The 49429-nt window shown below is 68.8% G+C and carries 46 protein-coding genes and 1 tRNA gene; 21 read left to right on the top strand and 26 right to left on the bottom strand.

The window, feature by feature from the left end; all coding sequences use genetic code 11:
- Nucleotides 1-903: bifunctional diaminohydroxyphosphoribosylaminopyrimidine deaminase/5-amino-6-(5-phosphoribosylamino)uracil reductase RibD (gene ribD / locus AC1DXK_RS12610; RefSeq protein WP_477297926.1), on the top strand; the 903-nt coding region annotated here is incomplete at its 5' end.
- A 3-nt stretch (nt 904-906) separates the two neighbouring features.
- Nucleotides 907-1530, top strand: a complete 624-nt coding sequence (locus AC1DXK_RS12605; RefSeq protein WP_457107097.1) for a riboflavin synthase — start codon at nt 907-909, stop codon at nt 1528-1530.
- A 6-nt stretch (nt 1531-1536) separates the two neighbouring features.
- On the opposite strand, the gene AC1DXK_RS12600 is transcribed toward AC1DXK_RS12605, so the two are convergent.
- From AC1DXK_RS12600 to AC1DXK_RS12545, 12 genes are all read right to left on the bottom strand, one after another.
- On the bottom strand, nt 1537-1965 hold the full coding sequence (locus tag AC1DXK_RS12600; protein ID WP_457107096.1) for a PaaI family thioesterase: 429 nt from the start codon (nt 1963-1965) through the stop codon (nt 1537-1539).
- Nucleotides 1966-2168: 203 nt separating this feature from the next.
- Nucleotides 2169-3740, bottom strand: a complete 1572-nt coding sequence (locus AC1DXK_RS12595) for a SpoVR family protein (protein WP_457107095.1) — start codon at nt 3738-3740, stop codon at nt 2169-2171.
- 96 nt (nt 3741-3836) lie between these two features.
- Entirely contained in the window at nt 3837-5138 is a 1302-nt protein-coding gene (locus AC1DXK_RS12590; protein WP_457107094.1) for a YeaH/YhbH family protein, read from the bottom strand.
- A 190-nt stretch (nt 5139-5328) separates the two neighbouring features.
- The gene (locus tag AC1DXK_RS12585) at nt 5329-7281 is read right to left on the bottom strand and encodes a PrkA family serine protein kinase (RefSeq protein WP_457107093.1); all 1953 of its coding nucleotides are present in this window, start codon (nt 7279-7281) and stop codon (nt 5329-5331) included.
- Nucleotides 7282-7499: 218 nt separating this feature from the next.
- Nucleotides 7500-7943, bottom strand: a complete 444-nt coding sequence (locus tag AC1DXK_RS12580) for an Ig-like domain-containing protein (protein ID WP_457107092.1) — start codon at nt 7941-7943, stop codon at nt 7500-7502.
- A 118-nt stretch (nt 7944-8061) separates the two neighbouring features.
- Nucleotides 8062-8481: a hypothetical protein gene (locus tag AC1DXK_RS12575; RefSeq protein ID WP_457107091.1), complete on the bottom strand. Its 420-nt coding sequence runs from the start codon at nt 8479-8481 to the stop codon at nt 8062-8064.
- A 76-nt stretch (nt 8482-8557) separates the two neighbouring features.
- A complete protein-coding gene (locus AC1DXK_RS12570; RefSeq protein ID WP_457107090.1) occupies nt 8558-9052 on the bottom strand; it encodes a MerR family transcriptional regulator in 495 nt (164 codons plus the stop codon).
- A 112-nt stretch (nt 9053-9164) separates the two neighbouring features.
- Entirely contained in the window at nt 9165-9485 is a 321-nt protein-coding gene (locus AC1DXK_RS12565) for an integration host factor subunit alpha (protein WP_457107089.1), read from the bottom strand.
- A gap of 167 nt (nt 9486-9652) precedes the next feature.
- Nucleotides 9653-10657 carry a beta-ketoacyl-ACP synthase III gene (locus AC1DXK_RS12560; RefSeq protein ID WP_457107088.1) on the bottom strand — a complete coding sequence of 335 codons (1005 nt, stop codon included), beginning with the start codon at nt 10655-10657 and terminating at the stop codon, nt 9653-9655.
- A gap of 106 nt (nt 10658-10763) precedes the next feature.
- On the bottom strand, nt 10764-11798 hold the full coding sequence (gene plsX, locus AC1DXK_RS12555) for a phosphate acyltransferase PlsX (protein ID WP_457107087.1): 1035 nt from the start codon (nt 11796-11798) through the stop codon (nt 10764-10766).
- Between the two features lie 135 nt (nt 11799-11933).
- On the bottom strand, nt 11934-12449 hold the full coding sequence (locus AC1DXK_RS12550; protein ID WP_457107086.1) for a YceD family protein: 516 nt from the start codon (nt 12447-12449) through the stop codon (nt 11934-11936).
- The gene (locus AC1DXK_RS12545; protein ID WP_457107085.1) at nt 12446-13063 is read right to left on the bottom strand and encodes a ubiquinol-cytochrome C chaperone family protein; all 618 of its coding nucleotides are present in this window, start codon (nt 13061-13063) and stop codon (nt 12446-12448) included. Before AC1DXK_RS12545 ends, AC1DXK_RS12550 begins: the two co-directional genes overlap by 4 nt.
- 155 nt (nt 13064-13218) lie before the next feature.
- Here AC1DXK_RS12545 and AC1DXK_RS12540 point away from each other — a divergent pair, with 155 nt between their 5' ends.
- Nucleotides 13219-13716 (top strand): outer membrane protein assembly factor BamE, encoded by a 498-nt coding sequence (locus AC1DXK_RS12540; RefSeq protein ID WP_457107084.1) that lies wholly within the window; start codon nt 13219-13221, stop codon nt 13714-13716.
- Here AC1DXK_RS12540 and AC1DXK_RS12535 read toward each other — a convergent pair.
- The 4 genes from AC1DXK_RS12535 to AC1DXK_RS12520 all read right to left on the bottom strand — a co-directional run bounded on the left by AC1DXK_RS12535 (nt 13653) and on the right by AC1DXK_RS12520 (nt 19852).
- Entirely contained in the window at nt 13653-14402 is a 750-nt protein-coding gene (locus AC1DXK_RS12535) for an HAD hydrolase-like protein (protein WP_457107083.1), read from the bottom strand. The genes AC1DXK_RS12540 and AC1DXK_RS12535 overlap by 64 nt on opposite strands.
- A 1-nt stretch (nt 14403) precedes the next feature.
- Nucleotides 14404-16317: a PAS domain S-box protein gene (locus AC1DXK_RS12530; protein WP_457107082.1), complete on the bottom strand. Its 1914-nt coding sequence runs from the start codon at nt 16315-16317 to the stop codon at nt 14404-14406.
- 105 nt (nt 16318-16422) lie between these two features.
- Nucleotides 16423-17514 carry an alkene reductase gene (locus AC1DXK_RS12525; protein ID WP_477297920.1) on the bottom strand — a complete coding sequence of 364 codons (1092 nt, stop codon included), beginning with the start codon at nt 17512-17514 and terminating at the stop codon, nt 16423-16425.
- A 193-nt stretch (nt 17515-17707) separates the two neighbouring features.
- Nucleotides 17708-19852, bottom strand: coding sequence for a sodium-translocating pyrophosphatase (locus AC1DXK_RS12520; protein WP_457107080.1), 2145 nt, complete (start codon nt 19850-19852; stop codon nt 17708-17710).
- Between the two features lie 341 nt (nt 19853-20193).
- Between AC1DXK_RS12520 and AC1DXK_RS12515 the strand changes: the two genes are divergently transcribed.
- Nucleotides 20194-20580, top strand: a complete 387-nt coding sequence (locus tag AC1DXK_RS12515; RefSeq protein WP_457107079.1) for a hypothetical protein — start codon at nt 20194-20196, stop codon at nt 20578-20580.
- Here AC1DXK_RS12515 and thiL read toward each other — a convergent pair.
- The 4 genes from thiL to AC1DXK_RS12495 all read right to left on the bottom strand — a co-directional run bounded on the left by thiL (nt 20500) and on the right by AC1DXK_RS12495 (nt 23470).
- Nucleotides 20500-21495, bottom strand: coding sequence for a thiamine-phosphate kinase (gene thiL / locus AC1DXK_RS12510; protein ID WP_477297917.1), 996 nt, complete (start codon nt 21493-21495; stop codon nt 20500-20502). The genes AC1DXK_RS12515 and thiL overlap by 81 nt on opposite strands.
- A gap of 3 nt (nt 21496-21498) precedes the next feature.
- Nucleotides 21499-22092: a transcription antitermination factor NusB gene (gene nusB / locus AC1DXK_RS12505; protein ID WP_457107077.1), complete on the bottom strand. Its 594-nt coding sequence runs from the start codon at nt 22090-22092 to the stop codon at nt 21499-21501.
- A gap of 11 nt (nt 22093-22103) precedes the next feature.
- Entirely contained in the window at nt 22104-22598 is a 495-nt protein-coding gene (ribH, locus tag AC1DXK_RS12500) for a 6,7-dimethyl-8-ribityllumazine synthase (RefSeq protein WP_457107076.1), read from the bottom strand.
- A gap of 290 nt (nt 22599-22888) precedes the next feature.
- Nucleotides 22889-23470: a carboxymuconolactone decarboxylase family protein gene (locus AC1DXK_RS12495; RefSeq protein ID WP_457107075.1), complete on the bottom strand. Its 582-nt coding sequence runs from the start codon at nt 23468-23470 to the stop codon at nt 22889-22891.
- Nucleotides 23471-23644: 174 nt separating this feature from the next.
- Between AC1DXK_RS12495 and AC1DXK_RS12490 the strand changes: the two genes are divergently transcribed.
- From AC1DXK_RS12490 to dxs, 12 genes are all read left to right on the top strand, one after another.
- The gene (locus tag AC1DXK_RS12490) at nt 23645-24367 is read left to right on the top strand and encodes an SDR family NAD(P)-dependent oxidoreductase (protein ID WP_457107122.1); all 723 of its coding nucleotides are present in this window, start codon (nt 23645-23647) and stop codon (nt 24365-24367) included.
- Complete coding sequence (locus AC1DXK_RS12485) at nt 24364-25521, top strand: hypothetical protein (RefSeq protein ID WP_457107074.1); 1158 nt, start codon at nt 24364-24366, stop codon at nt 25519-25521. Before AC1DXK_RS12490 ends, AC1DXK_RS12485 begins: the two co-directional genes overlap by 4 nt.
- Entirely contained in the window at nt 25518-26030 is a 513-nt protein-coding gene (locus AC1DXK_RS12480; protein ID WP_457107073.1) for an NUDIX hydrolase, read from the top strand. The genes AC1DXK_RS12485 and AC1DXK_RS12480 overlap by 4 nt, the downstream gene beginning before the upstream one ends.
- A complete protein-coding gene (locus AC1DXK_RS12475) occupies nt 26027-26488 on the top strand; it encodes a TIGR02301 family protein (protein WP_457107072.1) in 462 nt (153 codons plus the stop codon). Before AC1DXK_RS12480 ends, AC1DXK_RS12475 begins: the two co-directional genes overlap by 4 nt.
- Nucleotides 26489-26647: 159 nt before the next feature.
- On the top strand, nt 26648-26902 hold the full coding sequence (locus AC1DXK_RS12470) for a hypothetical protein (protein WP_331289477.1): 255 nt from the start codon (nt 26648-26650) through the stop codon (nt 26900-26902).
- Nucleotides 26903-27003: 101 nt separating this feature from the next.
- Complete coding sequence (gene ygfZ, locus AC1DXK_RS12465; protein WP_457107071.1) at nt 27004-27858, top strand: CAF17-like 4Fe-4S cluster assembly/insertion protein YgfZ; 855 nt, start codon at nt 27004-27006, stop codon at nt 27856-27858.
- 216 nt (nt 27859-28074) lie between these two features.
- Complete coding sequence (locus AC1DXK_RS12460) at nt 28075-28449, top strand: VOC family protein (RefSeq protein WP_457107070.1); 375 nt, start codon at nt 28075-28077, stop codon at nt 28447-28449.
- 155 nt (nt 28450-28604) lie between these two features.
- On the top strand, nt 28605-29219 hold the full coding sequence (locus AC1DXK_RS12455; RefSeq protein WP_477297932.1) for a DNA-3-methyladenine glycosylase I: 615 nt from the start codon (nt 28605-28607) through the stop codon (nt 29217-29219).
- A gap of 26 nt (nt 29220-29245) precedes the next feature.
- Entirely contained in the window at nt 29246-29806 is a 561-nt protein-coding gene (locus AC1DXK_RS12450; RefSeq protein WP_457107120.1) for an HD domain-containing protein, read from the top strand.
- Nucleotides 29807-29856: 50 nt separating this feature from the next.
- A complete protein-coding gene (locus tag AC1DXK_RS12445) occupies nt 29857-30369 on the top strand; it encodes a tyrosine phosphatase family protein (protein ID WP_457107069.1) in 513 nt (170 codons plus the stop codon).
- 178 nt (nt 30370-30547) lie between these two features.
- Nucleotides 30548-30808, top strand: a complete 261-nt coding sequence (locus AC1DXK_RS12440; protein WP_012320922.1) for an exodeoxyribonuclease VII small subunit — start codon at nt 30548-30550, stop codon at nt 30806-30808.
- Nucleotides 30809-30851: 43 nt separating this feature from the next.
- Nucleotides 30852-32846, top strand: coding sequence for a 1-deoxy-D-xylulose-5-phosphate synthase (dxs, locus tag AC1DXK_RS12435; RefSeq protein WP_477297912.1), 1995 nt, complete (start codon nt 30852-30854; stop codon nt 32844-32846).
- Between the two features lie 176 nt (nt 32847-33022).
- Here dxs and AC1DXK_RS12430 read toward each other — a convergent pair whose 3' ends face one another.
- Nucleotides 33023-34114, bottom strand: coding sequence for a tartrate dehydrogenase (locus AC1DXK_RS12430; protein ID WP_477297910.1), 1092 nt, complete (start codon nt 34112-34114; stop codon nt 33023-33025).
- Between the two features lie 102 nt (nt 34115-34216).
- Complete coding sequence (locus AC1DXK_RS12425; protein ID WP_477297930.1) at nt 34217-36025, bottom strand: chloride channel protein; 1809 nt, start codon at nt 36023-36025, stop codon at nt 34217-34219.
- Nucleotides 36026-36357: 332 nt separating this feature from the next.
- Here AC1DXK_RS12425 and AC1DXK_RS12420 point away from each other — a divergent pair.
- Nucleotides 36358-36434: transfer RNA gene (locus AC1DXK_RS12420), tRNA-His, on the top strand.
- A 40-nt stretch (nt 36435-36474) separates the two neighbouring features.
- On the opposite strand, the gene AC1DXK_RS12415 is transcribed toward AC1DXK_RS12420, so the two are convergent.
- The gene (locus tag AC1DXK_RS12415; protein WP_477297928.1) at nt 36475-36942 is read right to left on the bottom strand and encodes a site-specific integrase; all 468 of its coding nucleotides are present in this window, start codon (nt 36940-36942) and stop codon (nt 36475-36477) included.
- A 780-nt stretch (nt 36943-37722) separates the two neighbouring features.
- Nucleotides 37723-38157 (bottom strand): hypothetical protein, encoded by a 435-nt coding sequence (locus AC1DXK_RS12410; protein WP_457108575.1) that lies wholly within the window; start codon nt 38155-38157, stop codon nt 37723-37725.
- A 296-nt stretch (nt 38158-38453) separates the two neighbouring features.
- Here AC1DXK_RS12410 and AC1DXK_RS12405 point away from each other — a divergent pair, with 296 nt between their 5' ends.
- Genes AC1DXK_RS12405 through AC1DXK_RS12395 form a run of 3 tightly spaced genes read left to right on the top strand, consistent with a single transcriptional unit; the run spans nt 38454 to nt 41022 of the window.
- Nucleotides 38454-39827, top strand: a complete 1374-nt coding sequence (locus AC1DXK_RS12405) for a hypothetical protein (RefSeq protein WP_457108576.1) — start codon at nt 38454-38456, stop codon at nt 39825-39827.
- Nucleotides 39791-40411, top strand: a complete 621-nt coding sequence (locus tag AC1DXK_RS12400) for a hypothetical protein (RefSeq protein ID WP_457108577.1) — start codon at nt 39791-39793, stop codon at nt 40409-40411. Before AC1DXK_RS12405 ends, AC1DXK_RS12400 begins: the two co-directional genes overlap by 37 nt.
- Entirely contained in the window at nt 40408-41022 is a 615-nt protein-coding gene (locus AC1DXK_RS12395; RefSeq protein WP_477297907.1) for a hypothetical protein, read from the top strand. Before AC1DXK_RS12400 ends, AC1DXK_RS12395 begins: the two co-directional genes overlap by 4 nt.
- 154 nt (nt 41023-41176) lie before the next feature.
- Here the strand turns inward: AC1DXK_RS12395 and AC1DXK_RS12390 are convergent, their stop codons facing one another.
- Nucleotides 41177-45466, bottom strand: a complete 4290-nt coding sequence (locus AC1DXK_RS12390; protein ID WP_457108579.1) for a diguanylate cyclase domain-containing protein — start codon at nt 45464-45466, stop codon at nt 41177-41179.
- A gap of 273 nt (nt 45467-45739) precedes the next feature.
- Between AC1DXK_RS12390 and AC1DXK_RS12385 the strand changes: the two genes are divergently transcribed.
- Nucleotides 45740-48058 carry an MHYT domain-containing protein gene (locus AC1DXK_RS12385; RefSeq protein WP_477297905.1) on the top strand — a complete coding sequence of 773 codons (2319 nt, stop codon included), beginning with the start codon at nt 45740-45742 and terminating at the stop codon, nt 48056-48058.
- 32 nt (nt 48059-48090) lie between these two features.
- On the opposite strand, the gene AC1DXK_RS12380 is transcribed toward AC1DXK_RS12385, so the two are convergent.
- A complete protein-coding gene (locus AC1DXK_RS12380; protein WP_457108581.1) occupies nt 48091-48633 on the bottom strand; it encodes a PAS domain-containing protein in 543 nt (180 codons plus the stop codon).
- Nucleotides 48634-49429 lie beyond the last annotated feature (796 nt).

Below are 49429 nucleotides of genomic sequence, written 5' to 3'. Positions count from 1 at the left end.
ACCCTCTACGTCACCCTGGAGCCGTGCTCGCATCACGGTCGCACGCCGCCCTGCACCGATGCGATCCTGGCCGCCGGCATCGCCCGGGTGGTCAGCGCCCTGGAGGATCCGGATCCCCGAGTGGCGGGCCGCGGCCACGGCCTGCTGCGCCAGGGGGGCGTGGCGGTCGAGACCGGGCTGCTGCGGGACGAGGCGGCGCGCGACCATCTCGGCCACATCACGCGGGTGACGCTCGGCCGGCCGGCCCTGCATCTCAAGCTCGCCCGCACCCTGGACGGCTTCTGCGCGGCCGCCGGCCCCGAACGCCTGCGGATCACCGGGCCGGTGGCGGACGGGGCGGTCCATCTTTGGCGGGCGCACGCGGACGCGATCCTGGTCGGCATCGGCACGGCCCGGGCCGACGATCCGTCGCTGACCGTTCGGCTGCCCGGGCTCGCCGGGCGCTCGCCCCTGCGGATCGTCCTCGATACGCACCTGCGGCTCAGCCCCGCCAGCGTCCTCGCCCGGACCGCCCGGGACACCCCGACCCTGGTGCTGACCACCCGCGCGGCCCCCGCGCATGCGCGGCGCGCCCTTGAGGCGCTCGGCGTGGAGGTCGCAGCCGTCCCTGCCGACGGAGTGGACGGGATCGACCTGCCGGCAGCCCTGGCGCAGCTCGGTCGACGCGGCCTGACCCGCCTGTGCAGCGAGGGCGGCCCCCGCCTTGCGGAGGCGCTCGCGCGGGCCGATCTGATCGAGGCCTGCACGCTGGTCACGGGTCCGGCGGAACTGGGATCCGGGGGCGGCCTGCCGGCACTGGGACCCGCCCTATCCGCGGCGCTCGCGGGCGACGGGTTCCGGAAGGCCGAGTCGCTGCGGCTCGGCGCCGACACGGCGGTGACCTACGAACGGGACAGGACCTAAGCGATGTTCACGGGACTCGTCAGCGACGTCGGCACGGTGACCTCGGTCGCGGGCGACGGCGACCTGCGCCGGATCGCGATCCGCACCGCCTACGATCCGGCCACCATCGCCCTCGGCGCCTCGATCGCCTGCGCGGGCCCGTGCCTCACCGCCGTCTCGGTGGAGCCGGCCGCGGATGGGGGCTGCGTGTTCGCGGTGGACGCGGCCGCCGAGACCCTGGCGCGGACCACCGTCGGATCCTGGGCATCGGGCACGCGGATCAACCTCGAACGGTCCCTGAAGATCGGCGACGAACTCGGCGGCCACCTCGTCACCGGCCATGTCGATGGCCTCGCCGAGATCGTGGAGCGCACGCGCGTCACGGCGGGCGCCTGGGGGCCGAGCGAGCGCTTCACCGTGCGAGCACCGGCCGTCCTGGCGAAGTTCATCGCCGAGAAGGGTTCGGTCTGCCTCGACGGGACCTCGCTGACCGTGAACAGCGTCGCCGGCGACCTGTTCTCGGTCCTGCTGATCCCGCACACCCTCCAGGTCACCACCTGGGGCGAGCGGCGGGCGGGGGATCGCCTCAACCTGGAGGTCGATCTGATCGCCCGCTATGCCGCCCGGCTCACGGAGGCGCGGGCCTGACCATCCTCAACGCGGCGGGATCGAGTAGGTCCCGGTGGCGTGGCAGACGAGATCGGTGTCGCCGACGGCGGTGATGAGGACCTCGCCGACGGCGAGCCGACGGCCGAGCTTGAGCAGCCGGCATTCCGCCAGAAGATCCCCCGAGGCGGGCTTGCGCAGGAAGTTGAAGGTGAGGCTCGTAGTCACGGCGAGCGCCACGGGACCGATATTGGCGAGGATCGCCGCGTAGAGAGCGTAGTCGGCGAGGGCCATCATGGCCGGCCCCGAGACCGTCGCGCCGGGGCGCAGGAAGCGTTCGTGGGTCTCCAGCCGCATCCGCGCCGAGAGCGGACCGACCTCTTCGAGATGGTAGGCGCGCCCCCCCGCCTGCATCTGCGGGAATTCCCGATCGAGGAAGGCGGCGGTCTCGGCGAGGGTCAGGATTGTGGCGGTCATGCGTGTTCGCGATATGCGCGGAGGGGCGGGGCGACGGGGCTGATCCCACGCCACCCCCTCATCCTGAAGTGCCGGAACGCAGCGCAGGCCTCGAAGGAGCCTTCCAGCCGGCCGCGTGGTCCCTGGAGGCCTCCTTCGAGGCCCGCCGATGCGGGCACCTCAGGATGAGGGGATCGGGCTGGAAACCCATGTCACCAAGCGGCTCAGAAGAAGATCGGCCGGGCGCTCGCGGTGATCTCTCCGAGCACCGTGCCGGTGGCCGGCTCGATCTCCTTGAGCACCACGTCGTAGCCCCAGAGGTCGGCGAGATGCTGCAGCACGCGCTTGGCGTCGTCCGTCTGCAGGGTGATCCGGTTGATCGCCTTGTGGTGCAGGATCAGGCGGCGGTCGCCCTCCAGATCGACGTCCACCACCTCGATGTCGGGGTCGAGCCACGCCACGTCGTACTGACGCGCGAAGGCCCGGCGCAGCTTGCGGTAGCCGCGCTCGTCGTGGATCGCCTCCACCCGCAGCTCCGGCTCCTCCGGATCGTCGACCACGTGGAACAGGCGCATGTCGCGCATCAGCTTGGGCGAGAGGAATTGCTGGATGAAGCTCTCGTCGCGGTAGTTCTCCCAGCAATCGCGCAGGACCGCCATGGCGTCGCCGGTGCCGGCGATGTCGGGGAACCAGGCCCGGTCCTCGTCGGTCGGCTGCTCGGCGATGCGGGCGATGTCCTGCATCATCGCGAAGCCGATCGCGTACGGGTTGTGGCCGCCATAGGAACGGTCGTCGTAGTTCGGCTGCCGGATGACGTTGGTGTGGGATTGCAGGAATTCGAGGTAGGACGCCTCGGTGATCTGCCCGGATTCCGACAGGGCGTTCATGATCCGATAGTGGGAATAGGTGGCGCAGCCCTCGTTCATCACCTTGGTCTGGCGCTGCGGGTAGAAATACTGCGCCACGAGGCGGACGATGCGCAGGATCTCCCGCTGCCACGGGCGAAGCCTGGGCGCGACCTTCTCCAGGAAATAAAGAATGTTCTCCTGCGGCAGTTCGAGCAGGGCCTTGCGCCGTTCCGCCGCCACGTCCGGCCGCACGGTGCCGATTTTCTGCGGCAGGGTCCGCCAGAGATCGTTGTAGATCTGCTCGCCGTGCTCGATCCGCTCGCGCTCGCGCCGCTGCTCCGAGGCGAGATCCGGCCGCTTCTTGCGCGGGTAGCGGTGGACGCCCTGGCTCATCAGCGCGTGGGCGGCGTCGAGCACCTGCTCCACCGCCTGGTGGCCGTAGCGCTCCTCGCAGCGGGCGATGAACCCCTTGGCGAAGTCGAGATAGTCGAGGATGCCCTCGGCATCCGTCCATTGCCGGAACAGGTAGTTGTTCTTGAAGAAGTGGTTATGGCCGAAGGCGGCGTGCGCGATGACGAGCGTCTGCATCGTCGCCGTGTTCTCCTCCATCACGTAGGAGATGCACGGGTCGGAATTGATGACGATCTCGTAGGCGAGGCCCATCAGACCGCGGCGGTAGCCGGCCTCGTGCTGGGCGAAGTGCTTCCCGAAGGACCAGTGCTTGTAGAACAGCGGCATGCCGATCGACGCGTAGGCGTCGAGCATCTGTTCGGCCGTGATGATCTCGATCTGGTTCGGGTACCAGGACAGGCCGAGCTGCGGCCCGGCGATCGCCTCGCAGGCGTCGTGGATGCGCCGGATCGTGTCGAAATCCCAGTCGTTGCCGGTGAACAGGGGTTTCTGGCTGCCGGAGATGATCTGGGGCGTGCGTGCCTTGACGAGCGTCATGCGGCCTCCCGATCGATCGGATTGTATCGCGTCTGTGCGCGGGACGAGAACGTCCGCCCCCGCGCTGCGGAGGCGGGAGACGCGGCGCGGGTCATCTCAAGCCTCCGCCTCGGCACGGCCTTCCTTGCGACCGAACAGCTCGCGGAAGACCGGGTAGATCTCCCGCCGGTGGTTGACCTTGCGCATGGCGATCGGCCCGCCCGCCTTGGCGATAGACTCGTAGGTCCGCCAAAGAGTGGTGCGGTGCTCCACGAAGCCCGCGCGGGGGCCGTTCTCGTCGCCGACCTCGAGATAGGCGAAGTGCTGGCAGGCCGGCAGGATGTGCGACCGCAGCAGCTCCGTCGAGGTCGGGCCGTCGGAGGAGACGTTGTCCCCGTCCGAGGCCTGGGCGGCGTAGATGTTCCAGTCGTTCGGGTCGTAGCGCTCGGCGATGATGCGCTTCATCTCCACCAGCGCCGACGAGACCAGGGTGCCGCCGGTCTCGCGGGAGCCGAAGAAGGTCTCCTCGTCGACCTCGGTGGCCCGGTCGGTGTGGCGGATGAACACGATCTCGACGTGGCGGTAGCGGCGCGTCAGGAAGATATGGAGCAGAATGTAGAACCGCTTGGCGAGGTCCTTCATGTGCTCGGTCATCGAGCCGGACACGTCCATCAGGCAAAACATGACCGCCTGGGCGATCGGCCGCGGATAGGGCTCGAAGCGGCGGAAGCGCAGATCGATCGGGTCGACATAGGGGATGCGCTTCGACCGCTCCCTCAGCCGGAACAGCGCCTGCTCCAGATCCGCCCGCTCCGGGTCGCCCTCCGGCAGGGCGTCGAGCCGCGTCTCCAGGGCCGCGACGTCCTCGGGCTTCGGGCGCTTTAGGGCGATCCGGCGCGACATCGAGTTGCGCAGGGTGCGGGTGAGGGCGAGGTTCGCCGGCGAGCCGGTGACCGTGTAGCCGGCCCGGCGCAGCCCTTCCGTCTCCACGATGGCGAGGCGCCGCTTGGCGAGATCCGGCAGTTCCAGATCCTCCAGGAACAGCTCCAGGAACTCCTCGCGGGTGAGCACGAAGCGGAAGGCGTCCTCGCTGTTCTCGCCGCCCTCCCCGCCCTCGCCGGAGCCGCGCCCACCGCCGCCGCCGGGCGGCCGCTCGATCGTGTCGCCCTCCACGTAGGTCTTGTTGCCGGGCAGGATGTGGTCCTGCAGGCCGGTCCCGGGCTGGCGGGAGAAGCGGGGCTCGCGCACGCCGTCCGCCGGCACGGTCACCCGGCCATCCTTGCCGAGATCCTTGATGTCCTTCTCGCGGGCGGACTCGCGCACGGCGCGCTGGGCCACGTCCTTCACGCGGCGCAGGAAGCGCTGACGGTTCGGGAGGCTCTTGCCGCCCGGGTTCAGACGTCGGTCGACGATGTGCATCCGCTGCGAAAACCCTCGTCCGCGTGTTCCGGCCGGGTCCGGACCCTGATCGTACCATGCTGCCGGCGGAGGAATGGATCCCTCTTTCGAAGCTGGCCTGAGATCTTCACCGGCCGGTCGTCCGAAACTGTGGCGGCGGAAGGTCGAACCCTGGCCCGGCCGGATTGGACCCGGCCGGGCGCCCCGCGCCTCAGCCGGCCTGCTTCACCCGCATGTACCATTCCACCAGGCGGCGGACCTGCCGCTCGGTGTAGCCGCGCGCCACCATGCGCTCGACGAACTCGCCGTGCTTCTTCTCGGTCTCGCCGTCCTTCTTGGAGCCGAAGGAGATCACCGGCAGCAGCTCCTCCACCTGGGAGAACATCCGCCGCTCGATCACCTCGCGCAGCTTCTCGTAGGAGGTCCAGCTCGGGTTGCGGCCGCCATGCTGGGCGCGGGAGCGCAGGGCGAACTTGACCACCTCGTTGCGGAAGTCCTTCGGGTTGGCGATCCCGGCGGGCTTCTCGATCTTGGTAAGTTCCTGATTCAGCAGCTCGCGGTTGAGGAGCTGGCCGGTCTCGGCATCCTTGAAGTCCTGGTCCTCGATCCAGGCGTCGGCGTAGTCGATGTACCGGTCGAACAGGTTCTGCCCGTAATCGTGGTACGATTCGAGATAGGCCTTCTGGATCTCATGGCCGATGAACTCCGCGTAGCGCGGGGCGAGCTCGGTCTTGATGAATTCCAGGTACTTCTTCTCGGTCTCGGGCGGGAGCTGCTCCCGGCGCAGGGACTGCTCCAGCACGTACATCAGGTGCACCGGATCAGCCGAGACCTCGGTGGTGTCGTGGTTGAAGGTCGCGGCCAGCACCTTGAAGGCGAAGCGGGTGGAGATCCCGTCCATGCCCTCGTCGACGCCGGCCGTGTCCTTGTACTCCTGCATCGAGCGGGCGCGGGGATCGACCTCGCGCAGGGACTCGCCGTCGTAGACCCGCATCTTCGAGAAGACGTTGGAATTGGCGTGCTCCCGCAGGCGCGACAGCACCGAGAAGCGGGCCAGCATCTCCAGCGTGCCGGGCGCGCAGGACGCGTCCGACAGTTCCGAGCCGGAGATCAACTTCTCGTAGATGTGCTGCTCCTCGGTGACGCGCAGGCAGTACGGGACCTTGATCACGTAGATCCGGTCGATGAACGCCTCGTTGTTCTTGTTGGTCTTGAAGGTCTGCCACTCGGACTCGTTCGAGTGGGCCAGGATCACGCCGGTGAAGGGGATCGCGCCGATATTCTCGGTGCCGACGTAGTTGCCCTCCTGCGTCGCGGTGAGCAGGGGGTGCAGCATCTTGATCGGCGCCTTGAACATCTCGACGAATTCGAGGATGCCCTGGTTCGCCCGGTTCAGGCCGCCCGAATACGAATAGGCGTCGGGATCGGCCTGGGACAGGGTCTCGAGGCGGCGGATGTCGACCTTGCCGACCAGTGAGGAGATGTCCTGGTTGTTCTCGTCGCCCGGCTCGGTCTTGGCGATGGCGATCTGGCGCAGGCGCGAGGGCCGGACCTTGATCACCTTGAAGCGCGAGATGTCGCCGTTGAACTCGTCGAGGCGCTTCAGCGCCCAGGGGCTCATCAGGCCGGTGAGGCGCCGGCGCGGGACGCCGTAGCGCTTCTGGATCTCCTCGCCCATCGTCTCGGGGTCGAACAGGCCCAGCGGGCTCTCGAAGACCGGCGAGACCTCGTCCCCGGCCTTGAGGACGTAGACGGGGTGAACCTCCATCAGGAGCTTCAGCCGCTCGGCGAGGGACGACTTGCCGCCGCCCACCGGGCCGAGGAGGTAGAGGATCTGCTTGCGCTCCTCCAGGCCCTGTGCCGCGTGGCGGAAGAACGAGACGATCCGCTCGATCGTCTCTTCCATCCCGTAGAACTCGCGGAAGGCCGGGTAGGTCCGGATCGTCCGGTTCATGAAGATCCGGCCGAGGCGCGAATCCTTGGCGGTATCCACGAATTCCGGTTCGCCGATCGCCGCGAGGATCCGCTCGGCGGCCGAGGCGTACATCAGGGGCTCGTCGCGGCAGGCTTCGAGATACTCGGAGAGCGTCATCTCCGTGTCGCGGCGGGCCTCGTACCCTCGGGCGAAGCTCTGGAAAAGGTCGTTCGTCGCATGCATCGGCATTCGATAACCCTCTCAGACCGTGACAGCTTCATCCTGTCTCGGCTTGGATGCAACCGACAGGCCCGCTTTTGTCGCAGTGCGGCGAGCGCGGCGCCCGGCATGTCGATTGCTTGCAACACTCGCGGGGGCTGACGGCGGCACGGACGAGATTCCGCGCCGCTGCCGAACGGCTGTACGGCGCCCAGAACTGGGCAGTCGTCACGGAAGCCGGCCCCGGCTCACAAATCCGTTCCCTCCTTCTTGCTGTCATCTCCGGATTTGGCGCCGACCGCCCCGACCGTGATCTTGACGGTCTGCGTCTGGACTTGGCCGTCCGAACCCTTGACCTCGAAGGTGACTTCGTCCGAACCGGTGAACCCGCTGTTGGGCTGGTAGAACAGCGCCTGGACCGCGGCCTCCTTGTTGGGGCAGCGGTAGCCTGCCGGCGTCTTCAGCTTGCCGACCTTGGTGATCACCGAGCCGTTCTTCGGCGGACCGGAGACCTTGAACTCGGGCATCGGGCCAGGAGAACAATCCTTCTTGAGATTGGGCGCGATCTCGAGCCGGACGGTCTTGCCGGGCGCCACCGTCTTGGTCCGGCTGGCGGGCGTCTGGGCGGATGCCGGTCCGGCCAGGGCCAGGTTCCCTGCGAGCAGCACGGCGAGCGGTCGAAGGGCGATCATGGCAGCGTCTCTCCAGTGCCGACCTGGACCTGTCCCCGGAAACGCCTCCGGATGTCCGTTCATCGGTGGAGACCATGTGGGGACGCCCCGGACGGGCGTCGAGAGCCCGCGCCGGAGCTTATTCCTGCAGCGCCGCCGCGACGATTCCCGTGACGCGGGCGATCTGCATGTCGTCGAACTCGCCGGCCAAAGCGGCGGCGAGTCGCGACTCGACCCGCGCGCGCTCCCCGGCATCGGCGATCGGAGCGGAGGGAATCTCGGTCTCGGCGAGGCGGCAGACCCGGCGGATCGTCTCTGCGGCCGCGAGCAGCTTCGCGCGGTCCGTGGGTCCCATCTCCCAGAGCGGATTGCGCAGGCGGCTGATGACGCGCTTCGCATCGCGGTAATCCCGGTCGACGCCGGTGGCCGCCTCGATCTGGCTGACGAGGAACATCAGTTCCAAGACCTCGGCCGCGGCGTCCGGACATGTGCGGACGATCCGCATGATGCGGGCCATCAGCTCCTGGCTGGGTGTCAGCTTGGATTTGGGCGCGGCCATGCGGGCGACAACGCGAGTTGCCGCCGGAAAGTTCGCTTGTCGCGTGTAGGATCGCCGTCGAGGATCGGCCCCGACCTCAAGCCTCGCCGTCGGGCACCGCGCGCAGACCGTCGAGCAGGGCTCGGCAGGTCCGCAGTTCCTCCAGGACACCCGCCAGGGCCGTCCGGTCCGAGGCCTCCAGCGACCCCTGGGGTGCGCCGACATCCGGCGCAACCTCCTGGATCAGCGGCTCGGCGGCCACCGCCTCGCCGCGGCCGACCGCCTGCACGAAGCGGACGCCGTTCTCCTTGAGGACCCGCTGGGCTCCCGCGATCGTGTAGCGCTGGACGTGCAGGAGATGGCGGATGCCGGCCACGAGCTCGATGTCCTGGGGCCGGTAGTAGCGCCGTCCGCCGGCCCGCTTGACGGGGCGGATCTGGCCGAAGCGGGTCTCCCAGAACCGCAGCACGTGCTGGGGCACGTCGAGTTCCTCGGCCACCTCGCTGATCGTGCGGAACGCGTGGGCGCTCTTCTCGCCGGGGCCGGCGTTCTGTTCGTCGGTCCGGTCGGCGGCGAGGAGGGCTGCGGGCATGACGGTCTTGCGGATCGGATCGGGGCGGCACGATCTTGCCGCTCCGCGGCGTCCCACTCAAGCCTCGCCGGCCGCGACGCACGGAATTCGCCGGCGGATCGGCGGGGACGCGTCAGTCGTCGTCGTGCGCGCCCGCGCCGTTGAGGCCGTTGATCTTGGCCTTGAGCACGTTCGAGGGCTTGAACACCATCACCTGCCGCGGTTCGATCGCCACCTCGACCCCGGTCTTGGGATTGCGGCCGACGCGCTTGCCCTTGCTGCGCACGACGAAGGAGCCGAACGAGGACAGCTTCACCGTCTCGCCGTTCTCCAGGCAGGCACAGATCTCCGACAGCACGGTCTCGACGAGGGCGGCCGACTCGGTCCGCGACAGGCCCACCTGGTGGTAGACGGCCTCGCTCAAGTCGGCGCGCGTCACCGTCTTGCCTGCCATACCGTGTCCCCTCGCCCGCACCGCACGCCCCATGGCGTCGGGCACGGCGATCACGGCCGCACCGAACGCTGAAGTCGTATCTCTATGATCCGGCACGCTAATCGGCGCTCGGTCCCCGGTCAACCGCGGCGGGACAGCGAATTGTTTCGGGCGCGCCGCCCGAGGCCTCACCAACGGATGAGCGCCGCGCCCCAGCTGAAGCCGCCGCCGATCGCCTCGATCATCACGAGGTCGCCCGCCCGGATGCGACCGTCCCGCCGCGCCACGTCGAGGGCCAGGGGAATCGAGGCGGCCGAGGTGTTGCCGTGGCGGTCCACCGTCAGCACGATCTTCTCCCGGGCGATCCCGAGCTTGTCGGCCGAGGCCTCGATGATCCGGCGGTTGGCCTGGTGGGGCACGAACCAGTCGAGGTCCGCCACCGTCAGCCCCGCCTGCGCGAGGGCCTCGACGATCACGTCGGTGACCTGCCCGACGGCGAACCGGAACACGTCGCGGCCCTCCATGCGCAGATGGCCGGTGGTGCCCGTGGAACCCGGGCCGCCGTCGACGTAGAGCTTCTCCCGGTGGCGCCCGTCGGACCGCAGGCTCGTGCTGAGGACGCCGCGAGCCCCCGCCTCCTGCGCCTCCAGAACGATGGCGCCGGCCCCGTCGCCGAACAGGACGCAGGTGGTGCGGTCCTCCCAGTCGACGATCCGCGAGAAGGTCTCGGCGCCGATCACCAGCGCCCGGCGGGCCGCCCCGGTGGTCAGGAACTTGTCGGCGGTCGAGACCGCGAACACGAACCCGGCGCAGACCGCCTGCAGATCGAAGGCTGCCCCCTGGTGGATGCCCAGCGCCGCCTGGATCTGGGTGGACGTCGCCGGGAAGGTGTGGTCCGGCGTCGAGGTGGCGCAGATCACGAGGTCGATGTCGTCCGCGGTCAGGCCGGCATCGTCCAGGGCCGCCCGGGCCGCGCGAGTTCCGAGGACCGAGGTGGTCTCGTCCGCGGCCGCGATGTGCCGCTGGCGGATCCCGGTCCGCTGGACGATCCAGGCGTCGGAGGTGTCCACCTGCGCGGCGAGATCGGCGTTCGTCACCACCCGCCCGGGCAGGCTCGATCCGGTCCCGACCACCACCGAGCGCAGAGCGGGAGCGCGCCGGTGATGCGCGGGGTCTATGGGGAGGGTTGCCATCTGTGTCCTTCCCGGACGACGCCGGCTTCACAATCGTCAGTTGTGAAACGGCAGCCCCCCGATTTCCATCCCATCCGCCGACGGATGCTAAGGCCGAGACCGGCCGTCAGGCCGGCGCCAGGGCCGCGGTCTGGTCGAGCATCTCGCGGATCGTGCGGATCATGTCGTGGCGCGCCATGTCGTGCGCCAGATCGATCGCCGCGGCGAAGCCCTGGGCATTCTCGGAGCCGTGGCTCTTGATGACGATGCCCTCGAGGCCGAGGAACACCCCGCCGTTGGCCCGGCTCGGGTTCATCTTGTCCTTCAGCGCCTTGAAGGCCTGCCGCGCGAACAGGGCGCCAATCTTGGCGGCCAGCGTCCGAGTCATGGCCGCGCGGAGATACGTGCCGATCTGCTTGGCGGTGCCCTCGGCGGTCTTGAGGGCGATGTTGCCGGTGAACCCCTCGGTCACCACCACGTCGACCGTGCCGCGGCCGAGATCCGTGCCCTCGACGAAGCCGTGATAGGCGAGACCCGGGCTCTCCATCTCGCGCAGGATCCGGGCAGCCTCCTTGACCGCCTCGTTGCCCTTCATCTCCTCGGTGCCGACGTTGAGCAGGCCGACCGTGGGCCGCTGGAGGTCGAACACGATCCGGGCCATGGCCGAGCCCATCACGGCCATCTCGACGAGGTGCTCCGCATCCGTGCCGATGGTGGCGCCGACGTCGAGCACGACGCTCTCGCCGCGCACGGTCGGCCACAGGCAGGCGATGGCCGGGCGCTCGATGCCCGACATGGTCTTCAGGCAGATCTTCGACATCGCCATCAGGGCGCCGGTGTTCCCGGCCGACACGCAGGCATCGGCCTGTCCGTCCCGGACCGCTTGGATCGCCTGCCACATGGACGACTTGCCCCGGCCCTGGCGCACGGCTTGGCTCGGCTTGTCGTCCATGGCCACGGCCACGCTGGTGTGGCGGATCTCGACGCAATCCTTGAGGCGGGGCTCCTTCGCGATGAGGGGCGCGATCACCGCCTCGTCGCCGAACATCAGGAAGGTGGTGCCGGGATGGCGCTCCCGGGCCAGGGCTGCGCCGGGCACGACCGTGGAAGGCCCGTGGTCGCCGCCCATGGCGTCGAGCGAGATGCACACGCGTTGGGACATGTCGGTAGCGGGTCGCGGGTCTCGGCGGGGGACAAGGCGGGAAAGGCCCCGCCGGGCGCGGCGGACCATAGCGATACCGGCCCGTCGGGCAAATGAAATCGGGCGGCGCGGGGTTCCGGCCGGCCGCCGACGACTTCAGCCTTCGCCGTCGCGGAGCTTGCGCAGGCCTGCGAGGGGGCCGGCATCGTCACCCGCCGCCACCGGCTCGAAGGTGATGCCGGGCTTGCGCGGATAGGGATCGAGGCCCAGCGCCAGGAACTCGGCGGTGAGCGCGCCGAAATCGATGCGGCCGCCCACCAGAGGATCGGGGATGTCGGCGTCCTCGGCATCGGTGCCGGCAAGCCGGTCCGTGTCGGTGAACACCACCTCGACGGGCTCGCGGACGGGTGCCTCGAAGGGCTCGAGGCTCACGGTGCAGACCTGCGTGACCTGCGCCTCCACGGTGCCGGTGACGACGAGGCGGCTGGTCGGCCCCTCGATCGCGAACCGGCCGACCAGGTCGCGGATGCCGGGAATGACGAACTCGGCCGCGAGCGCCGCGCACTCGGCGGGGCTCGCCTCCACGGTGACGGCGCCGCGCCCCTGGGGCAGGCGCTCGACATTGACCCATCGTGCGAGCGGAAAGCCGTCCTGGCTGCCGACCCGAGTCATGCGCGTCCTCCGTCTCCGGCTTGCACCGATCCTTCGATCGAACCTTGGGCGAACTCTTGAGCCGATTCTCGAGCCGGTCGCGGCGCGAACCCGTCCGGTTCCGGGAAGGGCGGCCCGGCCCCCAGCAGCGCGTCGAGGTCGGCCCCGGCGAGGGCCGCGTCCGCGGCCTGCACGTAGGCGGCGAGACCGCCGCCGTCACCCGTGTCGCCCAGGACGTTGCGGACGAGCACGGCGCGCAGGGCGGCCCCGTCGCCGGCCTCGAGCGCCGCGTCGTAGCCCTCGGCGCGCCCGTAGAAGGCGGCCCCGAGCTTCTTCATCCGCTTGGACACGCCCATGTCGCCGACACCCAGCTCGCGCAGGGAGGCGTCGAGCTGGGTGAAGACGGAATTCACGAGATCCTGCGCCACCTCGGCGGCCGGCGCCGGCAGCCGGTTCAGCCGACGCAGAACGAGGATGGCGTGCAGGCACAGGGCCTCGAACCGGCCCTCCACGGTGTCGGGCACGCCGAGGCGCGTGTAGAGGGCTGGCCGGCGCGCGGCCATGCTCAGGGCCACGTGGAGCCCCTCGACGGCACGGCGCCGCGCGTTCGCGCGCTGGAACAAGCCGGCGATCATCGATGCCATCCCCCGGCCACCTGTGGCCAAGCTTGCCTTGTCAAAGCCATAACCCCGCGGTACGGCAACCCACGCCCAGGGCGCAAGCGCCGTCGGAGTCCCGAGCCGGCAGCGACGGTTGTGCCCCGTCCGTCAACACGCTCTCTGGGGGCCCGATGCGGCGCCGTCTCGTCCAGTCTTTCGCGCGCCTCGCCGTCATCGGCCTCGCGGGAGCCGGCCTGTCCGGCTGCATCGGTGAGGAGCTGCGCCACGGCTACCAAGTCGATCAGGCCGCGCTCGCCACGATCAAGCCCGGCATGAGCCCCGAGCAGGTGCTCCAGATCCTCGGCACGCCGTCGACGGTGTCCACGGTGGGCAACAAGTCCTGGTACTACATCTCGCAGAACACCCGCCGGACGATCATGTTCCTGGGCGAGCAAGTCGAGGACCAGAAGGTCACGGCAGTCTACTTCACCCCCGGCTTCAAGGTGGAGCGCGTGGCGCTCTACGGGCTCCAGGACGGGCGGATCTTCGACTTCATCGAGCGCACCACGCCGACGAGCGGCGCCGACCGCGCCTTCCTTAGCCAGCTGTTCCGCGGCCTGACCCGTTACGAGCCGTTCGGCAGCGGCAAAGGCACCAGCGTCGTACCGGGCGCGAACCGCGGCATGTGATCGGCCTCGCCCGCCACGAGGCGGGCGATCTCCGCCGGGTCCGAGAACAGGTGCTCGGGGCCGAGGTCGGCCAGCGCCTGCGGGTCGGTATAGCCCCAGGCCACGGCCCCGAACGGACAGCCCAGAGCCTGCGCGGCCTCGAGGTCGCGGATCTCGTCGCCGATGCAGAGAGCCCGGCCCGGCGGCACGCCGGTGCGCGCGAGCAGCCGGCGCAGCCGGCGCGCCTTCCCGAAGATCGACGCCCCGCAGGCATAGCTGCCGATACGAGCGGCATTGTCCGGCCCGAGCACCCGCCGGACCGTGTCGGCGCGGTTCGACGACAGGATCGCCAGGGGTACGCCCGCGTCCGCGATCCCGGCCAGCATCGCCGGGACGCCAGGAAACAGAGCGATCTGCGCGGCGTCGCGTGCGGCCAGCGCATGCATGTGGCGGGCGATGAGCGGCAGCTTCCAGCGCGGGATGCCGAGATGGGCGACGATCGCCCGGGCGCCCTGCCGCCGCAAATCCTCGACCTCGTGGGCCTCGACCGGGCGGAAGCGATAGCGGTCGGCGACGCCGTTCAGAACCGAGCAGAACCACCCGAAGCTGTCGGCGAGGGTCCCGTCGAAATCGAGGACGACGAGACGCGGCCCGGGCACGGCCGATGGACGGGCCAAGTCGGGCCGGGCCAAGTCGGGCCGGACCATGTCAGGTCCGCAGGTTCTCGAGCGGGACGCTGAGCCGCATCAGGAGACCGCCGGGCGCCCAGTCGTGCTCCAGCTCGCCGTCGAGCTGGCCGGCGACGCTGCGTTCGGCCAGCACGGTGCCGAACCCCTTCCGGGAGGGCGCGCCGGCGACCGGAGGGCCGCCGGCCTCGCGCCACGTCAGCGTGTAGCGGCCCGCCTCGCGGAAGCCGCTCAGCAGGACCTCGCCCTCCCGTGTCGAGAGACCGCCATACTTCACCGCGTTGGTGGCCTGCTCGTGCATGATCAGCGCGAGGGCGGTGGCGGTGCGCTCGCCGATCTCGGCATCGTCCCCGGTGATCAGCACGCGCGCCCGCCCGTTCTGCTCGTAGGCGGCCATGATCAGGCGCATCAGCCCGAGCACCGATTGGCCGGCGACCGGCGGGGCGCTGTCGGGGGAATGGGGACGGACATACTCGTGAGCCCGCGCCAGGGCGCCCAGCCGCTCGCGGAACGCGGCCACGAACGGCTTGGCCGTGGGATCGCTCCGGGCGGTCAGCGCGGCGAGGCCGCCGACCACCGCGAAGATGTTCTTGATCCGGTGCGACAGCTCGCGGATCAGCAGATCGCGGGCCTCTTCGGCGCGCTTGGTCTCCCGCAGGTCGCGGGTCACGGTGGCGTAGCCCACCTCCGTTCCGGTCGGGTCGCGCACCGGGAAGATGTTGTAGAGCACCGCGACCGGGTCGCCGGTGACGCAGTGCCGGAAGGCGAGCTCGCCCTCCCAGTAACCGTCCCGGCGCACCGCCGGCATGACGGTCTCGGCGAGCACGCGGCGGCTGTCCTCGGTGAAGAGGTCGGGAACCGTCCGCGCGCGCGCGGCGGCGAGGTCCGGCAGCCCGACGAGGGTCATCGCCGCCTCGTTGAGATGCGTGATCTCACCGTCGAGGGTGCAGAGCCCGATGAAGTCCTTGGAGGTCTCCACGATGGCGGCGAGCTTGCGGGCCTCGGCCTCGGCGCGCTTCAGGTCGTCGATATCCGTGCAGGTCCCGAACCAGCGCTCGATCCGCCCGTCCGCGTCCCGGATCGGCATGGCGCGACCCAGCGTCCAGCGATAAGCACCGCTGTGGTGACGCAGGCGGTACTCGATCTCGTAGGGGGCGCCGGTGGCGAGGCAGTGGCGCCAGCGCGCCCAGGCCCGCTCCTGGTCCTCGGGATGGAACACGTCGTTCCAGCCCTCGCCGTCGGTGGACCCGTACGGCACACCGGTGAACTCGTACCAGCGATCGTTGTAATAGTCGTGGAAGCCGTCCGGCAGCGTCGTCCAGACCATCTGCGGCATCGCTTCGGTCATCACACGGAACCGGCGCTCGCTGGCGGCGATCTCCGCCTCCCGGGCCGCGACCTGCGCGAGGGTCCTCCGGTGCTCCAGCAGGCTCGAAATCTGGCGCGCCAGGGCGAGCAGCGTGGCCGTCTGCTCCGAATCGAGACCATCCGGCCGCGGAGCATGGTCGAGCACGCAGAGGGCACCGAGGGGGATGCCCTGGCCGCCCCGGATCACCGCGCCGGCGTAGAACCGGAACCCCTCGGGCCCGATCACCAGCGGATTCTCGGCGGTCCGCGGATCGGCCGTGAGATCCGGGATGACGAGCATCGCGCCCGCCTCGATCGTGTGGGCGCAGACCGAGCAGTTGATCGGCAGTTCGCGCTTGCCCAATCCGAGTTCCGACTTGAACCACTGCCGCTGGGCATCCACGAGGCTGACCAGCGCGACCGGCGCGCGGCAGACGTAGGCGGCGACCCGCACGAGGTCGTCGTAGAGCGGCTCGGGCTCCGAATCGAGGATCGCGAGGTCGCGCAATTCCGCGATCCGCTCCGCGGCGCTCCAGCGCCCGTCGGCCGGTTCGGAGTCCGCGAGCGCGTGGGGTGCCGGCACATCCATGGTTCGGCTGTCACATAGTCGCGCTGGAGCGTCCTGCCTAGGGATGGCCGCGCATGGCCGCCGCGCCCATCCGTGGCGCGCGGCGGCCGGTGGTGACGGCCGGTCTCAGGCGGCCCGAGACTCCGTCAGGGTCGGGTAGTCGACGTAACCCTCAGGACCCTGGCTGTACCACGTGGCGGCGTTGTCCTTGTTGAGGGGCGCGCCCTTGGCGATCCGCTCGACGAGGTCGGGATTGGCGATGAAGGTCCGTCCGAACGCGATGGCATCGGCCTCGCCGGCATCCAGCATCTTCTGGCCGCTGATACCGTCGTAATCGGCGTTCAGGATCATCGGGTTGCGGAACACGCGCCGCATCGCCGGGGCGATCGGCGGGTGGTCGGCCTTGCCGAAAGTGCCGTTCGGTCCCGGCTCGCGCATTTCCAGGAAGGCGACGCCGACATCGGCGAGGGCCTGGGCGGCGGCCACGAACAGCGGCTCGGGGTTCGAATCGTTGCAGCCCTGGATCGCGCCGTTCGGCGACAGGCGAACGCCGGTGCGCTCGGGTCCGGCGACCTTCGCAACAGTCTCGGTGACCTCGCGCAGCAGCCGCACGCGGTTCTCGATGGAGCCGCCGTACTGGTCGGTGCGGTGGTTGGTGCCGTCGCGCAGGAACTCGTCGATCAGGTAGCCGTTCGCCGCGTGGATCTGCACCCCGTCGAAGCCGGCCGCCAGGGCGTTGGCGGTCGCGCGCTCGTAGTCGGCGAGCAGGCGCGGGATCTCGGCGACCGCGAGGGGGCGCGCCTCCGCGTAGGGCTTCTTGCCGGAATAGGTGTGGGCCTGGTCGGGCGCCGTGGTGGCAGACGCCGCGACCGGCTTCGCGCCGCCGAGGAAGTCCGGATGGACCAGTTGGCCCATGTGCCAGATCTGGCAGACGATCTTGCCGCCCTTGTCGTGGACCGCCTTCACGATCGGCCGCCACGCGTCGACCTGCGCGTCGGACCAGATGCCTGGTGCGTAGGGCCAGCCGAGGCCCTCCTGAGAGATGCCGGTGGCCTCGGTGAGGATCAGGCCGGCGCCGGCGCGCTGGGTGTAATACTCAGCCATGATGGGGGTCGGCACGTGCTCGCGGGTGCCGCGGCCCCGGGTGAGCGGGGCCATGAAGATCCGGTTCTTCGCCTCGATGGCGCCGAGACGGATCGGGTCGAGCAGGGACGGCATGGATTACCTCGTGCTGGCGCGGCGGGGGGAGCCGCATCCGGTTCGTTCCGGCGCCGAGGTGGCGTTGCGACGCGGCGATGCCAAGGTGCGGCGCAGCGGGCCAGACCGGCGCGTGCGGGGGCACACATGGCGAAACGCGAAGGGCCGGCCCCGCTGGGAGACCGGCCCTGTCGGTCGAGTTCGGTCTCCCGGATCAGCTATGCGCCAGCACCGCCAGCAGCAGCAGGGCGATGATGTTGGTGATCTTGATCGCCGGATTCACCGCCGGACCGGCGGTGTCCTTGTAGGGGTCGCCGACCGTGTCGCCGGTCACGGCCGCCTTGTGGGCGTCCGAGCCCTTGCCGCCGTGGTGCCCGTCCTCGATGTACTTCTTGGCGTTGTCCCAGGCGCCGCCGCCGGAGGTCATCGAGATCGCCACGTAGAGGCCCGTCAGGATCACGCCGAGCAGGCTCGCGCCCACGGTGGCGAAGGCCTGGTTCTTCCCGGCGATGAACTGGATCACGAAGAACAGCACCACCGGCGACAGGACCGGCAACAGCGAGGGGACGATCATCTCCTTGATCGCCGCGCGGGTCAGCATGTCGACCGCCCGTCCGTAATCCGGCCGGTCGGTGCCCTGCATGATCCCGGGCTTCTCCCGGAACTGGCGTCGCACCTCCTCGACCACCGCGCCGGCCGCGCGCCCCACCGCCGTCATGGCGATGCCGGCGAACAGGAACGGGATCAGGCCGCCGAGCAGCAGCCCGACCACCACGTAGGGGTTGGACAGGGAGAAATCGACGCTGACGCCCTGGAAGAACCGGTATTGGGTCGGGCTGGCATTGGCGATGAAGTAGTTCAGGTCGGACGTGTAGGCGGCAAACAGCACCAGCGCGCCGAGGCCCGCCGAGCCGATCGCGTAGCCCTTGGTCACCGCCTTGGTGGTGTTGCCGACCGCGTCGAGGGCGTCGGTCGACTTGCGCACCTCGGAGGGCAGGCCCGCCATCTCGGCGATGCCGCCGGCATTGTCGGTGACGGGTCCGAAGGCGTCGAGCGCCACGATGAAGCCCGCCAGCGCCAGCATGGCGGTGACGGCGATGGCGATTCCGAACAGGCCGGCGAGCGCGTAGGTGCTGATGATGCCCGCCACGATCACGATGGCCGGGAGCGCGGTCGATTCCAGCGAGATCGCGAGTCCCTGGATCACGTTGGTGCCGTGGCCGGTCACCGAGGCGTCGGCGATCGACTTCACCGGGCGGAAATTGGTGCCCGTGTAGTACTCGGTGATCACGACGATCAGCGCCGTGATGGCGAGCCCGATCACCGCGCAGCCGAACAGCCCGCCCGACGTGAAGGTCACGCCGGTCGAGGTGGTGAAGCTCGTCGAGAAGCCGCCGAGCAGGGTCAGGTTGACCGCCGCGATCGCCGCGATCGACAGCACGCCGGCGGCGATCAGGCCCTTGTAGAGGGCGCCCATGATCGACTGGTTGGCGCCCAGCCGCACCGCGTAGGTGCCGGCGATGGAGGTGAGGATGCAGGCCGACCCGATGGCCAGCGGGTACAGCATCATCGGCTCCAACACGTCCCGTCCGCTCCCGGTGGGACCGGAGAAGAAGATCGCGGCCAGCACCATCGTGGCAACGACCGTCACCGCGTAGGTCTCAAACAGGTCGGCCGCCATGCCGGCGCAGTCGCCGACATTGTCGCCGACGTTGTCGGCGATGGTGGCGGGGTTGCGCGGATCGTCCTCCGGGATGCCGGCCTCGACCTTGCCGACGAGGTCGCCGCCGACATCCGCGCCCTTGGTGAAGATGCCGCCGCCGAGACGGGCGAAGATCGAGATCAGCGAGGCACCGAAGCCGAGGGCCACGAGCGCGTCGATCACCTCGCGGCTCGAGGGATCGAGATGGGCGCCGCGGGTGAGGAACAGGTAGTAGAGGGCCACGCCCAGCAGCGCGAGGCCGGCCACCAGCATGCCGGTGACCGCCCCCGATTTGAAGGCGACGTCGAGGCCGCCGCCCAGCGAGGTCGAGGCGGCCTGGGCTGTGCGGACGTTGGCCCGGACCGACACGTTCATGCCGATGAAGCCCGCCGCGCCCGACAGCACGGCGCCGATCAGGAAGCCGACGGCGACCTTGAGGCCGAGGAACACGGCGAGCAGCACGAACAGGACCACGCCGACGATGCCGATGGTCGTGTATTGCCGCCGGAGGTAGGCCTGCGCGCCCTCCGCGATGGCGGCGGCGATCTCCTGCATGCGTTGCGTACCGGCGTCGCGTCGCATCACGTCGAGGATCGTGACGATGCCGTAGGCGACGGCGCAGAGCCCGCCCACGTTGATCAGAACCAAGGGAATCATTCGACCGTCCTTGTTATTATCGTGCCTGGCGTGGGCTTGTGATTGTCGAGCTTGACCGCCGGACGACGGCCATGGGACGCGGCGCTCGGTTTCGGGCTTTCCTTCCCAGAACAAGACCTTGATAGCCAAACTTCGCCGGTGAGCGCAAACGGCGTGTTCGGGTTCGGGGCGGCCGTCGTTCCGGACACGGCAGCGCCCGCTCGCGGCAATCGTGCACTATGATGCATTTAACCGGACCCGGTAGCGCCGGCCCGGTCGCCCCACCGGGCGCCGCCGACGGCTTAACCAGCCATTAACCATGAGGAATTCTATTTTTAGCTGTACTCGGACGGAGTCTCGTCATGAGCAGCAACCAAGCCGCCAAGGTGGCGGCCACCCTTGAGCTCTTGACCGGCGCCGTCGGATTCCTGATGGCCGAGCGCGTCGCGGCGCAGCCGGCGGCCATCCGGGACGACCTGCTGAACGGCCTGCAGTGCGCCTTGTCCCAGACGCCCGGCGACCGGCGCAATCCGCCGGCCGGCTCGGCACGGATGGACGCCGACCGGAACCGCGGGATCCCGGTCGTCGCCGCCGGGATGATCGACGAGGTCCGGCGCCAGATCGGCCTTCCGGGAAGCTCCGCCTTACGGTGCGGGCGGCGCCACGCCTCAGAAGTGGCTGAAGGCCCCGGCCGCGAACACGCGCTCGGCGCCATCGCGCATTTCGAAGCGCGGCGGGCCGTCGCCTGAAGTGATGGTGCCGATGGCGGCGACGGCGATCCCGGCCTCGGCCGCCTCCGTCGCGAAGACCGCGAGGTTTTCCGGGGCGACGGTGCAGAGGATCTCGTAATCGTCGCCGCCGGTCAGGACGGTGTCGATCAGCGCGGGATCGGCCGCGCAGGCGCGCCGGGCGGCCTCCGAGAGCGGCACCGACGCCGCCGTGATCCGGGCGCCGCGGCCCGCACCCAGCATCTTGGCGAGGTCGCCCGCGAGGCCGTCGGAGACGTCCATCGCCGCCGAGGCGTGGCGACGGACCGCGCCCGCAACGGCGAGGCGCGGGCGCGGATGCAGGTAGCGGTCGGCGAGCAGGGCACGCTGGGCCGGATCGAGGCCGGCGACCCAGGGGGAGTCCGGCCCCAGCCGCAGCCGCAAGCCCAGCGCCGCGTCGCCGATGGTGCCAGTGACGCAGATCCGGTCGCCGACCCGGGCGGTGGTCCGCCGCACGATGGCGCCGGTCGGCACCTCGCCGATCAGGGTCACGCCGATCAGGGCCGGACCGCCGGACCGCACCGTGTCGCCGCCGAGGAGCGGGCAGCCGGCGGCCGCTGCGGCCTCGCCGAGCCCGGYCGCGAAGCCGGCGAGCCAGGCCTCCGTCCAGTCGTCGGGGAGCGCGAGGGTCAGCAGGAATCCTCGCGGGACCGCGCCCTTGGCGGCGATGTCGGAGAGGTTCACGCCGAGGGCCTTGCGGGCGATCGAGGCCGGCGGGTCGTCGGGGAAGTAGTGGATCCCGGCCACCACGGCGTCGGCGGTGAGCACGAGGTCGTGGCCCGGCGCGGGCGTCAGGGTGGCGGCGTCGTCGCGGAGCCCGTCGGCGCCCGGCCCGGCGAGCGGCGCGAAGTAGCGGGCGATCAGCCCCTCCTCGGAGGCGCGGCCCGGCCCGGCCACGGCTCAGGCCTTCTTGGCAGGGGGATTCGCGGGGCCGGACTTGCCGGACAGCGGCTTCGAGGAGCCCGGCTTGCCGGAGGTCTTGGCGGCCCCGACCTCGCCCGGCCGGACCTCCCGGGCGAGCCGGTCGAGCACGGCGTTGACGAGCCCCGGCTCGTCGGCCGTGTAGAAGCTGTGGGCCACGTCGACATATTCCGAGATCGCCGCGGCGACCGGGACGTCGCGGCGGAACATCAGCTCGTAGGCGCCCGCCCGCAGGATCGCCCGCAGGACGATCTCGATGCGCCGCAGCGGCCAGCCCTGGGCGAGGGCCTGATCGAGCTTCGTGTCGATCGCCCGCTGCTCCTCGACCGTACCGCGCAGCAGGTCGCGGAAGAAGGCGGTCTCGGCCGGGGGATGGACGATCCCGTCGATCTCCCGGCCGATCCAGAAGGCCTCGAACTCGGCAAGGGCGTCGAGGACGCCCTTGCCGGAAATGTCCATCTCGTAGAGCGCCTGCACAACGGCGAGGCGGGCGCCGGTGCGCGGGCTGATCTTGGCGGTCGCGCCGGCGGGCTCGGTGGCGGCTTCGGGCTGGGGGTCGGTGGTCCCGGTCATCTGGATATCCGTCATCGCGGGCGGGCGGACTCGGCGGACCGCTTCAGGGCGAGCACGGCGAGCGCCGCCTCGGCCGCGCCGCCGCCCTTGTTCATCTCGGCGACCCGGGCACGGGCGAGCGCCTGCGCCTCGGTCTCGACCGTGAGGATGCCGTTGCCCAGGGGCACGCGGCGCTGCACCGACAGGTCCATGAGCGCCCGGGCGCTCTCGCCGGCCACGATGTCGTAATGGCCGGTCTCGCCGCGGATCACGCAGCCCAGGGCCACCACGGCGTCGTAGGAGCCCGCGTCGAGCAGGATCGCCGCCGCGGCGGGGATCTCCAGGGCGCCCGGCACCGTCACCACGGTGGCCCGCGCGGAGGCCGCCTCGATCGCCGCCAGGGCGCCGGCGAGGAGTTCGTCGGCGAGGGCGTCGTAGTAGCGCGCCTCGATGACGAGGATCCGGGCGCCGGCCAACGCCGGGTCGGTGGGCTTGGGCGCCGAATCGGCGCGGGTATGGGCGACCATGGCTCTCGTCCGGCCGGGTATTCGGGGGTTGGCAGGCGGCGCATCGGGCGCCCGCTTCGGGGAGGACGGTTAGACCGAAGCGGCCGGCGCCACAAGCGGCGCGGGCGTGCGGTTCAAGGGGGGCCGCCCCGCGTCGCGTGCCGTGCCGGGTTCCGGATCGCCGTCGGCCGGCGCCGCCCGCCTCCCGGACAGGGCGTCGTGTCACCGACATTCCCTGTCCCGGGATCGCGCGCCAACGGGTGCCTGGCCGGGGGCCGGCGCGGGAGGCGGTCCGGGCGCTTCGCGAAAACCTACCGCACCAACGGCGGCAGCGGCGACGGTGTCCCCTCCGGCAGGGCCGTGCGGGCGACGTTCATGGTCATGGCGAGCAGCGCGTAGTAGCCGTTGATGCCGGCGAGATCGATGGCCCCCTGCTCCCCGAATCGCGCCACCAGGGCCGCATAGGTCGGGTCGCTCACAGCCCGGTTGTGCGTCAGCTCGGTCGAGAACGCGTAGGCCAGCGCCTCGTTGGCGCTCATCGTGTCGGGGCGGCGCCCCTCGGCCAGCGCCTGCGCGGTTTCGGGCGCGACGCCGGCCTTCAGGGCGATCGGGTGATGGATGTGCCACTCGACCGGCTGGCTCCACGCCCGCGCGACGATGAGGATCGCGAACTCGCTGATCCGCAGCGGCAGGACGCTGCCGTAGCGCAGGTAGAGCCCCATCCGGCTCGCGCAGAGCATCAGCTCCGGGCTGCGCAGCAGCGGCACGAACGGTCCGAAGACCGGAACGCCGCGCTCGGCCTGGAAGGCCGCCGCGGCCGCGGCCTGCGCCTCGGAAAGGCTGTCGGCCGGAATTTCCGGCATGCGCTCCGCGCTGGCCTGCTCACCGCCCATGTGTTTCCACTCCCCAGCGTCGTCCCCGGCACGCGGCGTGCTCTGGATTTCCGGTGCCCGTGCGCCTAGACCGTTGTGGCTCACCGGCACGCTCCGCGCCCGACCGGGCCGCACTTTCCAACGCCAGCGAGGCTTACGGCTTTGGCCCTCCCCGTCAACGAACGCCGGCGCATCATGCTGCTCACGGGCGCGAGCCGGGGCATCGGTCACGCCACCGTCAAGCGCTTCTCGGCCGCGGGCTGGCGGGTGATCACCTGCTCGCGCCACGCCTTCCCGGAGAACTGTCCCTGGGAAATGGGTCCCGAGGACCACCTGCAGGTCGATCTCGCGGACGCGCAGGACACGATCCGCGCCGTCGAGGAGGTCCGGGGCCGGCTCGCCGCCGAGGGCGGGGTCCTGCACGCGCTCGTCAACAATGCCGGCATCTCGCCGAAGGGACCGGACGGCGAGCGCCTCGGCGCCCTGGCCACGGAGTTCGACGCGTGGCAGCGGGTGTTCCAGGTCAACCTCTTCGCCACGATCCTTCTGGCCCGCGGCCTGCGCGACGAGCTCGCCCGGGCCAAGGGCTCGATCGTCAACGTGACCTCGATCGCGGGATCGCGCGTCCACCCCTTCGCGGGCGCCGCCTACGGCACCTCCAAGGCCGCCCTCGCCGGCCTGACCCGCGAGATGGCCGCCGATTTCGGGCCGCTGGGCGTGCGGGTGAACGCGATCTCCCCCGGCGAGATCGACACCTCCATCCTGTCGCCGGGCACCGAGAAGCTCGTGGAGCAGATCCCGCAGCGCCGGCTCGGCACCCCGGACGAGGTCGCCAAGGCGATCTACTTCCTGTGCACCGACGCCTCGTCCTACGTGAACGGGGCCGAACTCCACATCAACGGCGGCCAGCACGTTTGACCAGACCGCGTGCCGCCTCGGTCGCGACGGCCACGGCCCGGCATCCGGTGCCGGACCGGCGCCGTCTCGGGATCCTGCTGGGCTTGGTGCTGTGCTTGGCACCGGTGGCGCACGCGCGGGCGGAGCCCGGGATCCGGATCCTCGACCTGCCCTTCAAGGTGCGGGCGCTGCGCGGCTCCCGCAGCGAGGCTGCGGTCTCGGTGGCGACCTCCGGGCTCCTGCCGATCACAGGCGCGAAGATCGGTCGGCAGGCCGGCGACGAGGAGAGCGCGCCGATCGCCGTGGTCTGGGGCGACGAGGGCGGTGCCGTGCTGGCCCTCGCGGAGGGCCGCGTCACCGTCCGGCCGATCGGGCCGGAGGCGGTGGAGGGACTGACCGCGGCCGAGACGCCCCGCGGCGCCCTGCCGGGCTCGCGCCGGGCTCTCTCAGGCCCCTTGAGCGCCTATCTCACCGGGCGCACCCGCGCCCCCGACGGCGGCGCGGCCGCGGCCGTCCTGACCATCCGCGAGCGCCAGCCGATGGCGGTCAGCACCGATCCGAAGCCCGTCCCGGTAACGACCGTGACGGTGCCGGCGGGAGGCGAGGCGGTCTTCGCGCCCCTGCGGCCGCGCCTGCTGCGCCTCGCGGGTCGTCCGGCGCTCCTGGCGGCCACGCTGTCCGGTACGGAGGCCGGCGGCCTCGTGCTGATCGACCGGCCCACGGACGATCCCGGCACGCCCTGGTCGGTCACGGCCCGCACGCCGCCCCAGCCCGGCCCACCCCTGAAGATCGCGGGCATCGCCGATTTCTCCGGGTCGGGAGACCTCCAGGCCGCGACGGTCAGCGGCCGCGGCAGACTGCAACTCTGGACGCTGCACCCCGACAGGATCGAGCCTGCCGGCGAGGCCGCAGGCTACGCCGCCGGCGAGGGCGACTCGGATCTCGCCGTCGCGGTCGCCTGGGGCGGCCCCGAACTCGTGCTCCCGGTGGCGGGTCGCCCCGAGATCGCCGTCGTGGCGGCCAAGGGCGGCCTGCACGAGCGGTTGCGCGTGACGCTCCCGGCCCCCGCCGAGACCGGCATCGTGGTGCTCGGCGAGGGCGCGACGGAACGGCTCCTCGTCGGCCTCGCCGACGGGCGGGTGGCCGTGGTCGCCCCCGATGGGGGCACGCCGTGACCGCGGCGGCGTCGGACGCCGACGGCCGCCTGTTCCCGGCCCGGCCCTTCGTGGGTGCATCGATCGCGGTGATCCGGGACGACTGCGTCCTGCTGGCGGCGCGGGCCAACGAGCCGATGCGCGGCGTCTGGACGCTGCCGGGCGGTCTCGTGGAGGCGGGCGAGTCCTTGGCCGCGGCGGCCCTGCGCGAATTGTCCGAGGAGGTCGGCCTGACCGCCGACGTGGTCGGCGTGCTCGCACCCACCGAGATCATCGTCCGGGACGAGGCCGGCCGCGCCCGTCATCACTACGTCGTCCACCCGCATGCCGCCCTCTGGCACGGCGGCGAGCCCGTGGCCGGCCCCGAGGCCCTCGGAACCCGATGGGCCACGCTGGCGGAGGTCGCCGTCCTTCCGACCACGCCCGGACTGGTCGAAACCCTGCGCGAGGCCTTCGCGCGGGTGGAGGCGCACGGGGCGGCACGGGGAGAGGATCGCGTGCCCATGCGGGGCGGGGAGGCGACGGCGTGAGGCGCCCGGGGACGGTCCTGTGCCTGCTGGCGATCCTGTCCGGGCCGGTCTGCGCGCCGGCCCTGGCGCAGCAGCGGTCGGGGCGCGCCGCCACGCCCGCCGCCAAGGAAACGCCGAAGGAAACCTCCAAGGAGGCGAACACCGCCGCGGACGTGCCCGCGCCCTACGATCGCGACCTGATGCGCATGTCGGAGATCATCGGAGCCCTGGCCTTCCTGCGCGGCCTGTGCGGCGCCCCCGATGCCGCGGACTGGCCGGCCCGCATGAAGGCGCTGATCGAATCCGAGGGCGTGACGCCCGTCCGCCGCGACCGTCTGGCCGGCGCCTACAACCGCGGCTATCGCGGCTACGCGCTGACCTATCGGGTCTGCACCCCGGCCGCCCACGAGGCGGCCGCCCGGTACGTCGCCGAGGGCGACCGGCTGTCGCATGCCCTGGCCGGCCGTTTCGGAGGGTGATGCAGGCGCGACACACCTGTCGGGGATGCCGGGGAAGCGTCGTATTTGAGCGCCCGCGTTAACCGATCCGAAATTCCCGGCTGGCCGAGGCGCCGGGACCCGCCTATCATCCGTTGTGTCCGCCGGGTCTTGTGCCCGGCGCAATGGAAGTATCGGGCCATGCAGCACATCTCTCACACCGCCCCCGTCGAGGTCGATGTCGAGGAGAAACGCGTCGCGCTGAGTTACGTCTCGGAAGCGTTCGCGGAAGGCTGCCTCGATGGACTTGACGGTGACTGCATGGCCCAGGCCGCCCTGTTCGCGGCTTTTCAGGAACTCGTGACCACGTACGGTGAGGAAGCGACGGCCCGTTACGCGGAAGGATTCCCGGAGCGCATCCGCGGGGGCGCCTTCACCACGACCCTCCAGCATTGAGCGCGTGAACGCGGACGGTTGAGACGCGGGCGGCCAGCGACTACGTCCCGGGCACGCGGTTCGGTCCACCGGACCATCCGCCGCCCGAGGAACACCCGCTTATGCCCGTCGCCCTGCTGCCGGACCGCGCCCTGGTCACCGTCACCGGACCGGACGCCACGACGCTGCTCCAGGGCGTCCTGACCTGCAACGTCGAGACGCTCCAGCCCGGCGAGGCACGCCTCGGCGCCCTGCTGAGCCCCCAGGGCAAAATCCTGTTCGACTTCCTGGTCTCGCGGATCCCGGACGGATTCCGGCTCGACGTGCGCGCCGACCGGGCGGCCGACCTCGCCAAGCGCCTCACCCTCTACCGGCTGCGCGCGCAGGCGACGATCGCCGCCGACCCGACCGTGGCGGTGGCAGCCGCCTGGGCTGGCGCCGTGCCGCCCGCCGCCGAGGCCCTGGCCGATTCCCGGCAGGTCGATCTCGGCGCCCGCCTGTACGCCGCCGAGGGCGCCTTCTCGGCCGACGGCGACGCGGCCGGCTATCATGCCCACCGCATCGCCCTCGGGGTGCCGGAGGGCGGGCGCGACTACGCCTTCGGCGACGCGTTCCCGCACGAGGCGCTGATGGACCAGCTCGGCGGCGTCGATTTCCGGAAGGGCTGTTATGTCGGCCAGGAGGTGGTCTCGCGCATGCAGCACCGGGGCACCGCCCGGACCCGGATCCTGGCCGCCGCCTACGCGGATGCCGCGCCCGCGCCTGGAACCGAGATCACGGCCGGCGGCAAGGTGATCGGTACCACGGGCAGCGCGGCGGGGTCGCGCGGCCTCGCCACGGTCCGCCTCGACCGCCTCGGCGACGCGCTGGCGGCCGGAGAGACGCCGCGGGCGGGCGATCAACCCGTGACGCTGGAACGGCCCGGCTGCGCGAGCTTCGCGATGCCGGACGCAGCGGCGGCGCGTGCGGCAGACTGAGTTCGGATCGCGCCGCGTCCTGCGGCGTATCCACCCCGGCGGGCTCAATGGGTTGGGGCACTCGGGAAGGCTCTCCCAACATCCGAGACCGACCGGTTCGCCCGGCGCGCGTACGGTCGACCGGGCGCGCACCGGGCGAAGCGAAGGCGGGTTCGGCCGCTCGTCCGAGCGCGCGATCGTGGCCGTCCCTTCACCCCCTCGTTCCGGAGAGGAAGCATGTTCACCCACGTCATGATCGGCAGCAACGACCTGGAGCGCGCCCGGGATTTCTACGACGCCACCTTCGCCGCGTTGGGTGGCAGGCCCGGCAAGATGGATGCGAGAGGCAGGCTGATCTACACGCACGAGGGCGGTCGGCTGATGATCACGACGCCGATCGACGGCAAGCCCGCGACCGCGGCCAACGGCGGGACGATCGGGATCGCCGCAGCGAGCCGAGACCACGTCCTGGCGTGGCACGCGGCCGGGACCGCGCATGGCGGCACCGCGATCGAGAGCCCGCCCGCCGAGCGTCCCAACGGGTCTTTCGTCGCCTATCTTCGCGATCCGGATGGGAACAAGCTTACCGCACGGTCCAAGGCGACGGCGTAACGCGAGCGGCACCGGCCGCCGCGGAATTCCTCCTCCACGCCTCGGGGGGAGCCTCGGCGAGCGGACGTACTGAGCGACCGCCGGCTCGCGGCGTCTGTCGCGATGACGGCCTTCGACCGATGGCGTTCCGCTCCTGTTCTCGTTACACCGTGCAGATGTCCGAGACCGGCCTGATCGATCACTCCGATGGCTGCCCGCGTTGCTGGTGGGCTGGCCTCGACCCGCTCTACGTCGCCTATCACGACACCGAATGGGGCGTTCCCGAGCATGACGGCCGCGCCCTCTACGAGAAGCTGATCCTCGACGGCTTCCAGGCCGGCCTGTCCTGGATCACCATCCTGCGCCGGCGCGAGGGCTTTCGCGACGCCTTCGCGGGCTTCGATCCGGAGCGGATCGCGCGCTTCACCGAGGACGACGTGGCCAGGCTGATGGGCGACGCCCGCATCATCCGGAACCGCGCCAAGATCCAGGGGACCGTTGCGGGCGCGCGGGCATGGCTGCGGATCGAGGAGCGGGGTCCCGGCTTCTCGCGCTTCCTTTGGGATTTCGTCGACGGCCGGCCGATCCAGGGCATCGCCCGAACCCGTGCGGAGATCGCCACCGAGACGCCTGTCTCCCGGGCGATCGGCAAGGCCCTGAAGGCGGAGGGGTTCTCCTTCTGCGGGCCGACCATCGTGCACGCCTTCATGCAGGCGGTCGGCATGGTCAACGACCACCTCGTCGGCTGCCACCGGCACGGACCCTGCGCCGAACACGGACGATCCCGGTGAGCGAGGCGCCCCGCGCCTGGCAGCGCATGCTCTCCGGCCGGCGCCTCGACCTCCTCGACCCGGCGCCCGGTGACATCGAGATCGCCGACATCGCCCACGGCCTCGCCCGGGTCGCCCGCTGGAACGGCCAGACCCACGGGCCGCACGTCTTCTCGGTCGCCCAGCACAGCCTGCTGGTCGAGGCGGTGGGCCGCCACCTCGACGTCGCCTGCACCGATTCCGAGGGGCTGGAGCTGCTGCTGCACGACGCACCGGAATACGTGGTCGGCGACATCGTCTCGCCGCTGAAGGTCGCCATCGGGGATGCCTATCGCGGCATCGAACTGCGCCTGCTGGCCGCGGTCCGCCGCCGCTTCGGCCTGGCCGCCCCGACGCCGGCGCTCGCCCGCCTCGTGAAGCGGGCCGACCGGATCGCCGCCCACGTGGAGGCCATCCGCCTCGCCGGGTTCGCGCAGGACGAGGCCGAGCGCTATTTCGGCTCTTCGATCGTCCTGCCCGAACCGGTCCTGGCCCTCGCCGAGCCGTGGCCGACCGCCGAGGCCGGGATGCGGTTCCTCGCGCGGTTTCGCGCGCTGTGCCCGGACTGACGAACTCCGCCCTCGATCCGTCACGATCACAGGTCACTGGCGCGCCCACCATGCCCAGCCTCCACGTCTGCCCGCTCTCGCGCCTGCCCGAGACCGTCGCCGCCACCGGCGCGAGCCACGTGCTCACGCTCATCAATGTCGGCACGCCGCTGGAGCGGCCGGCCGTGATCGACGCCGGGAACCACGCGGTTATCGGGGTCAGCGACATCGCGAGCGCGCGGGACGGCCATGTTTTGCCAGCTGAAGAACATGTGGCCCGCATGCTCGACTTCATCCGCGCCTGGCCGCGGGAGAAGCCTCTCGTGATTCACTGCTACGCCGGGATCAGCCGCTCCACCGCGGCGGCCTACATCGCGGCCTGCGCGCTGGCGCCGGAGCGGGATGAGGCGACCATCGCTGACGCGCTGCGGGCCGCCTCGCCCTCGGCGACCCCCAACCCCCTCTTCGTAGCCATCGCCGACCGCATGCTCGGACGCGACGGCCGCATGGTCGCGGCGATCGCGCGCATCGGCCGCGGCGCCGACGCGTTCGAAGGCACGCCGTTCAGCTTGGCGCTCGCATGAACGGTCCCGGAGCCGACGGCGTTACGGGGGTGCCCGCATTCCGCGACCTGCGGCCGAGTGTGGCGCAAACGCCGCCGCCCGGCGCCAAAACGATGCGGATCCGGCCGGCCGGGCGGGCTCCCGGGTTGTGGGCACCGGGTTTCGCGCCGTACAACCACCCCCAAAGGAAGTATCTGGGATGAGTGCGAGCAGACCCGAGGTGGCCCCCGCCGCCGGCGACCTGCCCTTCGAGAAGGCGCTGGAACAGCTCGAGGAAATCGTCCGCCGGCTCGAGCGCGGCGACGTGCCGCTCGACGAGTCGGTGGCGATCTACGAGCGCGGCGAGGTGCTGAAGAAGCATTGCGAGGCGCTCCTCAAGCGGGCCGAGGCGCGGATCCAGCGGATCACGCTGGGCTCCGACGGGCGCCCCGAGGGCGTTGCCCCACTCGACATGTCCTGAGGCTCGGCGATCAAACCGATCCCATCCGTTAGAGGTTGATGCCGTGGCAATTACCCCCGAGCAGAGTGCGCTTCTCGATCGTGTCCCGAATCCGGCGGCGTTGCGGCGTTTGCCGGAGTCGGATCTTCCGGCGGTTGCGGAGGCGGTCCGGGCCGAGATGATCGACGCGGTGTCGATCACCGGCGGCCATCTGGGCTCGGGTCTCGGGGTGGTCGAGCTGACGGTTGCGCTGCACCACGTGTTCGACACGCCCGACGACCGGATCGTCTGGGACGTCGGCCACCAGTGCTACCCGCACAAGATCCTGACCGAGCGGCGCGACCGGATCCGCACGCTCCGCCAGGGCGGGGGCCTGTCGGGCTTCACCAAGCGCAGCGAGAGCGTCTACGACCCGTTCGGCGCGGCCCACTCGTCCACGTCGATCTCGGCCGCGCTGGGCATGGCGGTCGCCCGCGACCTCGACAACGCCGCCGCCAAGCAGAAGAACCGCCCGCAGAAGCGCCGCAACGCCATCGCGGTGATCGGCGACGGCTCGATGTCGGCCGGCATGGCCTACGAGGCGCTCAACAACGCCGGCGCCCTGCACTCGCGCCTGATCGTCATCCTCAACGACAACGACATGTCGATCGCCCCTCCGGTGGGCGCCATGTCGGCCTACCTCGCCCGGCTCGCCTCGGGGGGCGCCTACCAGTCCCTGCGCGAGACCGCCAAGCAGCTCGGCAAGCTCCTRCCCAAGGCGCTCTACCAGCGCGCGGCGGCGGCCGAGGAATACGCCCGCTCGCTGGTGGTCGGCGGCGGCACGATGTTCGAGGAGATGGGCTTCCACTACGTCGGCCCCGTCGACGGGCACAACCTCGACCACCTGCTGCCGGTGCTCAAGAACGTCCGCGACGCCGAGCACGGCCCGATCCTGCTGCACGTGGTCACCCGCAAGGGCAAGGGCTACGCGCCGGCCGAGGCCAGCGCCGACCGCTACCACGGCGTGGTGAAGTTCGACGTGGTCTCGGGGGTGCAGGCCAAGGCCAAGCCGAACGCGCCGGCCTACACGCGGGTGTTCGGCGAGAGCCTGATCAAGGCGGCCGATGCCGACGACAAGGTCGTGGCGATCACCGCGGCGATGCCGGGGGGCACGGGCATCGACCTGTTCGGCAAGGCGCATCCGGACAAGACCTTCGACGTGGGCATCGCCGAGCAGCACGCGGTGACCTTCGCGGGCGGCCTGGCGACGGAGGGCTACCGGCCGTTCGTGGCGATCTACTCGACCTTCCTGCAGCGGGCCTACGACCAGGTGGTGCACGACGTGGCGCTGCAGAACCTGCCCGTGCGGTTCTGCCTGGACCGGGCCGGCCTGGTGGGGGCGGACGGGGCGACGCATGCGGGCGCGTTCGACCTGGCGTATCTGTGCTGCCTGCCGAACATGACCGTGATGGCGGCCGCCGACGAGGCCGAGCTGGTGCACATGGTGGCGACCGCGCACGCCCACGACTCAGGCCCGATCGCGCTGCGCTACCCGCGCGGCGAGGGCGTGGGGATCGAGCTTCCGGAGCGGGGCGAGGTGCTGCCGATCGGCAAGGGCCGGGTGGTGCGCCGGGACGCGGAGGCGCGGGTGGCGATCCTGTCGCTCGGCACGCGGCTCGCCGAGGCGCTGAAGGCGGCCGACACGCTGTCCGAGCAGGGCGTTGCGGTGACGGTGGCGGATGCGCGCTTCGCCAAGCCGCTGGACGAGGCGCTGATCCTGGATCTGGCGCGGGACCACGAGGTCCTGCTGACGATCGAGGAGGGCTCGCGGGGCGGGTTCGGCGCGATGGTGCTGCATCTCCTCGCGGAGAAGGGCGCGCTGGACGCGGGCGGGGTGCGGGTGCGGACGCTGACGCTGCCGGACACCTACCAGGACCACGACAGCCCGGAGAAGATGTACGCCGAGGCCGGGCTCGACGCCAAAACCATCGTCAAGACCGCCCTCGATACGTTGCCGGCGGCTTCCGGCAAGGCCGAGCCGGCAAGCAACGTGGTGAGCGTGCGCCGCCGCCCGCGCTGACGCCACGGTCTGCAACGGTTCTCCCGACCACACACCTCATCCTGAGGCGGCGAAGCGCAGCGTAGCCCTCGAAGGAGCCCTCCAGCGGTCTCGCGATCCCTGGAGTGCTCCTTCGAGGCCCGCTGGCGCGGGCACCTCGGGATGAGGGCGTGGAAGGGAGGCTCGGGCTGATTGCCCTACCCCAGGGCCTGCGCCACCGCCTTGCCGCAGACCTGCGTGTCGGCGTTGCCGCCGAGGTCGCGGGTGCGCAGCGTCCGCTCGGACAGCACCCGTTCGATCCCGCCGACGATCTCGGCCGCCGCCGCGTGCTCGCCGAGATGCTCCAGCATCATCGCCCCCGACCAGATCTGGCCGATCGGGTTGGCGATCCCCTGACCGGCGATGTCCGGCGCCGAGCCGTGGACCGGCTCGAACACCGAGGGGTGCACCCGCTCCGGGTTGATGTTGCCGGACGGCGCGATGCCGATCGTGCCCGTGCAGGCCGGGCCGAGGTCCGACAGGATGTCGCCGAACAGGTTGGAGGCGACCACCACGTCGAACCGGTCCGGGTTCAGGACGAAATGCGCGGTCAGGATGTCGATGTGGTACTGATCCCAGCGCACGTCCGGGTAGGCCTCGGCCACCGCCTTCACTCGCTCGTCCCAGTACGGCATGGTGATCGAGATGCCGTTCGACTTCGTGGCCGAGGTCAGGTGCTTCTTCGGTCGCTTCTGGGCAAGCTCGAAGGCGAATTTCAGGATCCGGTCAGTCCCGTAACGGGTCATGATGGTCTCCTGCAGGGCGAATTCCCGGTCGGTGCCGGCGAACATCCGCCCGCCCGCGTTCGAGTATTCACCCTCGGTGTTCTCGCGGACCACCCAGAAGTCGATGTCGCCGGGCTTGCGGTCGGCCAGCGGGCACTTCACCCCCGGCATCAGCCGCACCGGGCGCAGGTTCGCGTACTGGTCGAATTCCCGCCGGAACAGGATCAGCGAGCCCCAGAGGGAGATGTGGTCGGGCACCCGCTCGGGCATGCCGACGGCGCCGAAATAGATCGCGTCGTGGGTCTCGATCCGCGCCTTCCAGTCCTCAGGCATCATCCGGCCGTGCGCTTCGTAATAGTCGCAGCTGGCGAAATCGAACCAGTCGAGCTGGAGGCTGAAGCCGTGCCGCTTGGCCGCCTGCTCCAGCACGCGCACGCCCTCGGGCACCACCTCCTTGCCGATACCGTCGCCTGGGATCACCGCGATGCGGTAGTGGCGCTGCTGGCTGTTCTCTGGGGCGGCCATGAATCCTCCACGCGTTTCGAAGAGCGGGCCTCTGCGAGCCCGGGTCGTCGGCGTCAGGTGATTGGTCCGCGCCGGGATCGGGTCAACACCCCGGCCTGACAATCAGTCGGTTTCGCCCGCCATGGCCCGGCGCTGGCGGTCGAGTTCATCGCTGTAACGCTTGAGCGTGTGGCTCTCGGTCAGCAGGCCGAGCACCTTCCGGGTCTCGGCACTCTCGACCACCGCGAGGGCCTCGCTCTCCGTCCGGTCGAAGGCGGCGGCGGCGTCCTTGGCGTTCATGCCGGGCGTGAGGAAGTCGCCGGCGTGCAGGAGCAGGTCGGCGAGGACCGGCTGCGCGTCGGCGGCGGAGTCCCGGGCGGCCGCGTGGGCCTCCGGGACGTTCACGATGCCGGCGTAGCGCCCGCCTCCGTCGACGGCGATCACCCGGGAGGGCGAGCCGAGGGGATGCGCGCGCAGGAAGGTCGCCATCGGCGTGTCGACCGCCACGGTGCCGGGATTGCGGCGCATGAGCCGGCCGACGGTGAGCGACCGGATCCAGCCGACATCGTGGGGGCTGCGGATGSTYTCGCCACGCARRTGGAAGCGCCAAGTGGCGAAGGAGTAGCCGAAGGTCTTGCGGACGGTCAGCGAGGACGCGATCACCGCCGCCAGCACGACGCCGGTGATCGGCAGGCTGCCGGTGACCTCCAGCGCCAGGAACGTCATGGTCAGCGGGCCGCCGATGATCGCCACGGCGAGCGCGCTCATGCCGATCACCGCGTAGGCGAGCGGCGTGAGGCCGAAATCCGCCAGCGGCGGCACCAGCACGGGGGCCAGGGCGGCGAACAGCTTGCCCGCGATGGCACCGAGGAACAGGGAGGCGAAGAACAGGCCGCCCCGGAATCCCGAGCCGATGGAGATCGCCGAGGCGGTGGCCTTGGCGGCGAACAGCCCGGCCAGGGCCGCGATGCCGTGCCCCTGCCCCTCGGCGGCGAAGTGCATGTGCAGGGCGCCGTGGCCGCCCGAGAGCACCTGGGGGGTCGCCAGCAGCGCCAGCGCGCCGACGCAGAGCCCCCCGAAGGCGGGGGCCGCCACCCGCGGCACGCCGGACGCCTGGACCAGGCGCTCGACCAGGGTGACCCCGCGCATGATCAGGATGCCCAAGCCCGCGCAGACCAGCCCGAGGGCGAGGCTCGGCAGGATCTCCAGGCTGGTGACGTGCGAGGTCGTGACCGCCTGCATGTCGCCGAGATCGACGAGCGGCTGGGCCGCAATCAGCGACCGGGAGATCAGGTTGCCGCAGAGCGCCGCCACGACCACCGGCGTCAGGGTGGCGATGGAATAGGTGCCGATGATCAGCTCGAAGGCGTAGAAGGCCCCGGCGAGCGGCGCGCCGAAGCCGGCCGCGATGGCCCCGGCGGCGCCGCAGCCCACGAGGGTGCGCAGGTCGCTGCGCCGCACCTCGAAGGCGATGCCCAGCCGCGAGGCGAGCCCGGAGGCGATCTGCGTGTAGCCGGCTTCGAGGCCGACCGAGGCGCCGGACCCGTTCGAGAGCACGTTCTGGAGGGCGAGGTAGAGGCTGTCGCGCAGGGACATGCGGCCGCCATGCAGGGCGTTGGCCTCGATCGGATCGATGGCGGGGCGCTTGCGCGGGCCGCGGACATAGTTGGCGGCGACGATCAGGAGGCCGAGGACGGCGCCGCCCAGGCAGGGGCCGACGAGGAGGAGCACCGGCGACACGGCATCGACGGCGCTGAGCCGCGCGCCCACGGGCAGCTGATACAGGGCCTCGCGCAGGGTCTGGGTGATCCAGGTCATGGCCGAGACCGCCACGCCGGCGACGCATCCCACCAGGGTCGCCAGGGCGACGAGTCCCCCTTCGCTCCGGCGGACGAGGCTGCGGAGGCGTCCGGGGGCCTGGACGAGGCGCATCCCGGCCCAGTGCCGGCGGTCCCGGCCGGCCGGCCGGGCCGGACGATGGGCGAGCCCCTCGGTGGGCGCCCTGCCCCCGCCGGCGCCCCCCGCTGGCTGTCGCGCACTCACGGTCCGTCCCTTCGCCTCAGGTCCGCCCGATCGGTCAGGTCGACGCATCGGTCTCGAGGGCGCAGTTACAGCCGGGTCCGATCCGGTTGCAAACGGGCGCACCGCCGCGTCGCTGGCCACCCGGCCGGGGCCGATCCCGGCGACCGACATTCACCGACTCCGCATCCCGTGCACAGATCGCCTTGAAAACCGCCGCGGCCCACGATACACCGCCCGCCAGTGCCGCCGTAGCTCAGTTGGTTAGAGCACCAGATTGTGGATCTGGGGGTCCCCCGTTCGAGCCGGGGCGGTGGTACCATCGAATCTCAACATGCTGGATGATCGGAAACCGTTTTTCTTTAACGGTTTGGAGATCGTCCGGCATGTTCCCCCTCAGCTTCTGCTCTCGATTTCAGGGTGCCAGTCTGGTGCTCTCGTGACCGCTTTTGTGACACGCGCTGAAGCTCGTCGTGCAGATCGTCGGTACGGAGGTGCGCGTAGCGACTGCTCATCTGGAGCGTCGTGTGGCCGAGGATGCGGCTGAGGCGGTAGAGGTCGCCCCCCTCCTGTACGAACCACGACGCGAACGTGTGGCGCAGATCGTGCCTCCGAAAGTCGTCGGTTCCCGCTCTGCGACACGCGTTCTCGAACGCCTTGCGCGGGTTCCCGATCCGGCTCCCGTTAGCCTTGCAGAATAGGTAGGCCGACCGTGGCCGCGACCGTTGCTCCAGAATCTCGCTGATCGTGGTGAGCGCCACAGCGGAGAAATGGTTTAGGCTTTGCCTCGGGCGTCTCGACCCGACCGGCGGCGTTTCGGAGGTGATCACAGGCGAATCGCCGATCAAGCACGCCGCGCTGCGGTGCTGCTCAAGCCGGCCGACCACGGGCGAAACTTGCGACGGTCGGAAGTTTGGTTGAGGGGTGGGCGCGTCAGCGCCCACCCGCTCGTGATGGGTCGGCCCAGGCAGCACCTGCGGTCCTCAGCCTCGCCGGGCTCGGCCTACGGGCCTCGGGCCGCCGCGACCGACCCATCATGTCTCTCGATTGCCTCCCGGATCGAGGCGAGCACATGGATCGCACTGGAGGGAAAAAGAGGAGACCTCACCTCCAATATGAACCCTGATCTCCTGTGAGCCAGTCGGATTCCTCACGTGTCCGGCCGGGTCCGCTTACTAGATGAGGCGTGAGAAAAACGAGCCCGGACGGGAACGGGCGTGGAACGCTGCCCGGTCGAGCCGGGACCAGCCGTCTCCACCCACGTCCTCTTGAACGTCCCCACACGGTCACCCCCGCGTTCGACCAATAACTGGCGCGGACGATGCGGGCGACCATGACCTCGATGATCGGCACCAAGGGTGGGTGCGAGGATCTGGGACGAGATCGGCGTCGAGGGTCGGGTGAGCGGATCGGCGAGCATAGGGCGGYGAGGTGACCGCGGATGCGGGCTCCGCGTGGGCCAGCGAAGCCGATACCCCGCCCACGAGCCTGCAAGTGGAGACGGGTCGGGGAGGATGGAAGAGAATGTCAGACCGGCGCATCTGACACCTCGATTTGGCTGTACAATGGTTGTTGGGGTGAAAGCGCCTTGACTCCCACCCCGCGCCCATTCAGCGCAAATGCAGCCTTATGGCAAAAGCGTCGTTCTGGTTCTGGGTGTAAATATTCTGGTGAGCCACCCAGTCTCTCGAATCGATGATGACTGGGTTCGAATTCAGGCCGAGGCCCGCCAAATCGCGCTCCACCTGCGCCTTACTGCCCTGGATCTTCAGACCGTAAAACATTGCGTCGCCGGTTCGTATTAAAACCGGCCCACGAAACACGACGCCTTCGCGCCCGAACAGATCCGTGGCCTGCTGATTTATGGCGACGCGCTTCTGGTAATTCCAGAAGTGAAGCTCCGCTGGGCACCCGCCCCAGTTTATCGGAGCAACCATGCTGGTGCTGAAGGCAATCTTCTCGACCCAGGTGCTCTCGCAAGTCCCGCACTGATGAATTCGGACGACCGAGAAAAGGCGGCGACGCTTAGAATTGATGCTGGTCACAATATAATTTTCCAATATGGTGCGAGCGTGTATTTGAAATAGGCTTACTACATACTCGCTATGAATTCGCTTTGAATATCTATTGGCGAACTCAGATGTAAAAATTAAAAATTGCGGCTTGAGAGAAATTCTCACGACAAGAATCTGGTCGGGCGTTATCGATTCTGCCGAAGTGAGGACATGTGAGTTTAATATGGGCGGCAAAGTTCGTCGTTGGCATTCTGGTGCCGCCTCGTTTTGAGGCAAAAATACATTTCAAAAAAGATTATTTCTCAATGCATACTCGTGTTTATTCCTTGAGCGATCTCACGCGCATTCACGCCGATCCACAGACCGGGACGCGTCGCCTCGTCATGGCAGAGATCACTGACTACCATAACCTGCCCTCCTTCGCCGCCGTCCGCGATCACGTCCTCTACGAGCTTCGTTTTCCGACGCCGCAGTCCAACAAGCTGGAGAGCTACGGTTTCGTGCCGGCACTCTACGATTCGAGTAACCGCACCTTCACACGCCGGGCAGACGGACATCAGTTCACGCGCTTTGGCCAGTGGCGCAACGGTGCGCCCGAGAGCGACGCACTCAGCCTGTTCTACGCCGACGTGGACAACGCCGACTATGGCCGTCCTATCGTCACGATGCAGGAAGTCGCTAACCGCCTCGATGCACACGGTTTCGCGTATTTCATGTACACGAGCTTCAGCCATACGCCCGAGAAGCCGAAGTTCCGCGTCGTCATCGACACCGACCGAGACCTCACGCGCATCGAGATGCTGCATGTCGCCCTGTGGCTGAACTGGACTGTCTTGGGCCAGCAGGCCGACGTTTCGATCTACGACCCTGTCGATTTCGTCTTCGCGCCACCGCATGATCCAACATGTATGGAGCGCCTCAACGCTCGACCTCTCGTCGTAGATGCCGCTCTCGCGGGGCAGCGCGAGCTTGCGCAACAGTACCCCGGTAGCTGGACGAAGTACGTCGTGCAGAAGGGGCCGCGGCAGCCGTGTGCCAACCCGACGCCCGAACAGGCCGAGGCTCTGAAGCGGCATCGCGAAGACCGAACAGTCCGATCCGAAATGGGCATCGAGAATCCGGCGGTCTTCAACCCGGCCTGGGACGATTTCCACCGTCAGCGGATCACGAACGGCAGCCACTACGAGACGATGCGCTCGTTGCACGGCATGGTCTGGACCAAGACCGACGGCGCACTCAGCTACGGCGAGGTGGACGGCATCCTCCGCCAGATCGATGAGACAGATGGTGGCTACTTCATCCGGCAGCACGGCGAGGATAAGGCCGCGGCGCTGATCGACTGGATCATGAGCCTTCCGGTCGAGGTTGACCAGGTCGAGTGGCATCCGCTGTTGGAGCGTGACGAGAGCGGCCTGACCGTGCTGGTCAAGGAGGGCGAGTGCGGACAGGGCAAGACCCGCGACGAACTCGGCCGGATCGCTCGCGAGAAGGGTCGCACTGTTTACGTGGTGGACAAGATCAGCACCATCGAGCAGCGCCGGAAGGAGTTCTTCGAGATCGCGGGCCGCGGTACGGCGATGCGTTTCCGGATTTTCGAAGCGCACAGCGAGAAGCAGGAGTGCCGCGTTCCCCTCCAGTGGCGAACATCCGGAAGGATCTCAACGTGCTGCCGGCTGGCGCGCCTGCGCTCGTGTTCGTAACCCAGGCAGCCGCCACGATGATGGATTGGCCGGCATGGGGCGACTGCGAAGTCGTGTTCGATGAGGTGCCGGACTGCTTCACCACCTTCCGCATCGACGCGAAGAACCACGCCGAGGTGCTGCGCCGCTACGTTCACGCCGAGATCGATGATTGGGGTTGCTACAACTTGGGCTCGACCGGTGCCGGACAGGAACTCGCGCGTGCCACCGACGTGGACGACTACGACCGCGTCCATCACAGACTGTGCGTGTTGCTGGCCAAGCCGAATACCCACGTGTGGGTGAAGCGGAAGGCGTGGGACGATCCCACCGAGGGTGGCCGGCTGGAGTTCTTCGCCGTCACCTCACCGCTGAACCTCAGCCATTTCCGCAGCGTACGGCTGCTCGGGGACGAGGCGATGAAATCCGTGACGGTCAAAACTTGGATGGAGAAATGGGGCGTCAGATTCCAGCCCATCGAGTTTGAGCGTCGCAAGCGCCTCATACCTACCGCGCAGCGGGTCACGATTCGGTATTTCTCGGAGCACCGCGACAGTTCACTCACTCGCTTTCGCGAGAGAGGGATCTGCCGCTCGAATCGGTGACCGAATGGATCAAGCAGGACGCGGGTGGCGTGCCGGTACTATGGACGGCGAATGAGAAGATGCGAGCGAAGGGCAAGCTCGATCAGCAGGACTTCATCAGTCCGAAGGCCCATGGGCGCAATGACCTCCAGCATTACAAGCGGGTGGCGTGGCTCGCGGCAATGAAGGCGAGCCAGTTCGAGGTCGGCTCGCTGCGCGAGGTCTGCGGAATGACGGCGGCCGAACTCACCGATTGGCGAGAGTTCAACGCCATGTATCAATTCGTAATGCGCGGCGTGCTGCGTGACTTCTCATCGGCCGAGCCGGCGGTTGTATACGTGTTCTCGCGCCGGCAAGCCGAGTACCTGAAGAGGCGGCTGGGCAGCACCATCGAGGAAGTGCCCAGCGTGATCGAGGACCGGCCGATTCGCTGCACTCACGAGGATGGCGCGATGACTGATGCCGAACGTCAGAAGGTGCGGTACTGGCGCGGCAAGATGAAGAAGGCGGGTGTGGGTGACGTTCGACTTTTGTCCAAGGCGTACAAGCTAAGCGAGCGTGAAGTTGTGCTATTGAACGCCACGTTCTGGAAAATACAGCAGACGAGTGAGCAGGCGAATCTGGCAGCGTAGTCAACGGGCGAGCCGCAGGCTGGATGCTTGCGGCTCTCATCGCTGTCGTCCTAGACAACTTAGGCCGAAGCGGTCAGCGCATTTCGAACCGCTACGGCGGGCTCGGCCGGCATGACGGTCAAGGCGCTCGCCTTTGGACCATCGCACCGTGCTGTCAGACCAAACGTAGGAGCGGCTCGGGTACACGTGCCGCGGCATCCCACGCGTCGATCAGCCAGGGCACACGCGACCCAGCCATCGGCTTGGCATAGAGATAGCCCTGTGCGTAGTCGCAGCCCAGCGCGACCAGATGCTCTGCCTGTCCATGTGTCTCGACGCCCTCGGCTGTAACCTTCATGCCTAAACTGCGACCTAGCCCAATAACGGCGGCCACAATGGCAGCATCCTCCGCGCTCCGCTCGACATCGCGGACGAAACTTTGGTCCACCTTGATGTGATCAACCGGAAATTGCTTCAGGTGGGTGAGCGAGGCGAAACCTGTTCCGAAATCGTCTAGGCTGATCAGAACCCCGCTGTCGTGCAGCCGCTGGAGGGTGCCTGGCACAGCCTCCGAACCGTGGCCCAGGAACACTGTCTCGGTGACCTCCACCTCGAACTGAGAAGCCGGCACCTGGGACGCGCTCAGCGCGGCGAGAATGCCGCCAGCCAGATCAGGCTTCCTGAACTCGGCTGAGGCAAAATTCACGGCTACTCGGCCGAATCCGAGACCGCGTTCGTTCCACGCGCGCATATCTGCGGTGACTTGCCGAAGAATACTATCACCGATGGCTGTGGCGAGTTCGGGGTCTTCGAACGCCGATCCGAAATAGCCGGGCGTCAGCAGCCCCTTCTCGGGATGCTGCCAGCGTGCCAGCGCCTCGAAGCCAATGATCGCTCCTGTCGAAAAGCACACCTTGGGCTGGTAGAACGGCACGATCTGTCCAGCATCGATTGCGACCCGCATCTCCGCGGCGATGCTCACGCGCCGCTCGGTCTGGGCGCGCATCTCCGGTGCGAACACGACGGAGCGGTTTCTGCCCTGGGCCTTGGCCCGGAAAAGCGCGATGTCGGCGTCCTTGAGCAGGTCGCGCGTTTCGCGGTGGTGATCCGGGAAAGCAGCCAGACCGACGCTCGCCTTGCAGGTCAGCGCGTGCCCTCGATAGGTAAAAGGCTGCCTCAGCCGCTCCAGTAGCGTCTCGGCGTAGCTTGCAGCATGCGTGAGGTGCAGCGGTTCTGTCAGGACGATGGCGAACTCGTCGCCGCCCAGGCGCGCGACCGTATCGGTTGTGCGCAGTCCCTCACCCAGACGGCTCGCCGCCTCGCTCAGTACGGCGTCGCCCGCGTCGTGCCCGAGGGTGTCGTTCACGTCCCGCAGGGTGTCGAGGTCAAACAGCAGAAGGCTCACACTCGTGCTACCCCGCTCAGCAGCAGCAAGCGCTTGCTCCAGGCGCTGATGGAATAGCCGGCGGTTCGGCAGGCCGGTGAGCGCGTCGTGATTGGCTGTGCGCCACGCATCTTCCTCGCTCCGCTTGCGCTCGGTGATGTCGAAGGTGATGCCCACGATCCGGTCGGCATCCACGCGCTCGACTGAGGCGCTAAGCCAGATCAGGCGGCCGTCAGGGTGGATGTAGCGGAATTCCCGCTGCTCACGATTCTGGCAGCCCTGTTGGACGAGACGCTCGATCTGTTCGCGATCATCCGGGTGGACACGGTCGAGGAACTGCGAGGGCGGCCCTGACTGGATGCCCAGCAGTTCCAGCGAGTTCGCGGACCGACTGCTGTAGTCCGTCTTCAGGTGGCGCTCCCAGGCCATCATTCGCCCCGCCTGCAATGCAAGCCGCAGCCGCTCCTCGCTGGCCTTGACGGCAGCATTAGCCTGACGCTGATCCGTGAGGTCGTGCATGGCACCGACCATGCGCACGGCCCGGCCCTGCACGTCGCGGATCACGAAACCGCGGTCGAGCACCTCAGCATAGTTACCATCACCCTGCGCGAAGCGGTATTCGTCGATCCAGCGATCATCGGAGCCGTCGATAGCGTTTTGGATCGACGCGACGACACGATCTCGGTCAGAGGGATGTATCCGCTCCTTCCACCAAGCACCCGTCGTGGCGATCTCGTCTTTCGCGTACCCGAAAAGGGACTGAGTCGCCTCGCTCCAGTCGATGCGATCTGAAGTCAAGTCATGATCCCAAATCGCATCCTTGGTGGCGAGCAGAGCTAAACGATAGCGCTCTTCCTGAGCACAGGTTGCCTCGGCAGCTTCCTTGCTCTGGTGAATGTCTGTGGCCGTACCTACCCACTCCCGCACATGACCGGAGTTCTCTTTGAGTGGTGCAACCCTGATGAGGGTCCACCGGAACACTCCGTCTCGGCGCAAGACCCGGAACTCACAGGAACCGGCTGATTGGGATCCGATGATCTCTCGCCATGTGGAGACCACGCGCGTCCGGTCATCGGGATGGACAGCGGTCAGCCAGCCGAAGCCCCTGTAGGCGCTCTCCGGCTGACCCGAGTAGGCTTCCCAACCGGTGCTCTCGATAACAGAGCCGTCCGGCTCCGCCCGCCAAACCATAGTCGCGCTGACCTCGATGAGCGCCCTGTAACGGTTCGCCGTCATTTGCCGGTCACGCTCAAGCTCAACAAGCGCCGTGACATCGCGTGAGATGGCCAGGATGCGACCGCGCGCGCCGCTCGGCCCCTTAAGCGGGCTCAAGGCCACATCCCACCACTTCGGATGCCCCTTGGCGGTGTGGCAGAAGCCTTGGAAGCGAGCCGCCCAACCGGCTCTGGCCTGTGCTAGGGCGAGCCGAGCCGCCGCGTTGTGCTCACCCTGCCAGAGATCGACCCAGGGTCGGCCGAGGAGCGGGCCGACATCGTCGATCTCCATCATCTTGGAGCCGCCCGCGCTCAGGAACAGCAGGTTGCCCTCGTAATCGAGCAACTTCACGCAATCCGTGCTGCTCTCCAGCATCTCCCGCAGCAGATCACCGACGAACAGCGGGTTAAGCTCGATCTGTTCAAGGGGCAGGACCAACTCACGCCGCCCAGCCTCACACGGTGTTAGGTCGGTTCCAGCATCTCCCTCGGTGTAGAGACGGAACGTGTTCCGGCCGGCGGCCTTGGCGCGGTAGAGCGCCTGATCGGCTCGGGCGTAGAGGTGATCGGGATCGAGGCCGTCGCCTGGAGCGAGCGCGACCCCTACGCTGATCCCAATCCCCGCAGGATAGCCGCCGAGATCAACTGGCGGCGACACCGCTTCGAGCAGCCGCTCCGCCAGCCGGACCGCGTCTTCGGTGCGACCCTGTCCGGTCTGGATGATCACGAACTCATCGCCCCCGAGCCGCGCAATCGTGTCCTCGATGCGCAAAACGGACTTGAGGCGTTGCGCCACGATCCGCAGCAAGGTGTCGCCGGCTTGATGACCAAGCGTGTCGTTGACCAATTTGAAACGGTCGAGATCGAGGCAGAACAGGGCAAATCCGCCGCCACTGCGCTTGGCGCGCGCGATCTCCTGATCAAGCTGCTCACGAAAGTGTAGCCGGTTAGGCAGGCCGGTCAGCGGGTCGTGACGCGCCAGACGCGTCATCTCGCACTCAGCTTCCTTGCGCTGTGAGATGTCCCGGATGACAGCGACATAACCATCGGGCTCGCCCGTGATCTGATCGCGTGTGAGGCTGAACGAGACCTCGACCCACAGCCACGTTCCATCCCGGCGGCGGTAGCGCTGCTGGGCCACGGCCTGGGCGATCTCGCCCGCTCCCAATCGCTTCAGAAGCCGCGCGTAGGCACCGACCTCATCAGGATGTACAAACGCCAGAGGATGCGTACCGACGAGGTCCTGCGGCTCAGAGCCGAGCAGGCGGCCGGCAGCCGGCGAGACGTAGCGGCGTTTTCCGTCCAGATCGGACCGGATAATCACGTCGGTGCTGTTGTCGGCCAGCAACCGGTAGTTAGCCGCGCTCTCCCGCGCATCGCGCTCTGCCCTGCGTAAGCCAAGCTGTGCGACGACGATCTCCGCCAGATCGCGAAGCTGCCCCTGCTGCTGAGATGACAGCGTCCGCGGCACGCGGTCGATGATGCACAAGGAACCGAGCTGAATGCCGGGGGCGAGAACGAGCGGCGCGCCGGCATAGAAGCGGATATGCGGCTCGCCTGTGACGAGCGGATTGGTAGCAAACCGCACATCCTGTGTGGCATCCTCGATCACCAGTACCTCGTCCGAGAGGATGGTGTATGTGCAGAAGGAGACCTCACGCGGGGTCCCGCTCACGTCCAGTCCGCACGCGCCCTTGAATCGCTGCTCGGTCTCGCCGACGAGGGACACAAGCGCGATTGGCACGCCAAAGAGTGCCCGCGCGGTCCGGCACAGGGCATTGTACTGCGCCTCCGGGCCGGAGCTTATCTCATTGAGATCGTGCAACGCCTGGAGGCGGTTCACCTCGTTTGGGTGCAACGGATACATGAGTCCTCTGGCCGAGCCAGACCACGTAGCGCAGTCTCCCATCTGGCCCGCCTTCTAGCTGGCGAATATACCTTAAGACTCGGTTTCGTTACGTCGTGGGCAGCCGTCGAAGCAGGATCACGGCCGCGGAATGACGCAGCGTGATGCCAAGAGCTTGTCACCCCAACATGTGTTGCTTTTGTCTCGTTGAACGCGTGGCATACCCTGCGCTTCCCGGCGGACCGGAAGCGGTGGGCCAGCAAAGCGAACGAGGTCGTAAGGTAATTCGTCAGGATGTCACACGCTGGAACCCACGACGCTGCCCTCGTGGCACTCTCCATCCTGATCGCTGCTGCCGCTTCCTACACCGCACTCGACCTCGCGGCGCGCATGCGTGCCACCTCAGGCTGGTCCTGTCGCGCGTGGCTCGCCACCGCCGCTCTCGCCATGGGCGGAGGCATTTGGTCGATGCACTTCGTCGCCATGCTGGCCTTCAGCCTCCCCGGCCTTGAGGTCGGCTACGATCTGCGCCTGACCCTGCTCTCGTTGGTGCTACCCATCGCGGTCACGGGGCTTGCCTTCTTCGTCGTCAATCGGCCCGGCGCAGGACCGGCTGCCCTCTGCGTGAGCGGCCTCGTTATGGGGCTCGGCATCGCCGGCATGCACTACACCGGCATGGCGGCGATGCGCATGCCAGCCGACCTACGCTACGACCACCTCTGGGTCGCCATCTCGATCCTCATCGCAATCGGCGCAGCCGTCGCCGCGCTCTGGCTCGCCTTCCAGCAGACCGGTGTGAGGCTCCGGCTCCTGGCCGCCGCGGTCATGGGCTTTGCCGTGGCGGGCATGCACTACGCCGCGATGCAGGGCTCCGTGTTCAGCGCCCATGCTCCCATGGATCATGCGCACGGCACCGCGAGCGTAAACCAAACCTACCTCGCGCTCTGGGTCACCGGCACGACCTTTCTGATCCTCGTCCTGGCGCTCGCCGCAGCCATGTTCGACCGGCACCTCTCGCAGGCATCCGAGCACGAGGCCGCGGCCCTACGCGCGAGTGAGGAGCGCTTCCGCCTTCTGCTCCAGGGTGTGAAGGACTACGCCATCTTCATGCTCGACACTGAGGGCCGGATCGCCAACTGGAACGCAGGGGCTGAGCGCATCAAGGGCTACTCGGCCCAGGAGATTATCGGCAGCCACCTGTCTCGCTTCTACACGCCGGAGGACCTACAGGTCGGCTTTCCCGCAGCCGCGCTTGAGACCGCAGCCCAGGAGGGGCGATTCGAGGCCGAGGGCTGGCGGGTGCGCAAGGACGGCAGCCGCTTTTGGGCCAACGTGGTGATCGACGCGATCCGCGACGAACAGGGGCAGCTTGTAGGCTTCGCAAAAGTCACGCGCGACATCACCGAGCGCAAGCAGGCCCAGGAAGCTCTGGATCAAACCCGTGAAGCGCTGGCCCAAGCTCAGAAGATGGAGGCGGTGGGCCAACTCACGGGAGKGGTCGCGCACGACTTCAACAACCTCCTCATGGCGGTTCTCGGCAGCCTCGAACTGCTGCGGAAACGGCTGCCGGACGACCCGAAGCTCACACGCCTGCTCGACAATGCGGTTCAGGGCGCACAGCGCGGTGCTGCCCTGACACAGCGGATGCTGGCCTTTGCGCGACGGCAGGAGCTTACCCCAAAGGCGGTTGACCTGCCTCAACTCGTGCAGGGTATGACGGACCTGCTCCAGCGCTCGATTGGACCGCGGGTGCGCATCGAGACCCACTTCCCGCTTGGCCTACCGCGCGTGATGGTGGACGCGCATCAGTGTGAACTGGCGCTCCTCAACCTCACCGTGAACGCGCGCGATGCCATGCCCGAGGGCGGCACGATCACGATTGGAGGTCGAGAAGCGAGCGAGGAGGACGCGTCTGATTTGCCGGCAGGCCGTTACGTTTGCTTCTCGGTTGCGGACACCGGCACTGGCATGGATGGGGAGACCCTTGCTCGCGCGCAAGAGCCGTTCTTCACCACTAAAGGTGTCGGCAAGGGCACAGGGCTTGGTCTCTCGATGGTGCAGGGCTTAGCAGCGCAGTCAAATGGCCGTCTTTCGCTCAGGAGCCGTGTCGGCGTGGGGACCACCGCGGAGATGTGGTTTCCGGTGGCTAAGGCGGCGGTGGTACGAGCCGAGCCTGCGAGCGCCGTGCCTCTATCTCGTGTGCCGACGCGATCCCTGACCGTGCTGGTCGTCGATGATGATCCGCTGGTGCTGGAAAACACGGTGGCGATGCTGGAGGACTTAGGTCATCGCGTCATTCAGGCTCGGTCGGGCCAAGAGGCACTGGACTTTCTACGTCACCCGCAAGAGTTCGACCTCGTCATTACCGACCAAGCTATGCCGGGTATGACAGGAACGCAGTTGGCAGAGCAGATTGCGGTCGAGCGCTTTGGGATGCCGATCATCCTGGCCTCGGGTTACGCTGAGGCGCCGGCCGAACATCATCTGGTTCTGCCTCGGCTGAGCAAGCCCTTCGATCAGGCCACACTTGCTCTGGCTGTCGCCGACGCGCTTCACGCGGCCGAAGAGGCTGGCAAATTGGTCGCCTTCCGCTCCAGGGCGGCCGACGCTTGAATGGCGGAGGACTATGGCAGAGCCGTGCCTTCCTATGCCGCTAAGTTGGCTTGGAGTAAGCCTGCAAGATCGTCGAGTTCGTGGCCCGCTTCCCGCTCCTCCGGCATGGGCCGAGCCCATTGCTCGGTCGGGTGATCAATGGGGTTAGGCCCATTCAAATTCGTGATCTTGAGAAGGACGTTAGACGCGGCGACCAGATTGCCAGACGGGTCCCATAGCGGCGTTGGGTGGGGCATAAACGGGATGCGTGTACCATCCGGCTGCTCCAACACGACCTGCACGCCGCGCACGGGTCGCCCCTCCTTAATGGCTACGGCCATTGGGCACTCGTTGAGCGGCAGAGGCGTCCCATCAGCGGTGTAGATGCGCCAGCAGCCGCACCAGCGCGTCTTGCCGAGTTCGGGGCGGTAGCCCCAAAGGTCGGCTGCCGCATCGTTGTAGTAGGTCAGCCAGCCGTCCGCGTCTGTCGTGTAGACGGGGGACGTGAAATGCCGGAAGAGATCGGCGCGCGAGGGCTCATAGTTCCAGCCCCGGTCAGGGCCGCCGAATTCGAATTCGTTGTCGTCCGGAAACATGCTGCTCTCCCTCGACGGACGGGCGAGGAAATGCCCGTCAAAGCATTCCGGTCGCCCCCCTCTGTCGCGGGTGCCTGCCAACCGATACCAACGGTACGTTGGCACTCTCGGCTCGTCAGTGACGCAGGATGCGTCGCACTCCAGATCGTCCAACGATACGAGATTGTGCCTCGGAGCTTCCGGGGGCGGTCGCACCTCGACGCCATAACCGGCTCACGCCAGCCTGGGCTCTCCCGCATTGCCTTGCACGGACACCATTGTCTCGCACGGACTGAAGCCCTATTCAATAGCGGCCCGAATACTCAATTGCTGGGAGAAGATGGAATTCTTCCCCATCTCGGACTTGAGCGCAATTTAATTGCTGCCTCCGGACGGAAGAATTTTCTGCCGAGAACATGGTTCAACTACAGATCGCAGTTATGCGCCCTCAGATCGAATGGGCCTTCGGTATAGATGTGTATGCTACGGGCCTCTAATCGCGTGAATTCGCTGCTAGACTCGCTTCCGTGACAAGATGTAGATGACCCGTCTCCACTTGCAGGCTCGTGGGCGGGGTATCGGCTTCGCTGGCCCACGCGGAGCCCGCATCCGCGGTCACCTCGCCGCCCTATGCTCGCCGATCCGCTCACCCGACCCTCGACGCCGATCTCGTCCCAGATCCTCGCACCCACCCTTGGTGCCGATCATCGAGGTCATGGTCGCCCGCATCGTCCGCGCCAGTTATTGGTCGAACGCGGGGGTGACCGTGTGGGGACGTTCAAGAGGACGTGGGTGGAGACGGCTGGTCCCGGCTCGA

Source organism: Methylobacterium sp. P3_A11 (assembly GCF_056403155.1).
The sequence above is the reverse complement of the archived record's forward strand: the minus strand, read 5'-3'. Positions and strand labels throughout refer to the sequence as shown.

Excerpts from the sequence above, each read along its gene's own strand:
- AC1DXK_RS12605 (WP_457107097.1), top strand. The coding sequence starts at position 907 with ATGTTCACGGGACTCGTCAGCGACGTCGGCACGGTGACCTCGGTCGCG.
- AC1DXK_RS12600 (WP_457107096.1), bottom strand. The coding sequence starts at position 1,965 with ATGACCGCCACAATCCTGACCCTCGCCGAGACCGCCGCCTTCCTCGAT.
- AC1DXK_RS12595 (WP_457107095.1), bottom strand. The coding sequence starts at position 3,740 with ATGACGCTCGTCAAGGCACGCACGCCCCAGATCATCTCCGGCAGCCAG.
- AC1DXK_RS12590 (WP_457107094.1), bottom strand. The coding sequence starts at position 5,138 with ATGCACATCGTCGACCGACGTCTGAACCCGGGCGGCAAGAGCCTCCCG.
- AC1DXK_RS12585 (WP_457107093.1), bottom strand. The coding sequence starts at position 7,281 with ATGCCGATGCATGCGACGAACGACCTTTTCCAGAGCTTCGCCCGAGGG.
- AC1DXK_RS12580 (WP_457107092.1), bottom strand. The coding sequence starts at position 7,943 with ATGATCGCCCTTCGACCGCTCGCCGTGCTGCTCGCAGGGAACCTGGCC.
- AC1DXK_RS12575 (WP_457107091.1), bottom strand. The coding sequence starts at position 8,481 with ATGGCCGCGCCCAAATCCAAGCTGACACCCAGCCAGGAGCTGATGGCC.
- AC1DXK_RS12570 (WP_457107090.1), bottom strand. The coding sequence starts at position 9,052 with ATGCCCGCAGCCCTCCTCGCCGCCGACCGGACCGACGAACAGAACGCC.
- AC1DXK_RS12565 (WP_457107089.1), bottom strand. The coding sequence starts at position 9,485 with ATGGCAGGCAAGACGGTGACGCGCGCCGACTTGAGCGAGGCCGTCTAC.
- AC1DXK_RS12560 (WP_457107088.1), bottom strand. The coding sequence starts at position 10,657 with ATGGCAACCCTCCCCATAGACCCCGCGCATCACCGGCGCGCTCCCGCT.
- plsX (WP_457107087.1), bottom strand. The coding sequence starts at position 11,798 with ATGTCCCAACGCGTGTGCATCTCGCTCGACGCCATGGGCGGCGACCAC.
- AC1DXK_RS12550 (WP_457107086.1), bottom strand. The coding sequence starts at position 12,449 with ATGACTCGGGTCGGCAGCCAGGACGGCTTTCCGCTCGCACGATGGGTC.
- AC1DXK_RS12545 (WP_457107085.1), bottom strand. The coding sequence starts at position 13,063 with ATGATCGCCGGCTTGTTCCAGCGCGCGAACGCGCGGCGCCGTGCCGTC.
- AC1DXK_RS12540 (WP_457107084.1), top strand. The coding sequence starts at position 13,219 with ATGCGGCGCCGTCTCGTCCAGTCTTTCGCGCGCCTCGCCGTCATCGGC.
- AC1DXK_RS12535 (WP_457107083.1), bottom strand. The coding sequence starts at position 14,402 with ATGGTCCGGCCCGACTTGGCCCGGCCCGACTTGGCCCGTCCATCGGCC.
- AC1DXK_RS12530 (WP_457107082.1), bottom strand. The coding sequence starts at position 16,317 with ATGGATGTGCCGGCACCCCACGCGCTCGCGGACTCCGAACCGGCCGAC.
- AC1DXK_RS12525 (WP_477297920.1), bottom strand. The coding sequence starts at position 17,514 with ATGCCGTCCCTGCTCGACCCGATCCGTCTCGGCGCCATCGAGGCGAAG.
- AC1DXK_RS12520 (WP_457107080.1), bottom strand. The coding sequence starts at position 19,852 with ATGATTCCCTTGGTTCTGATCAACGTGGGCGGGCTCTGCGCCGTCGCC.
- AC1DXK_RS12515 (WP_457107079.1), top strand. The coding sequence starts at position 20,194 with ATGAGCAGCAACCAAGCCGCCAAGGTGGCGGCCACCCTTGAGCTCTTG.
- nusB (WP_457107077.1), bottom strand. The coding sequence starts at position 22,092 with ATGACCGGGACCACCGACCCCCAGCCCGAAGCCGCCACCGAGCCCGCC.
- ribH (WP_457107076.1), bottom strand. The coding sequence starts at position 22,598 with ATGGTCGCCCATACCCGCGCCGATTCGGCGCCCAAGCCCACCGACCCG.
- AC1DXK_RS12495 (WP_457107075.1), bottom strand. The coding sequence starts at position 23,470 with ATGGGCGGTGAGCAGGCCAGCGCGGAGCGCATGCCGGAAATTCCGGCC.
- AC1DXK_RS12490 (WP_457107122.1), top strand. The coding sequence starts at position 23,645 with ATGCTGCTCACGGGCGCGAGCCGGGGCATCGGTCACGCCACCGTCAAG.
- AC1DXK_RS12470 (WP_331289477.1), top strand. The coding sequence starts at position 26,648 with ATGCAGCACATCTCTCACACCGCCCCCGTCGAGGTCGATGTCGAGGAG.
- ygfZ (WP_457107071.1), top strand. The coding sequence starts at position 27,004 with ATGCCCGTCGCCCTGCTGCCGGACCGCGCCCTGGTCACCGTCACCGGA.
- AC1DXK_RS12460 (WP_457107070.1), top strand. The coding sequence starts at position 28,075 with ATGTTCACCCACGTCATGATCGGCAGCAACGACCTGGAGCGCGCCCGG.
- AC1DXK_RS12455 (WP_477297932.1), top strand. The coding sequence starts at position 28,605 with ATGTCCGAGACCGGCCTGATCGATCACTCCGATGGCTGCCCGCGTTGC.
- AC1DXK_RS12450 (WP_457107120.1), top strand. The coding sequence starts at position 29,246 with ATGCTCTCCGGCCGGCGCCTCGACCTCCTCGACCCGGCGCCCGGTGAC.
- AC1DXK_RS12445 (WP_457107069.1), top strand. The coding sequence starts at position 29,857 with ATGCCCAGCCTCCACGTCTGCCCGCTCTCGCGCCTGCCCGAGACCGTC.
- AC1DXK_RS12440 (WP_012320922.1), top strand. The coding sequence starts at position 30,548 with ATGAGTGCGAGCAGACCCGAGGTGGCCCCCGCCGCCGGCGACCTGCCC.
- AC1DXK_RS12430 (WP_477297910.1), bottom strand. The coding sequence starts at position 34,114 with ATGGCCGCCCCAGAGAACAGCCAGCAGCGCCACTACCGCATCGCGGTG.
- AC1DXK_RS12390 (WP_457108579.1), bottom strand. The coding sequence starts at position 45,466 with ATGTATCCGTTGCACCCAAACGAGGTGAACCGCCTCCAGGCGTTGCAC.
- AC1DXK_RS12380 (WP_457108581.1), bottom strand. The coding sequence starts at position 48,633 with ATGTTTCCGGACGACAACGAATTCGAATTCGGCGGCCCTGACCGGGGC.